A 57,671-nucleotide genomic window follows, 5' to 3' on the forward strand; every position below is an offset into this window, starting at 1 on the left:
CTCGACGCACAAGCCGCCGAGCTGATCCCGCTGGCGATGCGGGAGACGCACCTGTCCGAACCGAGGCTGACCGGTGAGCTGCGGCGCACCAGTTTCCAGCTGCGCCTGTTCGCGCAGCTGGTGCTCGACGGCGACTTCCTCGACGTGCGCATCGACACCGCGGACGCCGAATGGCCTATGGGTGCGCCGCGACCGGACCTGCGGCGAATGAATATCGCACTGGGCCCGGTGGTCAACTTCGCGGCGAGCAACTTCCCGTTCGCCTTCTCCGTCGCGGGCGGTGACACCGCGTCTGCGCTCGCCGCGGGGTGCCCGGTGATCGTCAAAGCCAGTCCAGGCCATCCCGCGCTCTCCCGCGCGGTCGGCCGCCTGGTCGAAGCGGCGCTTGCCGAATACGGCGCTCCGAGTGGCACATTCGGACTCGTTTTCGGCCGGGACGCCGGAGTGCAGGCGCTGACCCACCCCGCGATTGCCGCCGCGGCGTTCACCGGCTCCACCGCGGGCGGACGGGCGCTGTACGACCTGGCGTCCCGCCGTCCGGTGCCGATCCCTTTCTACGGCGAACTCGGCTCCATCAACCCGGTCTTCGTCACCGAGGCGGCCGCGCGGACGCGGGCGACGGAGATCGCGGCGGGACTGCTGACCGCAGTGAGCGCCAGCGCGGGGCAGCTCTGCACCAAGCCCGGACTGGTGGCAATCCCTGCGGAGGCACCAGTTTTTAGTGAGCTGGCCGCGCTGATCCGGAGCAACCCGGTGCCGACCGGCGACATGCTCAACGAGGACATCGCCGCGGGCTTCACGCGTGCCGTCGCGCAGGTCCGCGCGCACCCGAACGTGGAACTGCTCGCCGGTGGCGGGCCCGGCGAGGCACTGCTGCTCGCCACCACCGCACGCACGGTGCTCGCCGACCGCGATGCGCTGATGCACGAGATGTTCGGCCCGGCAACGCTGCTCGTCAGCTATCGGGACACCGCCGAACTGCTCGAACTGGCTCGCTCGGTGGACGGACAGCTGACCGTCTCCATCTTCGGCGACCAGGTCGACGACACCACCCGCGCACTCACCGCCGCCGCGGTCGGGGCAGCCGGGCGGGTGCTGTGGAACAGCTGGCCCACCGGACTCTCGGTGACCTACGCGCAGCAACACGGCGGACCCTATCCGGCGACGACGGCACCGACGGCGACCTCGGTGGGTACCGCGGCGATCTCCCGTTTCCTCCGGCCGGTGACCTACCAGTCGGTGCCCGAGGATCTGCTGCCGCTCGAATTGCGCACGGACAACCCGCTTTCCGTGCCGCGCTCGGTGAACGGAGCACGCGCACAATGACGGCAGCCCCGCCCCGCGCCACTCCCCTGCGGGGAACAGACGTCCTGATCATCGGCGGCGGCATGATCGGGTGCGCGCTCGCGGACCAGCTCACCCTCGCCGGTGCCTCGGTCCGCGTCTGCGAGCGGGGCGGGGTCGCCTCGGGCACCACCGCGCACGGCGAAGGCAACGTGCTCGTCTCGGACAAGGGACCGGGACCCGAACTGGCGCTCGCCCAACTGTCCCGGCGACTGTGGCCTACCGTTCTCGCGCGGATCGCCGACCGGCTACCGCACGACGCGGCGGCCGTCGAATGGGAACCCAAGGGCGGCATCGTCGTTGCCACCACAGCCGCGGGTGCCACGGCGCTGACCGCGTTCGCCCAACGCCAGCGCGGTGCCGGGGTGCAGTGCGAGCACCTGGACGCGGCGCAGCTGGCCGCGGCCGAGCCCGCGCTCACCCGCGACGTGTGTGCTGCCGTGTATTACCCCGAGGACGCACAGGTACAACCGGCCGGTGCCGCGACCGCACTGCTCGGCGCGGCGATCGCGGCAGGCGCGATCGTCGAGACCCGCTGTGAGGTCACCACTCCGCTGCTTCGCGACGGTCGACTGATCGGCGTAGCAACCACCCAGGGTCCGCGGCACGCCGACATCGTGATCAACGCGGCAGGCCCATGGTCCGGCATGGTGTCCGAGCTGCTCGGCGCACCGATCGCGATCAAGCCCCGCCGAGGTGACGTGCTCATCACCTCGCCGATGCCGCCGACGGTGTTCCACAAGGTCTATGACGCGGATTATGTAGGTGCCGTGGGTAGTTCGGACGCCGCCCTGCAATCGTCGGCCGTTGTCGAATCGACCAGGGGTGGCCCGCTGCTGCTCGGCTCGTCGCGCCGCCAGTGCGGTTTCGACGACCGGCTGCGCCCCGACAGCCTGGCCGCCATCGCGCGGAAAGCGTTGCGGCTGTATCCCATCCTGGCCGACGTCGCGATCATGCGGGCGTACGGCGGTTTCCGTCCTTACGTGGACGACCACCTCCCGGTCATCGGCCCGGATCCGCGCCTCCCTGGCCTATGGCATGCGACCGGACATGAGGGCGCGGGCATCGGCCTCTCGGTCGGTACCGCCCAACTGATTTCCGCCGCCCTGGCGGGTCTCCCCGGCGAGGTCGACCTCGCGGCCTTCGCCGTCGACCGGCCTGCCGTCATCACCGCACCGAGGGAGCAGGTATCCCGATGAGCCAGCATCTGATTCGACCGGACGCCGATCCTCTCGGCCGCGCCGATCGTCCGCTGACAGTCACCGTCGACGACACCCCGGTGCCCGGCGTGCACGGTCAGACCCTAGCCACGGTGCTGCTGGCCGCCGGACGCACGCACTGGCGCACCACCCCCACCGGCGGCCCGCGTGGTGTGTTCTGCGGCATCGGTGTGTGTTTCGACTGCGTCGCCACCGTCAACGGTGTGCCGGATGTTCGTCTGTGCCGGCGTCCCGCCCGGGATGGCGACGTCGTCACCACCCAGTCTCGACTGACAGGAAACGCTCAGTGACCAGACATGTGGTGGTGATCGGCGGTGGCCCCGCAGGCACCGCGGCCGCCGAATCCGCGCTGCGGCACGGCGCGACGGTAACCCTGATCGACTCGAACGAGGCCTTGGGTGGCCAGTACAACCGGCGCATCCCGGCCGCGTACGGCATCCGGCAACCGCTCGACATCGGACACGGATACGCGGCGGCCGCACGTCGCGCACGCCTGCTGATCGAGCATCCGCGCTGCGAGTACCTTCCTTTGGCGGCCGTCTATCAGATCGAGCGCCACCTCGAAGGCGGTTGTCCCGCAGTGCGATTGCTGATCGGCGCGGAGGGCGACCGGCGGGTGCACCGCGTTGTCCGTGGCGACGCGCTGGTGCTCGCCACCGGCGCCTACGACCGGGTGTGCCCGTTCCCGGGCTGGGACCTGCCCGGGGTCTACACCGCCGGTGCCGCACAGACGCTCGCGAAGACCCAGCGCCTCTTGGTCGGCCGGTCCGTGTTGGTCTCCGGCACCGGCCCGTTCCTGCTTCCGGTCGCACAGTCGCTGGCCGAGAACGGCGCCGAGGTGCGGGCGGTGCTGGAAGCCAACCCGGGCCGCACGATCTTGCGACACTGGGCCGCCCGTCCTTGGCAGCTGCGGCACAGCACGGGTAAGGCCCTGGAACTGTTCGAGTACATGGCATGCGGTGTGCGGCATCGGATTCCGTTGCGCACCGCGCAGGCTGTGGTCGCGGTGGCGGGCGACGGCCGAGTGGAAGAGGCCACCGTGGCCCGGCTCGACGCGAATTGGACGCCGATCCCGGGTAGCCGCCGCACCGTTGCGGTGGACGCGGTCGCGTTCTCGCATGGTTTCACGCCGCAGCACGAGCTCGCGGTCGCCGCGGGCGCGCGACTGACCGAGAACGGCTTCGTCTACGTCGACGACACACAGCAGACCAGCACCGAATGCGTCTGGGCCGCAGGCGAAATCACCGGCATCGGCGGCTCTCAGGTTGCCGCTGTCGAAGGGACCGTCGCCGGCCTGGCCGCGGCGGGCGGCACCGCGGACCGTGCGCTGCTGGCGCGGCACCGCACGGCCGGGCAATTCGTGACCCGCCTCGCGGCCGCGCACCCGATCCGGCCCGGCGTGCTCACCTGGACCCGGCCCGACACCGTCATCTGCCGGTGTGAGGGCACCACCTGCGGCGAACTGACCACCGCGTGGTCCAGCGCGGCAGGCGTCGGCTATCGCACCGCCAAGCTGGCCACCCGCGCCGGACTCGGCCCGTGCCAAGGACGGATGTGCGCGGCGAACATCGAGGCGTTACGCGACCAGCCTTACGCCGACCAAGTCACGGCGACAACAGGTCTCGCGGCAGCCGGCGCGGCCTGGCGACCGCTCGCCGCGCCCGTGCGATTACGCGAACTCGCCGAACTCGACTCGGACGCGACACCAGGTTCAGGCCAGGAGGCGGCAGCCGGCGCAACTCCGCAGTGCCCACGAACGCCGCACTTAGACAGAGGGAAGTCCTGAAATGCGCAGCAACACCATCATTTCCGCGATCGACACGCACACCGAGGGCATGCCGACCCGGGTGATCACCGGCGGCGTCGGCACCATCCCCGGCGACACCATGGCGGCGCGCCGCGTGTACTTCGCCGAGCACCTGGACGGCCTGCGCAAGTTGCTGGTCAACGAGCCGCGCGGGCACGCCTCGATGAGCGGCGCCATCCTGCAACCGGCCACCACCGACGACGGCCACTACGGCGTGCTGTTCATCGAGGTCAGCGGCCTCCTGCCGATGTGCGGGCACGGCACCATCGGCGTCGCAACGGCATTGGTGGAGGCGGGCATGGTCCCGGTCACCGAGCCGGTCACCGAGATCCGGCTCGACACTCCGGCCGGACGCGTCGTCGCCTCGGTCGCGGTCAGCGGCGGCCACGCGGATTCGGTCACCCTGCGCAACGTGCCCGCCTACTGCGACAGCCTCGACAACGAGGTCGAGGTGCCCGGTCTCGGACGGGTCCGCTACGACATGGCCTACGGCGGCAACTTCTACGCCATCACCGATCTCGGCAAGCTCGGACTACCGTTCGACCGCGCGCACAAGGACCGCATCCTCGACGCCGGCCTGCGAATCATGGCGGCCATCAACGAGTCCCAGCGTCCGGTGCATCTCGCGGACGAGCGGATCGCCGGCTGCAAACACGTGCTGTTCCTCGACCCGGCGTCCGAGCCCGCGCACACTCGCCACGCGATGGCCATCCATCCCGGCTGGTTCGACCGCTCCCCCTGCGGCACCGGCACCTCCGCGCTGCTGGCTCGCCAGCACGCCCGCGGCTTCCTCACCGATGATCAAGTGCTGCAGAACGATTCGTTCATCGGCACCACCTTCTACGCCCGCGCCGTCGAGACCACCACGGTCGGCGACCGCCCCGCGATCGTGCCCACCATCACCGGTCGAGCCTGGCTCACCGGGACAGCGAACTACCTGCTCGACCCCACCGACCCCTTTCCCGAGGGCTTCGTCTTCTAACCACCCGCTCCACTGCTCCACCCTGAAAGGCCGAGTCAATGAAGACTGTCGTCACCAAACCTGCCCGCCCGCCGCTCACCAAGGGCGGAGTCATGCGGCGAATGCCGGTGGTCGTCGCCGACACCGGCGATTTCACCAAGAGCATGGGGCTGTGGCAACTGGTCGCGCTGAGCCTCGGCGGACTGGTCGGCGCGGGCGTGTTCTCGCTGGCCGGGGTGGTGGCCAACGAGGTGGCGGGACCGGCGGTGCTGATCTCGTTCGCCATCGCGATCATCGCTTCGGGGGCGGCGGGGCTCTGTTACGCCGAATTCGCGGGCATGGTCCCGCGCGCGGGCTCGGCGTACACCTACTCCTACGTCGCGCTCGGCGAGATCATCGGCTTCATGATCGGCTGGGATCTACTGCTGGAGTACACCGCCATCGTGTCCGTCGTGGCCATCGCGGTGTCCGGGTATCTCAACTACATCACCCACTATCTCGGCTTCGACCTGCCCACCTGGGCGCTCGGCGCGCCGGGCACCGGGGACGGGCACCGGGTCGATCTCTTCGCGGTCCTGCTGTGCCTGCTCCTGGCCTTCCTGCTCTCCCGGGGCACTCGCGAATCCGCCCGGGTGCAAACGGGTCTCGTCGTCTTGAAGATGCTGATCGTCGCGATCGTGGTCGTCGCGGGTGCATTCCACATCAAGGCGGGCAACTACCAGCCGTTCTTCCCGTTCGGCGTCGGCGGCGCGGTCTCCGGTGCGGCGCTGGCCTTCTTCGCGGTCTACGGCTACGACGCGATGAGCGCGGCCGCGGAGGAGTCCAAGGACGGTAAGAAGCTGATGCCCAAGGCGATCATGATCAGCCTCGGCATCGCGTCGCTGGTCTATCTGCTGGTCTGTCTCGTCATCGTCGGCATGGTCAACTACACCGACATCAACGTCTCCTCGCCGTTCGCCAGCGCCTTCGATTCGGTGGGCATGGGCATCCTCGGCCTGGTCATCGCGGTCGGCGCGGTGGTCGGCGTCACCACCTCGGCGTTCGCCAACATGCTCGCGGTGACCCGGGTCGGTTTCGCGATGAGCCGCGACGGGCTGCTGCCGTCCTACTTCGGCAAGTCCAGCCCGGTCCGCAAGGTGCCGACCAGGGTGATCTGGCCGGTCGGCATCGTGTCGGCGCTGATCGCCGGCTTCCTGCCGATCCGGGAGGCCGCCGAGCTGACCAATGTCGGCATCCTGATGGCGTTCATCGTGGTGGCGCTCGGCGTCATGCGGCCGCGCCGGACCCGGCCGGAGGTCGAGCGCGCGTTCCGGACCCCGTGGGTGCCGGTGGTGCCGCTGATCGGGATAGTCTTCTCCATCTGGCTGATCAGTCACCTCACCTGGGTCACCTGGCTCCGGTTCGTGCTCTGGCTGCTGCTCGGCCTGGGGGTATACCTCGCCTTCAGCTACCGGCACTCGAAGCTGAACAGCGGCGACAGCTCTCTAATCTGATAGAAGTGGTGCTCGCACACAGGAGAAACCCGGAGCGCAGTGATGATCGAACGGCTGGTTATACCCAAGCGGCCCACGCTGCGCGATCACGTGTCCGACGCGCTGCGTGCCGCGATCATCTCCGGTGAGCTCGAGCCCGGCGTGCTCTACTCGGCGCCGTGGCTGTCGGAGCGCTTCGGGGTCTCCCCAACGCCGGTGCGCGAGGCCATGCTGGATCTGGTCAAGCAGGGTTTGGTGATCTCGGTGCCGAACAAGGGTTTCCGGGTCACCGAGATCTCCGACGCCGACCTCGATTCGATCGCCAAGATCCGGATGCTGCTGGAACCGCCGAGTGTGCGCGCGATCGTCGGCACCATTCCCGAGTCGGATATCCCGGGTCTGCGGGTGCAGGCCGACAAGATCGTCGACGCGGCCAAACGCGGCGATCTCGTCGAATACGTCGACGCCGACCGGCAATTCCACCTGATGCTGCTCGACTACTGCCACAACCCGCGCCTGTCCCAGATCGTCGGCGACCTACGCGCCCAAACCCGCCTGTTCGGTCTCGCCGCGCTCGTCGAGCGCGGCGAGCTCGACAAATCAGCCCAGGAACATCACACGATCATCGACCTCATCGAGCAGGGCCGCGCCGAGGACCTCGAACAATTCCTCCGCAAACACATCGGCCACGTCCGTGGCATCTGGGCGGCAGGCAATACCCCCGACGAAGACGTCCCTTAGGTCAACGGGGCCGCCCACGAGTCGGCCGAATCAGATCGGACGGCCGAATCGCACCGACTGGAAGTCCGAACGGTATTCGCGGGTCCCGGGCGGAAAGAGCTCCCCGAACGTTCCACTGCAATCGCTGTTCCGAAACGTTTCCGCAGCACGGTCGGTGGCGTTTTCGGTGTAGTCGACACCAACGATGCGGTAGCACTTGCCGTCTTCCGGATCCGTCAGTCGCTGCTGCGTACCACCCGGACTCGTGTAGATGAAGTCGCCGGTCGCGGCCTGAGCAGTACCTGCCGTACCGAGAACCAAGACAAGAACCGCGCCGGTCATTGTCAATACTCTGCCGATGTGTTTCATAACAATGCCTTCCGTCCAGACCTACCCGCATATCTCGTGAAATGCAGGTCTTCCCGGCTCCGGTTGTGACCGGGCCGGTTTGTTCCGACAGGTCGACGCCACCGCATGACGGTTCCGCATGACCGAATCAATCATGCTGTCTGTCAACAATTTTGAGCAAGGCCCCAGTTGTCTGGGATGGGCCAGGCCCCTTGCACCGACACGTGGTCCGGTCAACGAACCAGTCGATATACCCCAGCCGGATCCACCGGAAGGATCGTCGATCACAGAGAGCCGCAAGGAGTTTCCCGTGATCGACAATCCAGCTCCCCCACCCGCCTATGCCGATGCAACACCCGAAGCCGGCGCCGGCGAACCCGGCACCATCGGACCACTGACGATCTCGGTCGAGGAAGGCTTGTTCAGTTTCACGGCAAAGCTCGAGCCGCTCCAGCGATGGTCCAACAACCCCCTCGACCGGTGGGCAGGCGGCAACCAGGAGTCCACCGCGGCAACCGATAGCAGGCATGACCCGCTCGAGCGGTGGGCTGTCCATGAATAACCCGCGCCTGCTCGATCTCGCGGACTGGTTCGCCCCGTACTCCCTCGCCGAGTTCGGTCGTTCGGTACTGAGCCAGCGACCCTTTGCGGGCCCGCCGCGACCAGAACTGGTCGAGCGGGTCCGAAATGCGCTGGGTATCAACTCGATCGAGGATGTCTTCGCCCAGCCCGGCGCGACCGTCGACGCCTGGTTCCACGACCTGGATGGCAGGCTCACCTCCGCACCCATCGAGGCCGCGTCGGCCGATCGCTTCTATGCGGCGGGCACGACCCTGCTGTACCGGGCGATTCCCGATTTCGCGCCGTTCGTCCGCGAAACTGCCGAAGCGTTCCGCCTGGCACCCGGCGCGGTCAAATGCCAGCTGTTCTGCAGCCGGGCCGGCGGCGGCACCAGGGCGCATTTCGACGCGATAGATGTGATCACCATCCGGCTCACCGGTCGCAAGACCTGGCGGATCGCCCCGAACGCGTTCGCCCCCGCCCCACTGGATGGTTGGACCACACTCGAATCGGTATCCCCGCCGCTGCGCAACTACGCATCGGCGCTGCCGCCCACCGAAATACCCGAGGGCGTGACCGAGCATGTCCTGGAACCCGGCGCGATACTGCACATTCCCCGTGGCTACTGGCATGAGACCAGCTCCGCCAAGGACTCGATCTCGCTGCACCTGGCGCTGCTCACCCCCCTGCGGATCGAATTCCTGCTGTCCGCCTTGAAGAGCGAGCTGCTGCGTGACGAGTACTGGCGTGGGTCGATGTACGCCTTCACCGACGCCACCGCGGAGCTGCGGGACGATCTCCAAGGCATAGTCGATGCCGTACACCGGCTCGACCCCCACGATCTCGTCCGCGCTCCTGTCACCGACCGTCCGGTGGACCCGGCGACGACCTTTGTCCGAGCAGGACAGTGCGGCTTCGGGATCGATGCGCTCGATGACGATGGCGCGCGGATTACCGTGACCGCTTACGGCTTTCGGGAGACTCATACCGCGCACACCCGGGTCAGCCGTGACCTGCTGCCCGGGCTGCTGTGGATCGCCGCACTGCCGACCGGTAATTCGTTCGACACCAGCGATCTACTCCGCGTCTCTCCTGGACTCAGCAAAGTTGCCGCGCAACAACTTCTGGCCACGCTGGAGCAGGCGAGGCTGGTGCGCCGGACGGCATGACACTCCTTGCCTGAACGAACTCAGTGCCCCTCGGCGACTTCGGCGAGCCGGTCGAGGGAGGCTTGGAGTTTGTCGGAGGTGGTGGCGCGGGCGCGGACGAGGCGCTTCTCATCGGTGAGCTGGGACCAGTCGTAGGTGTGGGTGACTCGGGTGTGGGTCTCGTCGATGGGGTCGAGTTCCCAGCGCCAGAGGTGGCCGGGGGGCTGCTGGCCGGGTTCGGAGGGGAGCCAGGCGATGCGGCGGCCTTCTTCGAACTCCACGATGTGGTTGTGCCGGTCGGCGCCGGTGGTGAGCGTCATGACGAACACGTCGTCTACCGCGCGGACCCGCTGGTCGGCGGCGGCGGTCGCGAGGTTTTCGTTGCCGTCCCAGCGCGGCTGCTGTGCCGGGTCGGCGATCAGTTCGAAGACCTGTGCCGAGGCGGCCGCGATGTCGCGGCTGGCGGTCACCGTGCGCGATGGATCGATGTTGTCCGTCATGGTCTTGATCGAAGCATCCGGTAGCCGACCGCGCCAGGCGCGGGAGTATTCGCGCCTCCGCTGCCGAGTCCGATCGGGGCACCACCTCCTGTTTGCCCGAATGATGGGGATTCGTCCCATGCTTACCGCGCACAGTTCGCCCGACCCAGTTAAACGTTGTCACTTCAATCTGTCGCACTCAGGGAGGCAGTAAGTGGACGACCGAAACAACCAACTGTGTATTTCCAGGCGCGGGCTGCTCGTCGGCGCGAGTGTGCTGGCCGGCAGCCTGGTGCTGCCCGGTATCGCCAACGCGGACAGCAAGTTTCCGATGCCGACCGGCCCGGACATCAACGTGCTGATCACCGGTGACGCGGGGACCGGCGAGGCCGGGCAGTACGCGGTGGCCGCCGCGGCGAAGCGGATCTGCCAGGCGGAGGGGGTGTCGCTGGCGGTCGGGCTGGGCGACAACATCTACGAGGACGGTGCGGAAAGCCCGGACGACGACGAGTTCTCGACGAAGTTCGAACAACCCAACGCGGGCATCGACGTGCCCTGGTTGATGGTGCTCGGCAATCACGATTGCAGCGGCATCTTCGCGGGCAGCGGCGGGAATCCGAGCAAGGGTGACCACGAGGTCGCCTACCACCAGCGCTCGGCCCGCTGGTACATGCCGTCCCGGTATTACCAGGTGGCGCTGCCCGCCGGGCCGGATCCGCTGGTCGAATTCTTCGCGCTGGACACCGTTCCCGTCTCCTCCACGGTGCTGCAGACCGATCCGCACTACCAGTGGAACGGCCCGTACATGCGCGCGCAGCGCCAGTGGCTGGAACGCGCACTGAACACGTCCCGCGCGACGTGGAAGATCGTGCTGACCCACCACCCCTACCGCAACAACGGAAAGCACGGCAACGCAGGCGCTTACGACGGCGTCACCACCGGCGACTACATGAGCGGCCGGCATCTGAAGGAACTGTTCGAAGAGGTCGTCTGCGGCAGGGCGGACTACATCCTGTCGGGGCACGACCACACCTCGCAGATCCTGGATACCGCCGGTGCGTCCCGCGGCACCCAGCAGATCGTCTGCGGCGCCTCCGCCAAGCAGGGCGACGGCTCGTCAGCCGTCACCAATAAGGCTTTCTGGCAGGACTTTTCGAGCCTCGGCTTCATGATCGCGAAGATCCGCCGCAACGCGGTCACCCTCGACGCCTACACCGTCGACGCCGCGAACGGCACGGCGCGAGCGGCCTATTCCCACGTTCGTCCGCGCTGACGTCCGGCAACCACCTCCGAGAAACCCTTCGGGCCAAGCTGATTCGCCGAGTCTGCCATCGATCCGACGTCCGGGAGCGCACGGATGATCATGGAAACGTCACGAGCGCGTCATCCACGCCTGGTCCGATCAGTTCTGCCATATCCAGGTTCTACGAGATCCGAGGACGTGCCATGCCGCTATCCCAGCCCACCCGGCTCAGCATCATCGCAGCACTCGCCACCACCCTCATGGTGAATGCCCCGCAGGCTTCCGCAGCGACCCCGGAGCTCCGGGTGCTGACCTACAACACCTTCCTGATGAGCAAGAACCTGTTTCCCAACTGGGGCCAGGACCACCGCGCGGCAGAGATTCCGAAGACCGACTTCTTCAAGGGCAACGACGTGGTCGTCCTGCAGGAGATGTTCGACAACGAGGCCTCCGACGCGTTGAAGGCCAAAGCCAAGGCCGAATACCCGCACCAGACACCGGTTGTCGGCCGCGCGAAGGAGGGCTGGGACGCCACCGGCGGCAAGTACAGCGCGGGCACGCCGGAGGACGGCGGCGTCACCATCCTCAGCAAGTGGCCCATCATCCGCCAGGAGCAGTTCATCTTCGCCAATGCCTGCGGCGCCGACTGGTGGGCCAACAAGGGGATCGCCTACGCGGTGCTCTCGGTCAACGGCAGCAAGGTGCATGTGGTCGGCACGCACAGCCAATCGACCGACCCCGGCTGCTCGGACGGTGAGGCCGCGAAGGATCGTGCCTTGCAGTTCAAGGAGATCGACGCGTTCCTCACCGCGAAGAAGATTCCCGCGACCGAGCAGGTGCTGCTGGCCGGCGATCTGAATGTGGACTCGCACAGCGCCGAATACGCGTCGATGCTGGCCGACGCCCGGCTCGAGCCCGCGACCGCGCGCACCGGCCACCCGTTCTCCTTCGACACCAAGGAGAACTCGATCGCCGCCGACCGCTACCCGAACGATCCGCGGGAGGATCTCGACTACGTCCTGCACCGCAAGGGTCATGCCAAGCCGGCGAACTGGCAGAACCACGTCGTCAAGGAGTCCGCTCCCGCGTGGACGGTCACCAGCCAGGGCAAGAGCTACACCTACACCAACCTGTCCGACCATTACCCGGTGACCGCGGGCGCCTGATCCGCTCAGCGGACCGTGCCCGCCCGGCAAACCACGCTGGGCGGGCACGTTGCCGCAGGTAGCACCCGAGTTCCGCCGCATCGTTGGCAATCCGGCAGCGGTGAGTGAAAGTTATTGTCACAGAACCGCGGTCAGGCGGCAGTCCCGGTCCTATGATCGCCACACAGTGAGAGTGGAGATCGCCGCATGACCGCAGTTGCCACCGCCGGTACCACCGGATATTCCCGCGTCATCGCGCCACCGGGGTGGAGCCGCTGGCTGGTTCCGCCCGCCGCGCTGTCCATTCACCTCGCCATCGGACAGGCCTACGCGTGGAGCGTATTCAAGCCGCCGCTGGAAAAGTCGATGCACATCTCGGGGACCGGCAGCGCGCTGCCCTTCCAGATCGCCATCGTCATGCTCGGACTGTCCGCGGCCTTCGGCGGCACACTCGTCGAACGCCGGGGCCCGCGCTGGGCGATGACCGTCTCGCTGCTCTGTTTCTGCTCCGGCCTGCTCATCTCGGCCCTCGGCGCGTTCGCGAATGCCTACTGGCTCATCGTGTTCGGCTACGGGTTCGTCGGCGGGATCGGGCTCGGCATCGGTTACATCTCCCCCGTCTCCACGCTGATCCGCTGGTTTCCCGATCGACCGGGCATGGCCACCGGCTTCGCGATCATGGGCTTCGGCGGCGGGGCGCTGATCGCGTCACCGTGGACGACCCAGCTGCTCACCACCTTCGGCCGGGACAACGTCGGCATCGCGCAGACCTTTCTGGTCATGGGCCTGACCTACGCGGTGTTCATGTCGGTGGGCGTGCTGCTCGTGCGGGTACCGCCGCCGGGGTGGCGTCCGGCAGGCTGGGTGCCGCAGGAGAAACCGGCCAAGCTGATCAGCCTGCACGACGTCGCGGCCAACGACGCGATCCGCACGCCACAGTTCTGGCTGCTGTGGATCGTCTTGTGCTGCAACGTGACCGCGGGCATCGGCATCCTGGAGAAGGCGGCGCCGATGGTGATCGACTTCTTCGCACAGACCGCGACCCCCGTGACGGCGGCCGCCGCCGCGGGCTTCGTCGCGGTGCTGTCCGCGGCCAATATGGCGGGACGGATCGGCTGGTCGTCGCTGTCCGACCTGATCGGGCGCAAGAACGTGTACCGGGTCTACCTGGGTGTCGGTGCGCTCGCCTACGCGGTGGTGTGGTCGGCCGGGCAGGCCAACAAGGCGCTGTTCATTCTCGGCGCGATGGTGATTCTGTCCTTCTACGGCGGTGGATTCGCGACCATCCCGGCGTATCTCAAGGACCTGTTCGGGACCTACCAGGTCGGCGCGATCCATGGCCGGGTGCTGACGGCATGGTCGGTGGCCGGTGTGGCCGGGCCGTTGATCGTCAACGCCATCGCGGATTCCGGTGCGGGGCAGGGAAAGTCCGGACCGGAACTGTACGGCGCCTCGTTCGCCGTGATGATCGCGCTGCTCTGTGCCGGCTTCGTCGCCAACGAGCTGATTCGCCCGGTCGCGGCGAAACATCACCGGCCGGTCGCGACACCGGTCGTCCGCACCGAGGGGAGCCCGGCATGACCGAACCCGGCACCGCCGAAACCACTGCGCCGCGGCGTATTCCGCTGCTGGTCTTCGCCTGGCTGTGGGTCGCCGCGCCCTTCAGCTACGGCGTTTACCGCCTGATCGTCAACCTGCTCAAGCTGTTCCAGTAGGGGGCTGATTCCGCGCCCCCAACCATCGACGCCGTTCGCCTCCGTCGCCCCCGCGGTTGTTTCGAGACGCCGCCGCCGGGTATCTGCCCGACGTTCGGTTCGACGGAGATGAGGGAATCTGATGAGTGGGTTGTCAGCTGGTACGGACAATGCCCGTGGTCGAGGGGCATGGTCGGGAACCTCGTCCGCGAACGCCGGCCGGATCGCACAGCACCCGACGTTCGAACGGTTTGCTCGCGCGGGTTTCGTGATGACGGGCCTCGTGCACCTGATCATCGGCTATATCGCTATCCGCATCGCGCTGGGCGGGCGGGGCGGCAGTGCCGATCACTCCGGCGCCATGGCCGAATTGGTCAGTAAGCCGGGTGGCGTTTTCGTCATGTGGGTGGCGGTTGTCGCGTTCGTGCTGATGGCCTTGTGGCGACTGGCCGAGACGATCTTCGGTAGCGCATCGAAACCCGATAAGGACAGCAAGAAGTCCGAAGCATTCCGCCGGGTCAAAGCCTTTTCCCTGGCAGTGATCTATGCGTCGTTCGCGTTCTCGGCCTTCGGATTCGCCCGTGGCGCAGGCAAGTCGAGCGGCCAGGAAAGCGCCGGGATCACCGCGCGATTGATGCAGAACACCGCGGGCACGGTCGCGCTGGTCGTCGCCGGGCTGATCATCATCGGCGTCGGCGGATACCACCTCTACAAGGGGATCAGCCAGAAGTTCCTGAAAGACCTGAAGGGCAACACCAGCGATCTGGTGCGCAGGCTCGGCATGGCCGGCTACCTCGCGAAGGGTCTCGCGGTCGGCGCCATCGGGGTGCTGGTGATCCTCGCCGCGACCCGGTCCGAACCGGACAAGGCCGCCGGACTCGACGGTGCGCTGAAAACCCTTGGCGCACAACCCTATGGCGTGATCCTGCTGATCGTGGCCGGCCTCGGCATCATCACCTACGGCCTCTACAGCTTCGTGATGGCCCGCTACGCCAAGATGTAGCGCTCGGGTGGTGGGGCAAGATCGAGGCCATGGGCCCCACCACCGGACCGCCGGTTCCCGAGACCGTGGCCGACTTCCGCGATCTCGCGCACAGCAGACTGCGCGAATTTCCGCACACCGAAGTTCCCGACACGCCAGGTATCCGCCGGGCCGCGGTGCTGCTGTGCGTCGTCGCGCAGGACGACGGCACACCGGCGGTGGTCGTCATCCGCCGCGCCTACCGTGGCCGCAATGCCGGGCAATGGGGCTTACCCGGGGGTCGGCTGGACGCGGGCGAGACCGCCGAGCAAGCTGTATTGCGTGAGCTACACGAGGAACTCGGCTTGACCGCCGCCCCGGCCGATCTGGTCGGCCGACTCGACGACTTTCCCGCGGCCTCGGGTTTCGTGATCACCCCGTTCGTCGCGGCGCTACCCGGGGCCGCCGAGCTGAAGCCGAGCCCCGACGAAGTGCACTCCGCGCACCTGGTTCCGCTCGCGCGGCTGGCCGCCGACGATGTACCGCACTGGGTCGCCCCGCACGAGGCGGTGCCGCAGCCCGAACTCCGCGGCCGGACCGCGCCGCCCGTCCCCGAAGACGTTGGCCTGCTACAGATGCGGCTCGGCGACGGCATGACCATCCACGCCCCGACGGGCGCGATGCTGTGGCAGTTCCGCGAGGTCGTGCTGCTCGGCCGCGACCACGCGGGCGCCCGGGTCGCGCACTTCACCCAACCGGACTGGACCCAGCAATGAGCACACCGCGACCAGCCGACTTGCTCTGTTCACGCCAGTGGCATATGGTCCCGCGCTCGTGAGGCCTAGTGCGGTAATCGCATCGCGAACAGATGTACCCAAGTGGGGGTTGATTACCGCGGCGGGGGTGATCGCCGGATATGTGGCGGTCCTGCTTGCGGACGCCCGGCACTATTACACCGACGACACCGAAGCCCAGTACGCCCCGATGTGGGTGATGCTCGGCAACCGGCTGCGCGACGGTCAATTCTCCGCCCTGGTGCCCTACGAGTGGATGGCGGGCAACTACGCGCTCGAAGAGGCCGGGCTCTACAACCCGCCCCAGCTGCTGGTCCATCTGCTCGCGCCGTCGATGGACAACCTCGCCGTGTACGCCACGGTGGTGAAGCTGGTCTGCTCGATCATCGCCGCGCTCGGCGTCTACCGGGTCTGCCTGGCCTACGGCGCGCGTGCACCGTGGGCGGCGGTCGCGGGCATCGCCTTCCCATTGAGCGGATGGTTCCTGTTCTTCGACGAGGCCAGCTGGTGGACCTCGCACACCGCCACGGCGTGGCTGGTGCACGCCTGGGCGTCCTCGGTGCGCTACACCCGCGGGCGCGGCAGCCCGATCTCGGTGTTCGTCTTCCTGTATCTGGCACTCACGGTCCAATACGCCTTCCCCGCGGTCGAATCCGCGTTGATGGTGGTCTGCGTCGCCCTCGGTGAGTTCATCTATCAGCGGCGCTGGCAACCCTCGGCGCGGCTACTGACGGCGGCGGGCTGCGCCGCACTCGCGGCCATGGTCGCCAACCTGCCCGGCATCCTCTCCTCTCAGGTCACCTGGCGGGGCAACGCGAAGATCCACAACGATCCGTTCCTGACGGTGCCCTGGTCGGAGTCGCTCAATGCGAGCCTGCCGAGCACGACACCCGCGTTCACCGCGTGGTGGGGGCATGTCCAGCCGTTGCCGATGGTCTACATCGCCTGGTTCCTGATTCCGGCGCTGGCGTTCGTCGGCTGGCAGGCGGCCCGCAAGTCGGTCCGGGAGTTCAGCAGTATCGCGCTGTTCGCCGCGGCCGTGCTGATGTGGACCGCGGGGCCGGGTGCGATCGGCCCGCTGCGCTGGCCGGCGCGCGTGCTGCCGATCCTTGCGATGGCGCTGCTCGTCCTGGTGTGCGTATTGCTCAGCCGCTACGGCACGTTCACCTCGCTGCGCAGGCGGGCCATCGCCGCGGGCGTGCTGATCGGCGTGCTGTTCCTGCGGTCGTTCTCCGCGGCCCCGGAGATCGTGGTGCGCCACCTCGTCGCGGTGGCGGTGGTCGCCGCGATCGGTGCCGTGGTGGTGTGGCTGGCCCGGAGCAAGGGCATAGCGGCGGCGTGCGCGCTGATCATCGTCACCATGTTCCCGATCGCCTTCGCCCAGGTGCACGCCGCACCGCCGACGCCGATGTCCTACGACTTCCCGGAACAGCGGTCGGAGATGACCGCGGTCTTCCCCGATTTCACCGGTGTCACCCTGCAACTCGCGGACCGGGCGATCCTGGCGCCGCAGGACAAGACCCTCGAAGGCGCCTACGGTTCACTCGCCATCGGCAACTACGCCAAGAATCTGGGGTTGCAGTACGTCAACGGCTACACCCCCATCGGCCACTACCCGTTCGCGGGCATGCTGTGCATGGCCTGGGACGGCAGCACCTGCACCGACGCGTTCCGCCGCGCCTTCGCCGCCGAACCGTCCACGGGGCGCACGATTGTCGACCTGATGAAGGTCGACCGGGTCGTGCTGCACACGGCGCAGTACCCCGACGCGGGCAACCACCCGGCGCCGCCCGGCTGGAAGTGGGTGACCTACCCCGGCCACGAGCGCTACATCTGGGTGCTGGAACGGGAGAACGGGCTCATCTCCACTGTCAACGGGGCGATCGCCGATACCGCGAATGTCAGCGCCACGTCCACCTCGGGTGCCGCGGTCACGATCGACGCAAAGGTCACCGCACCGAACGGCGGACGCATCGTATTCTCCCGGCTCGCCTGGCCCGGTTACCGAATCACCCTGAACGGCAACGAAATACCGTCGACAACGGTGGCGAACACCTTCCTCGCCGTCGACATCCCAGCAGGCACCGACCGCGCCGACCTGCGGGCTACCTGGCGTCCGCCGGGCTGGCAGGTCGGCATCGGCACCGCTGTAGCCGGCCTCGCCGGAATCGCCGTGTTGCAGTGGGCATTTCTGCGGCAGCGCAGGCAGGGCTCGCAAATCCCCGCCGAAGACGAGCAGCCGACGGAAGAATCAACCGGGCCGGATCCGGACGACCGCCAGGAAGCGACGCCGTCCCTGACGCCCAGCGTCTGACCCGCGCCGCGTCGCCGGTGTCGAAGTGGGGACTTCGACACCGGGCCTAGTCGTCCAGAAAGGTTGCGGCGTTCCGGCGCCGACGGTCCACGCTCACTGTGAACACGTCGGGCCGGGCGTAATGACCGGTGGGGTCGAAGTTCTGGCGTTCCCGCGCGACCGCGGCCGGATCGATGTCGGCGATGACGAGACGTTCGTCGCCGGCTATCGGCTCGATCAGCCAGCGGCCGTCCGGGCCGGCCAGGGCGGAGCCGCCGTCGTACCCAGCGGGCGTGTCCAGGGCGAGCAGCTCGTCGCGCAGCGGGAAGTCGGATGGCACATCGGTGTAGTCGAGGACGGCGCCGACGGCCAGGGAGTACACCCGGCCCTCCTTGGCGATGAACCGGGTGATGTCCTCGGTGTTGCGGACCGCCCCCGGCCAGGTGGAGATGTGCAGGGTCGTGCCGTCGGCATACAGCGCGTGCCTGGCCTGCGGCATCCAGTTTTCCCAGCAGGACAGGCCGCTGACCCGGAACTCGCCGACGTCGTGCGCGCGCAACCCGTGCCCGTCGCCGATCCCCCAGACCATGCGCTCCTCGTGGGTCGGCATCAGCTTGCGATGCGCGCCGACCACGCCGCGGGCCGGGTCGATGGCGACCAGCGTGCAGTACACCGTGCCGCGGACGCGCTCGGTGATGCCGAGGTAGCAGAACACGCCGAGGTCGGCGACCGCCTCGCGCACCGTGGCGAGGTGTGTGCCGTCCAGGGTGACAGCCGCGTCCAAATAGTAGGCGTAAGCAGCCTTTTGGGCCGGGTTGTCGAACCGGGCCCCGCCGGTGCGCGCCAGCCAGATCGGGTAGCCGGACAGGAAGGTCTCCGGGAAGGCGACGAGCTGCACCCCGGCCGCCGCGGCCTTGGTCAGATAGTCGACGACGATCTTCGTGCCTGCCGTGGGGTCGAGCCAGGCAGGCCGGGCCTGGGCCGCAGCGATCCGCATGGCACGATGCTAGCGAAACCGCCCGATACGCAAGGGCTTTGCCGCCGCACCGTTCAGTTGGCGTGTCCGATCTGGGTGTTCATCCAGTCACCGAGCCACTGGATGGCGTTGCGACCCGTGTCGTCGACGATGAGGGCGCCGTAGTTGATGTGCGCGCTCGAGGCGAAAAAGCTTGCGGCACTGAGGCCGTCGCGCAGCATCGCGAGCAGGCTGATGCCGCCCTTGGCCGGCGCGGTCTTGGCGAGGGCCCCGGTCAGCTCCTCGAGGTCGAGGCGTTGAGTGTTGTCGCCGGTATTGGTTTCGGCAAGCAGTCCGGTGGCGACCGAGGCCAGCTCGAGACCCACCGGCAGCAGGCCGGACAGCGCGGCCGCCGCACCCGCCGGGTCGGGCGCCTGCCCGGGCGGCGGGACCAGTTTCTCCAGCACCGACCACGCGATCTCCTGGATCTGGCCGACCAGGGTGGCCAGCCGCAGCACGTCGGCCTTGGACAGGATCGCCGTCATCGACGTCGCGATCTGGGTGTAGCCCTGCGAGTTCGGGATCGTGGAGAGCACCTGTGCGACGGCTTTCAGGTCGGCGCTCGCGACGAGTTCGACCAGCGGCCGGAACTGGTTGTTCAGCGCACCGGCGACCTGGTGGGCGCCCTTGGCGTCCATCGCCGCCACCTTCTGCGACAGCAATGCGAAATTGTCGAGGATCGCGCCGAAGTCGAGGGCCGTGACGTTGGCGACGACATCGAGGGTCTGGTCGACCAGCACGGTGGGTTTCAGCATCGCCAGGATTTTCGTGGCCGATCCGAGGATGGCCGCCGGTATCTCGGCCAGCGGTCCCACCAGGTCGATGAGTGCGTCGACCTTGATTGTCAGCGCGGTGGCATCGGGTGAGTCCGCAGGGACTGTGCGAATACCCCTGTTCAACAAGGAAGTCGCGCTGTCGGTGATCGTGTTCACCGCCGACGCGGCACCGGCCAGATCGGCTTCCCCAGCCTTGCTCAGTACCCGGCTCGCGTTGTGCTCGGCTGTACCGGCGGGGGCGGCGGCCAATCGCTCGGCGGTCCCGGAATCTTGCAGGCCGGCGAGGGTTTCGATGGTGCCGATCAACTTGGCGGCGCTGTCGCGGACGTGCGTCAGGTCGAGGCCGCCGGGCGCGTGCCGGCTGGTGGTCAGCTCGTCGACGGCGCCGGCCAGACCGGACAGGTCGATCTTGGTGTCCTTGACTGCCAGAGTTTTCGCGAAGCCGGAGTTGCTGGCCGCCTTGCTCAGCAGCGAGCCGAGCCGCGCGAGCAGCGGGTTGTCGCTCTTCTTGATCGAGCAGTACAGGTCGCCGGGGTCGCAGATCGAGCTGACCCGCCCGGTGAGCTTGCCCATGCCCTGCGGGCGCGGATCGGCGATCCCCGAGCCCGCGGTGTGCGGGCCGATGACGGTTTCGCCCTTGGTACCCGACGCCGGATCGGCGATGAGCCCGACGGCCAGCACCCGCTCGGGTGGCACGGGGCCGCGATCGTTGCCGATCTCGGAGGCGACATCACCCGCGGCGTCCGCGCCCTGGCTATAGCCGGTGATCGTGAATTTCGCTTCTGGGCAACGGTTTCCGTAGTCACGCAGCGCCTTGCGGGCGTTGACCAGCGCGGTGTTCTTGCTGTCCGCATAGGTGTAGCCGTTGTCGAAGGCGCGCGCCATGTAGGGCGTGAAGTAGATGTCAGAGCTGGGGCCCTGCCGGTGTTGGATCGCCTCGGCGATCGGGCGGAGCATGCCGATCGGCTTTGCGGGGTCCGCCTTTTCGTTGGTCTCCCAGGTGCCGGGGATGAACAGATTGAAGGTCTGCGCGCAGTCGGCCTGCGCGGACCGCGCGAGGGCCGGGGCGGCGACGGTAACGGGCGCGACGGCCACTCCCATGGCCACCAGCACTGCCACCACAGAACGATGGGACAAAGGCAGGACAGACATGTGAACCTCACTACCGAGCTCGGTGGGTCGCTCATCGCCGAACGTCAGAGTCGGCCGACTCGACCTGAGAACAACGGGGGAATCAGGCGAGGAGGTATCGCGAAATTTATCGAGGGAACGGTTTACGCGTATTCAGCGCGGCGACCCGTGGCGCCGCGCTGAATACGCAAATCCGTGTCAGGACAAATTACCGACAAGCAAGCTGAGCAGTTTGAGGCTCACTTTGAGCAAATCCAGTCCGGTGCCGAGTGACCCGGTCGAGGATCCGCCGCCGCTGAGCGATTCCGAGCCCTCACTTGACCCGGAACCAGCGGCAATGAAGTTAACGGTATCCATAACGCTGACGAGAGTCGACATGTCTCAAACCGCCTGTCTTGTAACGGTATTGCACCGAACAGCACCTGAGCTCAGGTCCCGTGATTATTGATGTTGGCAGCAACCAGATTCCACTGGGATCGCCGCCGCGTCCAGCTGCTCAACTGGGGAAGTTGTGCCGAAGTGGACTATTCCAGCGAATGTCGTTGGCCGACCGGCAGGTTTTCCGGTCTCCCCACTGTGACTGGGGAGCTGGGGGCAGGTCTTTACGTGATCGGCGCGCACAGGTTGCAACGCACCGGAGGTCGGGTTGCGAACAGCGCAATATCAGTTGCGCCACTTGCGGACTGAAGTGACGTGGGACATTCTGGCCCGACGCGGGATCTCCCGCGGCACGGAAGGAGAAAACGGTGCGCAATGGTGAGTTCGAACGGCGGCGTTTGCTCGGCCTGCTCGGTGGCGCGGTGGGCGTCGGCGTCGCGGTGACGACCGGGGCGATCCAGCCCGCGATGGCGGGTGCGGCGAGCGGGACGCGCGCGTTCGTGGGCTGCTATACCTCCAGTGGCGCAGGCGGTTCCGGCGTCGGCGTCGCCACGGCGGATCCCGGTACCGGTCGGCTGACCGTGGAAAGCGTTGTCCCGGTAGCAGATCCGTCTTTCCTGGCACTGTCGTCCGACCGGCGTTACCTGTACGCGGTGAACGAAGGCTCGGGTGCCGGTACGGCCACCGCGATCGACCTGCGCTCGCCGCGGCCGACGGTGTTGAATACCGTTGCGGTGCAAGGCGAGGGGCCGACCCACCTGTGCGTCACCCCGGACGGACGGCACGTACTGACCGCGAACTACGGATCGGGCAGCATCAGCGTGCTCGCCATCGCCGCGGACGGCCGGCTCGGCACGGTGACCGACGTCGTGAAGCACACCGGCAGCGGACCGGATCCGGACCGGCAGTCCGCACCGCACGCCCACCAGGTGTCGATCGACCCCTCCGGCCGCTGGGTACTCGCGGTGGACCTGGGCGTCGACTCGGTCTACGTCTACCGTCTCGCCGCAGGCAAACTGCATCGGCACGCGCAGGTCACCATGGCGCCGGGCAGCGGACCACGCCACCTCTGCTTCCACCCCAACGGCCGCACCGCCTTTCTCGCCAACGAACTGAATTCCACTGTCAGCGTGCTGGATTGGCAGTCCGAGCGCGGTGAATTGCGGGCCGGGCTCTCGGTGCCCGCCGATCTCGATCGTGGCGGCGACCGAAACTATCCGTCCGCACCCGTGGTCGCGAAGGACGGCCGCTTCCTCTATCTCGCCAACCGCGGCCACGACAACGTCGCGACCTTCGCCATCCTCGGCGGATTGCTCGTCCCGATGGGCACCACCCCTTGCGGCGGAAAGTTCCCCCGCGATCTCACCCTCAGCCCCGACGGCCGGCGGCTCTACGCGTCCAACCAGAAGTCGAACTCGGTGACCTTGCTGAACCTCCACCGCAACACCGGCCTCCCCACCGCACCCTCGGCCTCGCTGGAGGCCCCCGCCGCCACCTGTGTGCTTTTCGAGTAGCCCACACCCGAACTCCGCCCGGTGCACTGTCTCTGTATCAAAAACAAATCTCATAGTCATTAGTTTTCGAGACAGCCATCAATTGCCATTAACCCCTGCTCTATTGCACTCACATGCCGTGGAACCACTTACCAAAGGTAAGTCTCTTCGCTAGAGTGCCGACTGAAAGTCAGTCGAATACGCAGGGATTGGTGTCATGCGAACCGAAGTGTCATTCATGTCGTCCGGAGTGCGGTGCAGGGGCTATCTCTACCTGCCCGATGCTTCCGCCCCCGTGCCGTGTGTCGTGCTCTGCCACGGATACAGCGGAACGATGGACCGCCTCTTCGACTATGCCGAGCGTTTCGTCGCCGCAGGTTTCGCGGCGCTGGTGTTCGACTACCGAGGTTTCGGCGAAAGCGACGGCGAGCCGCGCCAACTGCCCGAGATCAACGGCCAACTCCTCGACATCGCCGCCGCCGTCGACTTCGCGCGCGGACACGCCGGTGTCGACCCGGCCGGCGTGCTGCTGTGGGGCAACTCGCTCGGCGGTGCGCACGTAATCACCGTGGCCGCAGCCGATTCCGGTATCGCGGCGGTGGTGGCGCAGATCCCGTTCAACGGATTCCCGAAGAAGGTCGAGGGCCGATCGACGGGCGCCACGGTGAAACTGCTGGCCGCTATCCTCTGGGATGCGCTGCGGGGGGCCGTGGGGTTGACCCCCTACTACATCCCCATGGTGGGCCACCCCGGCGAACTGGCCGTCACCGCGAGCGCGGAAGCCGATCAGCATATCCAGGCTTTGGCCGGTGACCGGAACACGCTGTGGCGCAACACCGTAGCCCCACGAGGACTGCTGCGGATGATGCGTTATCGCCCCGCTGAAGCTGCGGCGCGGCTGACGTGTCCGCTGCTCGTGTGCGTCGCCGAACACGATCGAGAGACACCGCCGGAGACCAGCCGGGAGCTGGCCGAGCGCGCACCACGCGGTGAGCTGTCGGTCTACCCGGGCACCCACTTCACCTTCTACACCGACCCGGGGTTCCGCGACCGGGTGGTCGCCGACCAGATCGACTTCTATCGCCGGAGCACGGCGGCGGCCGGAGACACCGGCGCGGTGAGCTGACCCACACCCCGTCACAACCTCGACTGCTCGCTCGTCTTGTTCGTAGCTGCTAGTCGAAAGGGTCCTTCATGAAATCTCGAATGGTGTTCCGGCGCCTCGTCCTGTCGATGGTCGCACTGCTGGGCATACTCGCGAGCATCGCTGTTCCCGTGGCTTATGCCTGGGAGCCGCCGACCTCGGACTACCGATCGCAGTATCTGACCCGCGTGGAGTCGCGGTATGTCGATACCGATCTGGCCCGATTCCACTACACCCGCACCGGCACCGGCTCTCCCGTGGTGCTGGTCGCCGGCGGCGGGCTATGGGGTTACTCCTGGCGTGACGTGATCCCGGCGCTCGCTGCCGAACACACTGTCTACGCCATCGATCTGCCCAGCCAGGGTTTCACCGAACTTCATCGCGACGATTTCGCCTACACCCTGCCCGCGATGTCGCAGGCCATCGAAACCGTGCTCGACGCCCTGGGCCTGGACCGGGTGGCGCTGGTCGGCCACTCCTGGGGTGGCGCGTGGAGTCTGTACTTCGCTCAGCAGCACCCCGGCCGGGTGGAGCGACTGGCACTGCTCGATGCACCCGGTCTCGACGCCGAAAAAGCCCCTGTCACACCGCTGTTCACCACACCGCTGCTCGGGGAGCTGGCCACCAACCTCACCACCCGCTCCTTCTATGCCGAGAGCATCCGCGGCACCTTCCACAATCAGCACCTCGTCACCGACGAGGTGATCGACGAGCTCTACGCGCCGTTCTCCCGCCCCGCGAACCGCACCGGGTTTCTGTCGCTGTGGCGCAACCTGGACTTCCGGCTCACCGACACCGGCCTGGCCGATGTCACCGCACCGACGCTCATCGTTTGGGGCGCACAGGACAGCTGGCTGCCCGCTTCGCAGGCCGACGCGCTGGCCGCCCGGATCCCGAACGCCACGGCAACAACCCTGCCAGGCTGCGGGCACACCGTCCACGAGGACTGCCCGGCACAAACGATCCCGCTGCTGAACTCATTCCTACGCTGAGTCTCCGGAGCGGTCGTTTTTGAGAATCCGGTACATGGTTGCCCTCGACACCTTGAACCGGGCGGCGATCTCTTCGACGCCGATGCCGTCGGCGCCCAGGGCGCGCGCCTGGCCGACCTCCTCGGCGGACAGCTTCGCGCGCCGCCCGCCGTTGCGTCCTCTGGCTCGTCCCCGCGGCCGCGGCTCGACCGGCTCGCCCAGCAGCGCTCGCGCCCCGTCGAGGATCAGTCGCCGCAGTACCTCGGCTGGTTCGTCGCGGAACAGCACCACCGGATCAGCCAGACCGGCGACCACCTGGGCAGCGCGCACCCGCTCCTCGAGCCCGCTGCCCGGGCCGGCCACCAGTTCGTTGGCGAGGGCGATAGCCGCCCGGAAACGATCGGCGATAGGCGCCTGGACCAGCAGGGTCATGTCCCGGACCAGCATGGTGAGGGTGTGCCGATGGCGCAGATGCACATCGACATAACCTTCGATCGCCCGCCAGCGCACGTCCTCGACACTCGCCGCCGACTCAGCAGCGGCCAGCACCGCATCCAACTCGTCGAGCAACGGCACCGTGAGCTGATGCAGAATCGCGTCCTTGGCATCGAAGTGGTAGTAGAGCGCAGCCTTGGTGATGCCCACCTCATCAGCGATCGCCTGCATAGGCGTGGCCCGGTAGCCACGAGCCGCGAACAGCCCCCGCGCTGCCCCCAAAATCCGTTCCGGTGTCGTCAATCTGCCTTCATCCTCGAGCCCCAGCAATTCGGCCAACTCGCTGGCAAGACCCGAGAATACTTCCGCCACACGCGGGAACTGAACCGCAGCCACGCGTTTCGCGCTAGACCACCGTGGCGACACCGACTACCAGCGCGGCTGGGTGAATCGCAGGAGGTTTCCTGAGGGGTCGAAGAAGGCGCAGTCGCGGGTGCCGTCGGGTTTGTTCATCGGCTCTTGCACCACTTCGGCACCTGCGGCTTCCAGGTACTCGAAGGTGGCGGCACAGCTGTCGGTTGCGAAGACGAGGCGCTGGCCGAGTACGCCTTTGGTCATCAGGTCCGCGGTCGCCTGGCGGTCGGCTGGTGCGATATGCGGGTCTGCGCCGGGTGCCTGCAGGATGATCCGCATGGTCGGCTGTGACGGCGGGCTTACGCTTGCGGACTGTGCGTGCCGAGCTTCGATGTCGTCGCGTCGTACGAAGCCGAGCAGCGTGCAATAGAAGTCGAGCGCTTCGTCCAGGTCGTGGACGGCGAGCGTGCAGGCCTCGAAGCCGGTTACGCCCCAAGCATTCTGAGCAGAGTCACTCATCGCCGTTCCTGGTTCTCGGCGGGCAGCAGGACGATGTCGAGGTCGTGCAGCCGGTGCGGCTCGGTGTCGACGGTGATGGTGGTGATCTTCCCGGCGCTGACGGTGAACATGATGACGGCCTTCGCCCGCCCGCGATGCCACCAGACGGCCGCGGGCACACCGTCGACCAACGCGAGCCGGGCAGCTTGGGCGCGCCCGGCGAAGAACGCCGCCACCGCATGCGCGCCGTGGATCTCGAGCGCTACCGCATTCGGATCGAGCAGCTCCAGCAGCGTTTCGAAGTCGCCGCCGCGGGAGGCGGCCAGGAACGCTTCGACGAGGTCCCGCTTCGCCGATCGGGCAGCGTCGGTCGCGCCGGCCGCGCCCTGGACCCGGCGTCGAGCCCGGCTGGCAAGTTGCCGGGTCGCCGCCGACGAGCGGCCGAGGATGGTGCCGATCTCAGCGAAGGAGACGCCGAATACGTCGTGCAGGACGAAGGCGAGTCGTTCGGCGGGCGTCAGCGTGTCCAGCACCACCAGCAACGCGACACCCACCGAATCGGCCAGCAGTGCTTCGTCTTCCGGGGAGGCGGTGTGCAGCCCGTCCGGTTCCGGAGGCAGCGCTCCGGCCGAGTCCTCCCGCCGGGCGCGGCGGGCCTCGAGCATGTTCAGGCAGATCCGGGCCACGATCGTGGTCAGCCAACCGGCCAGGTTTTCCACCTGCCCGGTGTCGGCGCGACTGACCCGCAGCCACGCTTCCTGCACCGCGTCCTCGGCCGCACCGGGCGACCCGAGCATGCGATAAGCCGCCGCATGCAAGTGGCTTCGCTGCTCGGCGAACCGCTCGCTCAGCCAGTCCTGCTCGTCCATCTGTCACATTCCTTCGTCTCGGCCTGTCATACCCATTGACCGGCGAAGGGCCGCCGATGTGACATCCGGGCGCAGCCCACGCATTTCGGCAAGCCGGTTCCGGCAACACACACCTCGAAAAGATGGAGATGCACCATGAAAGCGCGCGCGAGCTCGATCCTGCTGAGCGTCCGGGATATGGAGCGGGCCAAGCGGTTCTACACCGACGGCCTGGGTTGGAAGATCGAGAACGACTACGGCGTCTCGGTGTTCTTCGACTCCGAGGGCGCCACTCCCGTCGGCTTCTACGGCCGTGACGGCTTGGCCCAGCAGGTGGGCACCAGCCCGGAAGGCGAGGGCTTCAGCGGGCTGGTCCTGACCTATGTCGTGCGCAGCGAGGCCCGGGTGGACGAGCTCACCGCGGAAGCCGAGAAGGCAGGCGCCACCATCCTCAAGCCCGCCGGCGCGCTGCCGTGGGGCGGATACGGCGCCACGTTCGCGGACCCGGACGGCTATATCTGGAGTCTCGGCTACAGCGCCCAAGGAAAGGATCAGCTCTACGCGGAGTAACGCACTACGACTCGGCGGCACATCCGTCCCCAGTTGTGCGCCAGTCGAAATGACCGCGCGAGTGTGGTTTTACTTGATCATGCAACGCACACCTCGGCGTGCGACAGGATCGGCCGCAGCCGTGTCGGCGTAGTAACCGATATCCGGCCCCGGTGCCAGCTGCCGCACCGGGGCCGATGCGCGCCTGCAGAAGGCTATTTCGTTGCGCCCCAACAGTTTTCCGCACATGTAGTTGCGCATTCAAGTGAACTGTCGATGAATCTGCTTGGTGCTCAACGCGTTTCGCTCCGAAGCAGCGAACGCCAAGCTATACATGAAAGGCATCTCATGCTCGTTCGCGCGTGAAAGGTTCCCGAAATGCGCAGAATCACGCATATCACCCTGGGCCTGCTGGTCGTAGCCGGCAGTCTCGTCGCTACCCCCAACTCCTGGGCCGAGCCGGAGTCCGGTCGGCTCACCGATCTCAGCGGCATCGCTGACGACGGTGCAACAACCACCTTGCGCTCCGGCTCGGCCGCGGTCCGGGTCAGCTTCCCCAACCCCGGCGCGGTGCGCGTACAACTGGCGCCCGACGGACAGTTCACCGACCCGGCCAAGGACAAGATCGTCCTGCCGACCAAGGTCCCGCCCGCCGCCGCGAAACGGACCGACAAGGGCGACTACTGGGCCATCGCCACCACCGATCTCACCCTGCGCGCCTACAAATCTCCGCTGCGCTTCGCCCTCTACGACCGCGCCGACACGAAACAGATCTGGGCCGAGACCGCACCGCTGTCCTGGACCAAGGACGCGACAACGCAAAGCCTCGGCCGTGGTCAGCACGAACAGTTCTTCGGTGGCGGTGAGCAGAACGGGCGGTTCAGCCATCGCGACCAAACCATCAAGATCTTCGCCGACTACAACTGGAACGACGGCGGCGCGCCCAACTCGCAACCGTTCTACCTGTCCAGCAACGGATACGGCGTGCTGCGCAACACCTTCGCACCGGGCAGCTACAGCTTCACCGACCCGGCCCGCACCACCCATCAGGAACGCCGCTTCGACGCGATCTACGTCGTCGGCGACGGCCCCAAGGGCGTGATCTCCGCCTACACCGGGCTGGTCGGGCGGCCGTTCCTGCCGCCGATCTACGGCCTGGAGATGGGTGACTCCGATTGCTACCTGCACAATGCCAACCGCGGTGAGCGGCACACCCTCGACGCGGTCGCCATTGCCGAGGGGTATGTGCGCAACAAGATGCCGAACGGCTGGATGCTGGTCAACGACGGCTACGGCTGCGGCTACGAGAATCTGCAACAGGTCGGCGAGGGGTTGCGCAAGAACAACATGCAGCTCGGCCTGTGGACCGAGGACGGACTGCCGCATCAGGCCGAGGAGGTCAAAGCCGGTGTGCGGGTGCGCAAGCTGGACGTGGCCTGGGTCGGCCCCGGCTACCAGTTCGCGCTGGACGGCTGCGACACCGCACACCGCGGCATCGAGGAGAACAGCGACGCCCGTGGTTTCGTCTGGACCCCGGTGAGCTGGGCCGGCGCGCAACGATGTGCGGTGCTCTGGAGCGGCGACCAAGCCGGTTCCTACGACTACATCCGCTGGCAGATCCCCACCTACGCGGGTTCGACGATGTCCGGCATCGCCTACAACACCGGTGACGTCGACGGAATCTTCGGCGGCAGCCCGAAGACCTACACCCGCGACCTGCAATGGAAAGCGTTCCTGCCCACCATCATGTCGATGGACGGCTGGGCGCCCAACGACAAGCAGCCGTGGCGCTACGGCGAGCCCTACACCTCGATCAATCGAAAGTACCTGGAGCTCAAGGAAAGACTGCTGCCCTATACGTATTCCTATGCGGTAGAGGCGAATCGCACGGGCGTCGGTCAAGTCCGGCCGCTCGCACTGGAGTATCCGAACGACCCCCAGACCTGGGGCGACAAGGCCCGGTACGAATTCCTCTCCGGGAAGGACTTTCTCGTCGCGCCGGTGTACAACGACGCCGAAAAACGAGACGGGATCTACCTGCCGGAGGGCACCTGGATCGACTACTGGACCGGCCGCTCCTGGACCGGGCCGACCACGGTGAACGGCTATCACGCGCCGCTGGACACTCTTCCGCTGTTCGTGCGGGCCGGCGCGGTGGTGCCGATGTGGCCGGAGGGCACTCAGTCGTGGAAAACGCGCGACCGCAGCGTGCTGAATCTGGACGTCTACCCGCAGGCCGCGGGCAACTTCACGCTGGTCGAGGACGACGGGGTGACCCGGGGTTATCAGCGCGGCGAACAAGCGTCGCAGAACTTCGCGGTGCGCTCGCTCGCACCGGGCGCCGTCGAGGTGACCATCGGCGCCAGCACGGGAACGTATCCGGGCAAACCGGCGGACCGTCGCTACGAACTCACCGTGCACACCAAGTCCGCGCCGAAGGCCGCGCACACCTCGGCGGGTGCGCTGCCGCAGCGGAGCAGCCGTGCGGATCTGGATCGGGCGCCGAACGGCTGGTGGTTCGACCCGAACGATCGCGGCGGCGTCGTGCACGTGAAAACCGATCCGGTCGCGGCAGCGAACAGCCTGTCGGTGGCACTGTGGTGACCGCGGCGGGCGGCCGCTGACCTGGCGGCTTGCCATTGAACACGGCGCATGGAGCGCCACTGCGACGGCCGATTCGGCACCGAATCGGCCGTCGTCGCGGTGGTGGGCAGCGAATTGGCTGGGTGCGGGTTATCGGCGAGGGTGGTTAACTCCTCAGCGGATCGTCGTGTTCGAAGGGAGTAGGGGTAGGCGTGGTGCAGCAGCTCGAAGTGAACGAGTCGTTCGCTGACTACCTCATCGAGGGTGTGCTCGGGCGGGGTGGGATGGGCACCGTCTATTTGGCGCAGCACCCTCGGCTACCCCGCCGGGTCGCGCTCAAGCTGCTCAACCGTGAGGTTTCCGCCGATCCGGAACTGCGGCGGCGGTTCGAGCAGGAAGCCAATGTGGTTGCGCGGCTGGATCATCCGGGGATCGTCGGCATTCACGATCGGGGCACGCACGACGGGCACCTGTGGATCGCCATGCAATACATCCACGGCTCCGACGCCGCCCGGTTGACGCCGCGTGAGGTGCCGATCGATCGCGCCCTGCGCATCGTCGCGGAGACCGGCGCCGCGCTGGACTACGCGCACAGCCGTGGCGTGCTGCACCGGGACATCAAACCGGCGAACATCTTGCTGGCCGCCCCCGACACCGGCCGCGCGGAACGCGCGGTGCTCACCGATTTCGGCATCGCCCGGCTGCTCGACTCCAATACCCAGCTCACCTCTAGCGGCACCTTCCATGCCACGCTCGCCTATGCCTCCCCGGAACAGCTCTCCGGCGAAAAGGTCGATCACCGCTCGGATCAGTATTCGCTCGCCTGCACGCTGTTCACACTGCTGGCGGGCCACCCGCCGTTCGCGGCGACCAATCCCGGCCAGGTCGTCGCCGGGCACATCAGCAAACCGGTGCCGCGACTGAGCGCCGCGCGCCCCGATGCGCCGCCGATGCTGGACGAGGTGATCTTCCGGGCGATGGCCAAACGACCCGAGGAACGATTCGGCAGCTGCCGGGAGTTCACCTCGGCGGCGTGGGAGTCCCGGCACGGCCGACCGGCGCCCGCTCGAACCGCCGTGGCACCCGTTCGGGTGGCGCCGACAGCGGTCAATCAGCATGGTCAGAGCCAGTCGCCGCACGGTCGAGACCAGTCGCCGCACGGCCAGAGTTCGTCGCCGCGTGGTCAGGGCCAGGCGACGGCGACACCGGTTGCCGCCCATACCCCCGCGCCGCAGCCCGATCGGCGAACTCCGAGCGGTCGCGGCACCGCGCTCGCGGCCTGCGTGCTCGCGCTCCTGTTCGGCTGCTGGGCCGCCTGGGTCGTCGCATATCCGCGGGCACATGTCGTCCGCGGGGTCCTCCGCTATCGGGACCTCGACATAGCCCCGTATGCCGCAGGGGGTGCCGCGGCCGCGGGTGCGGCATTCCTGCTCATCGGCGGCGCGGTTCTCCTGTTGGCCCGCAAGCGATTCGGTCGCGCCATGGTGGTTCTCGGGTCTGCGGGCTTTCTCGCGAGTTTGGTACCCGTCCGGTTCCACTACGACAGCCCGAACGGCACCACCGGGCTGTCGATGGTCGCGGGATTGGTGTTGCTGGTGCTGACGCTGCTGTTGACGCTGTCCACGCCGACGGCCCGCTGGTTGCGGGGCGGCGGCTCGACGCACCGATAAACCTCAGCGTCGGTAAATATGACGTGACTCGGATCTAATTGCCGAACCACCCGGTGCACAACAGAACTCGCGGGACCTGCTTACTCGTTCCGGGCACACGCAACCCCGCTTCGTGCTAAATTCTTAGCGTGTCTAATATAAGTCGCCGCAATCCTCTCATTTCGGTGGCCGCATTGGGACTTATCGCGGCCCTCACCGCAACAGCCTGCAACTCCGATACTCCGAAGAGCGATTCGAACTCTTCGACCAGCTCGTCGAGCGTTACGACGCAAGACAATACGAAACTCTTCCACGACATCTACAAACAATTGGTGGAAACGGATACCACGCACTCGACCGGCAGCACGACGGTGGCCGCGAACGCGGTCAAACAACGGCTGCTCGACGCCGGCTTCGCCGAATCCGACATCCAGATCTTCGAGCCGGTACCGCGCAAGGGCAACCTGGTGCTGCGATTCACCGGATCGGGGCAGCGTAAACCGTTGTTGCTCTTGGGACATCTCGATGTCGTCGAGGCCAAACGGGAAGACGGCTGGACCACCGATCCGGCCAAGCTGACCGAGGTGGACGGCTTCTACGCCGCCCGCGGATCGATCGACGACAAGGCGATGGTGTCCGCTCTGATTTCCGATCTGATCCAATTGAAGCGCGAAGGATTCAAGCCCAATCGCGACATCGTGCTCGCCTTGACCGCCGACGAAGAGGCCGGAAAAGACAATGGCGCAAAATGGTTGATGGAGAACAAATCCGACCTGATGAGCGCCGAGTACGGCCTCAATGAAGGCGGCCGGGCGCTGCTCGTCGACGGAAAGCCCGCGCTGCAAGGCGTGCAGGTGGCCGAAAAGACCTACGCCACTTATCAGGTAGAGGCCAAGGCACCAGGCGGGCACAGTTCGGTGCCGACACCCGAGAATGCTATCTACACCCTCATGTCCGCGTTGAATCGTCTGGCCGCGCATCGTTTCCCAGCCTCGATCAGCGACCCGACCCGGGATAATTTCCGCGCGCTCGCGGCGCAGCGCAGCGGGCAGGAAGCCGAAGACATGCGTGCGGTCGCCGCGGGCAATCCCAGTCCGGAAGCGTTGGATCGACTCTCGGCGACACCCGACTACAACGCCCAGCTGCGCACCACCTGTGTGGCCACCATGCTGGCGGCGGGCGAAGCCGAGAACGCGTTGCCGCAAACGGCGAAGGCCACGGTCAACTGCCGAATCCTGCCGGAGGACAATCCCGACGACATCGACAAGCAATTCCGGGCGGCACTCGCCGAGCCCAAGTTGACCATCACCCCCAAAGTGGATCCGGCAGGCGGGATCTCGCCGACCAATGGTGAGGTCATGTCCGCCATCACGTCGCTGACGAAGGAAATGTTCCCCACCGCCGCCGTGAGCTCCTTCATGTCTACCGGGGCCACCGACAGCAAATACGCTCGCAGCAAAGGGATTCCGATGTACGGGATCAGTGGTCTGTTCATGGTGCCCGCCGACGCCGGTCGCATCCACGGCGTGAACGAACGAGCGCCGATCGCCGGCCTCGAGGCCAGCCGCGAGTTCCTCTACCGGCTGATCAAGCAACTCTCCCAGTAGGTCTCGACCGGACGCGCCGCGGCTCCAGCGCGGCGCGTCTCCCTACTCCCGCGCGCCGAGCGCGTCGAGTTCGGTCCGCAGGTCTACGACCTCGGCGGCGAGTTCGTCGCGCAACTGCTCCCGTTCCACCAGGCTGGCGCGCATGCTGTCGATGGTGTCGTTCATCGCGGCCAGTTTCAGATCGGCTCCGGTCAGCCGCCATTCGACGACGGCACGGCGGTCCACGTCCTCGCTCGCGGTGCGGACCCACTTCACCACGTAGTCGAGCCAATCGGGCTGTTTGGGCATCTCCTCGGTGTCGTCCCAGCCGCGCCGGATCGAGGGCTTCGACGAGAGCACCCGCTCGCCGGCCTGCCCCGCCGCGGGCGCGTTCATCTGCACCAGGCTGATCTTTCCGGCACTCGTCACCACGACGGTGAGCCGATAACGCCCGGCCAGGTGCATCTTCAGCTCCGCCGCGCCGCGTCCGTCGGCGTCCATCGCGCCGAGCCACGGGCCGTCTGCCGCGGTGATGATCGATTCGAGCACGCCGAGCTGCCCGACGGCGCGGCGCACCCGCGTGGCGTGCTCGTGCAGCTCGTCGGGCGTGGCGGTCATCTGGTCCCAGTGCATCGCACCTACTTCCTCGTCGACCGGCTCCCAGGGACAGGAACATCTACGAACGTACATTCGCCGACCACTGAACCGTGGCATACGGGCGCTGCGGCGGGGGTCCGGCACACTTGACTTGGAGTGCACTCCAGGTCGTAGCGTGAGGAGTCTGCGTTGCCGACTTACGAGGGGATCGTGCCATGGAGCTCGGTTTTCATCTTCCGATATTCGACATCGACGGGGGCAGCACGGCGATCGCCGGCGAACTCGCCAGGGTCGGCGCCGCGGCGGAGGCGTCCGGTGCGACCTGGTTGTCCTTCATGGACCACTACTTTCAGATCGAGCCGACCGGCCTGCCCGCGGAGTCGAAGATGCTCGAGGGGTACACCACGCTCGGTTTCCTGGCCGCGCACACCTCGCGCATCGAACTCGGCCTGCTGGTCACCGGCGTGACCTATCGGCACCCCGGCCTGCTGGCCAAGATCGTCACCACGCTCGATGTGCTCTCCGGTGGCCGGGCCGCGCTCGGCATCGGCGCCGCCTGGTTCGAGCGCGAACACCACGGACTCGGCGTGCCGTACCCGCCGATCGCCGAGCGGTTCGAGCGGCTGGAGGAGGCGCTGCGCATCTGCCGGCAGATGTGGGATCCCGCGAACAACGGGCCGTTCGACGGCAAGCACTATCAATTGGCCGAGACGCTCTGCTCGCCCCAGCCGATCAACCGGCCCACGGTGCTCATCGGCGGTGGCGGCGAACGCAAGACGCTGCGCCTGGTCGCCCAGTACGGCGACGCCTGCAACCTCTTCGCCTCTTCCCCCGCGGACGTCGCCCACAAGCTCGACGTACTGCGCCGCCATTGCGACGACGTCGGCCGTGACTACAACCAGATCCCCCCCACCCCGCCCGCCCACCACCCCCACCATGCCGGGGGTGGCCACGGTCGCGTAGTTCTGGTTGAGCGGCAACCCCACCGTGGTGGTGCCGTCCGGCACGCGGACCGTCAGGATCCGCCACTCGGTCGGCCCGCCGCCGAACGAACCCACCGTCATCGGCCCGACCGGCGGAGACTCGGGCAGCGCGNCCCCCAGCTCGCCGAACTCGGCTGATAAACGCGTGATCGCCGAACAGGGTGGAAGGAACCCTGTTCGGCGATCGAGTCGGGGTACTAGCTACCAGCCACCGGCCAGTGCCCCGAGGCCTTCGCCCGCACCGGCGAGTCCGCCCAGGGCGTCGCCGAGTCCGCCGAACGCGTCGCCGGACTCACCGAGTCCGCCGAGTCCGCCGAGCAGGTCGCCGAGGCCGCCGAAGGCGTCGCCACCGCCGGTGAGGGCGTCCAGGCCGTCACCTGTCGGTGCGTCGAATCCGTTGCTCCACGGGTCGAAAGACGAGTCGCCGCCGTCTTTCGAGAACCAGTCGAAGCCGTCGGAAGCGCCGTCGCCGGCTCCTTCGCCCGCGTCGTCGGAGAAGATGTCACTCCAGGAATCCTCGGGGGAATCGCCTGCGCCGTAAGCGGATTCGTCCGAATCCTCGGCCCAGGAGTCCTCGGACGAATCTCCCCCGTCATCGGACGAGTCGTCGCCCCAAGAGTCTTCGGACGAATCACCTCCGTTATCCGAAGACTCGTCCGAACCGTCGCCCCAGGGATCCTCAGCCGAATCGCCCGCGTCGTCGGAGGATTCGTCCGAACCGTCGGACCAGGGGTCCTCGGCCGAATCATCTTCCCCTTCCGAGGGGACCTCGGAGCCGTCCTCCGAAGGTTCCTCGGACGAATCACCCTCACCATCAGAAGATTCGTCCGAACCATCGCCCCAGGGATCCTCGGACGAGTCGCCCTCGCCTTCCGAGGGGACCTCCTCCGAAGGTTGCTCGGACGTGTCGTCTCCGCCATCGGAAGGCTTGTCGCCTCCGTCGGACGCCTTGTCCTCGCCGCCACCGTCGGAGGGCTTATCTTCGCCACCGCCGGACGGCTTGTCTTTGTCGCCACCGTCGGAGGGCTTGTCCTTTTCGCCACCGGACGGCTTCTCCTTGTCGCCACCGGACGGCTTGTCCTTGTCTTTCTCCTTACCCTTGTCTTTCTCCTTGTCCTTGTCCTTCTCTTTATCCTTGTCTTTGTCCTTGTCGGACTCACTGGACGCACCGAAATCCTGGGTCCAGTACGGGGTTCCGTCTCCGTTCTTGGCGTAGCCGACCCCGATGTCCTTCAACCCGCAGTTCAGGATGTTCGCGCGGTGCCCCTCGCTGTTCATCCAGGCATCGACGACCTCGGACGCACTCGTCTGCCCCTCGGCGATGTTCTCTGCCCAGGTCTGCGCCTTGTAGCCCGCCGCGGTGATCCGGTCACCCGGATCGCCCTTCGACGAGTTGTGGTCCAGGTTTCCGCTGGCCGCCATGTCTTTGGTGTGGGCCTGCGCGGCTTCGGTGAGGTGCTTGTCGGACTTCAAAGCAGAGCAGCCGGCTTTGGTGCGTGCAGCGTTGGTCAGGCTGATCACCTCATCGGCGGGCGCGTCGGGGCCCGCCGAGGCCGAAGGAGCTCCAGCAATAGTCACAGCGAAAGCTGATACTCCGAAAGCGGTGGACAATGTGAGCATTGTTGCCGGCGAAAAAGGCGAACTCTTTCGCGGTGCACTGTGCTTACCCATGAAATGCCTTCTGGTTGCTGGTTGGCCGCCGCGTGGCGCTCGGGATCAGGCGCTGCCGGTGAGCAGGCCGAGCAGCGGGGCCAGCCCGCCTGCCGCCTTGCTGCCGGACGCCGCGCTACCGGTGACTGCCGAGCTGCCGGTGCTGAGCGCCTTCGCCAGCGGCGTGATGGCGGCACTGCCCGTCTCGAGGCTCTTGGCCAGCCCGCCGAGCGCGGCACTGCCGCTGTTCAGCAGCGCCAACGGATCCTGCGAGGGGGCCGGCTTGGCCTTCGGCTTGCCCGCGCCGGGCTGCTTCTTCTTCGGCGGCTTCGCGGCACGAACCGTGTGGCTGTGCTGACCGGTCTGCTTGCTGACCTGCTGCCCGCTCGCCGCCTTGACCCGCTTCGCCGGAACCTTGGCCACGTGATCGCTCGGGTTGGCAGTCGTGGTCGTCGTCGATTCCGCGACAGCCTGTCCCGCACCGGTATTGGCCGAGATGCCCAAGCCGATCAACGTTGCCGTCGACAAAATTGCCAAACGGGCCGGCATTTGATTTTTGCTAGGTGCGCTGTGCTTACCCATGAGACGCTTCTTTCGGAGTGGTCGATCGCGTGTCGGATCGCCTGTCCCCCAAAGGCACAGGCTCGGTGCTGCCGAGTTCGAGCTACCTATCGGGACCACCGAGCAACGTTGGTCGGGTGGCCTTGCTCGTCGGTGCCACCAGATTGTTGATCCCGCATTCGAGGGTAGAACTCGGCACCGCAACCCACGAGTTCTAAGTCGAATTCTAAAATCGAGTTGAGGGCTGATTAACAGCGAGACAAGCGATCACAGCACGATCACGCCCCGATCACATCGGATCACAATGGAAGCCGATCGGCCGCCAGGTGGGCGGCGGACCAGATCAGCCACGCCCGCACCCGACGTGCCGCACAACCACCGACCCGGGCCTGGCCCAATCACTCAGCGGTCCACCGCCCGATCCTCGACCACGTATGCACCGCCCGGCGTTGGACACCGGAACTGGCGGCGGCGTATCGCGAGCACGCCACCACCGGTTCCCGCACCCGAGACGCTGACGGATTGAGCCGCGACTACCGGAAGGGCGGTTCGTTGAACGTGCGCAACTTGCGCGAATGCAGCCGATCCCCCTCGGCGCGCAGCAATTCCACCGCGCGGATACCGATCTGCAAGTGTTCGGAAATAGCGCCTTCGTAGAAGCGGTTCGCCTGGCCCGGCAGTTTGATCTCGCCGTGCAGCGGCTTATCCGAGACACACAGCAGTGTGCCGTAGGGGACTCGGAATCGATAACCCTGCGCCGCGATCGTGGCGCTCTCCATATCGATGGCGACCGCGCGGCTGAGGTTGAACCGCAGCGCCGACGCGGAGTACCGCAGCTCCCAATTCCGATCGTCGGTGGTGACGACGGTACCGGTGCGCAACCGCTCCTTCACCGCTTCACCCGGCATGTTGCTCACGATCTTGGTGGCGTCGTATAGCGCGCGCTGCACCTCGGCGATGCTGGGGATCGGAATGTCGGGCGGCAGTACCGAATCGAGCACGTGATCGTCGCGCAGGTACGCGTGGGCCAGCACGTAATCGCCGATCGCCTGGCTCTCCCGCAGGCCACCACAGTGGCCGATCATCAGCCAGGCGTGCGGGCGCAGCACCGCGAGGTGATCACAGATGGTCTTCGCGTTCGACGGCCCGACGCCGATGTTCACCAGCGTGATGCCGCGCCGGTCGGCGGAGCGCAGATGCCAGGCGGGCATCTGATGCTTCTTCCACGCGACATCCGAAGTGCTTGCCGCGCCGACGGTTTCGGCATCGATCACAGTGCCGCCCGCGCACGAGAGGCTGTCGTACGGACTGTCCGGGTCGGCGATCTGCGCGCACGCCCAGCGCACGAACTCATCGACATATCGGGTGTAGTTGGTGAACAGCACGAACGGCTGGAAATGCTCCACCGGCGTTCCGGTGTAATGCTGCAACCGTGCCAGCGAGAAATCGGTTCGCAGCGCATCGAAATGGCTGAGCGGCAGCGTATCGATGGCATTGAAGATGCCGTCGGCGGTTTCGTCACCGATGCTGGCCAGGTCGGTGGTGGGAAAATATCGCGCCATCACCGCGGCCATCGAGCTGTCCAGCGCGAGTTCGGTGCGATCGATGACGTACGGGAACGGAATCTCCTGCCGGGACGGAGACACCTCGATGCGCACGTCGTAATCGCCCTCGATCATCTCCAATTGTTCCGTCAGGTAATGCCGCAACAGGTCGGGGCGGGTGACCGTGGTGGCGTAGCTGCCCGGTCTGGTGAAACGGCCCCAGGCGCGGGAGCGGTTCTTCGTCGGCGCGTCGCCGTCCCAGCTGATGCGCAGTTCGGGATAGACGAACAAGCCGTCGGCCCGGGCGGCGTCGTCGGGCACCGTGCCGTTCTCGACGAAGATGCGTATCGCATCGCGCAATGCGGCGACGGACTGCTGGTAGCGCGTTTCCAGCTGGTCCAAGGCGTCCGCGCTGGTCAACGAGGTGGTTGGTTGCCGACTCGGCATGTGTCTCCCTGCGTCGTTGTCGTTAGCCGTCGTAGGAACACCGTATTTCACCGCGCCATCGGGCCGACCTTCGCGCCGCGCCGAAGGGCTCCGATGACCGGGCGGGCACCAGCCGGCCAGTTCAGCGCTCGCGGGGCAGCCGGTGCAAGGCTGAGCGCACCAGTTCCGAAACCTCGGGCCATGCCGCGGACTCGGGGTCGATGAGATCGAAGTGGTGGGTGTGCGGGAGCACCACCGATTCGGCCGGGCTGTCCTGACTGAACGCGACGGGCACGGTCTGATCGTCGCTGCCGTGTACCAGGAGCACACCGGGCGGCCTGGACGACAGCCGCACTTGCGGATCCAGCTCCGCATATCGGCGCGGCTGCTGTTCGGGAGTTCCGCCCATCCATTCCGTGATCGCGCCGTTGCCCAGGTTCAGCCGGGAAGCGCGTGCGAGATCGGCGACCGGCGCCAATGCGAGGACGGCAGCCCGGCGCTCGAAAGCCCGGGTCAGCGCCAGCGCCGCGCCCGCGGAGTGACCGATCCACAGCACCGGCTCGGTCAAGCGCGATGCCAACAGGTCCAGGTCCGCAACCGCGGTCATCGGGTCTCCGGGTGTACGCCGATACTCCATCAGCACGACCTGCGCACCAGCCGCGGCCAAGGCGCGGGCGACCGGGCGCGCGTGGGTTCGATCGATGGTGGGCCGGAAGTAGCCGCCGTGCACGAAAACCACGGTGGGTCCGGGTTCGCCGAATACCTCCGTCACCTGATCCGGGTGCGGGCCGTATGCGCTGACCACGCCCAGGTCCCCGCTCTGCGTGAACAGTCGATCCAGTGCTGCCTGTTCCTCGTGCACCAAACGCTGCTGGTCTGCATCCGTCAACGGTCGCCCCTCTCTCCTGCGGGGAAGTTATCAACTTCGCCGAGTCGACCCGCGCGAACGGGGGATCTGTGGCCTGGCGCGGACACTCGAGGTACGTTATTTATACGCGTATAGAAACCGAACGGGAGCACGATGACCGCGATCGACCTTGCCGAGGCGAGGCAGCAGTCCACACCACCACCGGATGCCGATTCCGCAGCGGGCCCCAGCATTTCGAAGCTGCTTCGGCCACATCTCACGAGTTTGGCCGCCGTGCTGATCCTTCAGGTGATCGGCGCGGTCGCGGGCCTGGCGCCGTTGCTCGCGGTCATCGAACTGGGGCGAATCCTTTTGTCGCCCACTCCGATCGAGCATGGTCACGTCTGGACCGTCGTGCTCGCGGGCGCGGCGGGTTTGTTCGTCCGGCTGCTGTTCACGGCCGCCTCGTCCGGCCTCGGGCACCTGCTCGACAGTCAGGTGCAGTTGTCGTTGCGCAGGCAGCTGGCCGCGCGACTCGGCCGGGTGCCGATCGGCTGGTTCGCCCAGCGCCGCACCGGTGAGCTGGCGAAGGTGGTCGGCGAGGATGTCAGCGCCGTGCACCCGTTCATCGCGCACGCGCCCGGCGAACTGGTTTCCGCGTTCGTCGTGCCGCTGGTGTCGCTGATCTACCTGTTCACCATCGACTGGCGACTGACGTTGATCACGCTCATCCCGGTGCTGCTGGCAATCGCGTTGGTGCCCTTGATGATGACGCCGGCCCGGCAGCGTGAGCAGGCGGAGTTCGATACGGCGATGGGGCGGATCGCGAGCTCGGTCGTCGAGTTCGTGCAAGGCATCTCGGTGGTCAAGGCCTTCGGCGGATCCGGGCGCGCGCACAGTAGATTCCGCACCGCCGCAGACGACTTCGTAGACACCTTCCTGCGCTGGGTGCGCGGCGTCTCCGCTATCGCGGCGGGCATGCAGCTGGCGCTGTCGCCGCCGTTCGTACTGCTCGTCGTGCTGATCGGCGGTACCGCGCTGGTCACGAACGGCTCGATGACCCCCGCCGACCTGCTGCCCTTCCTGCTGCTCGGCCTGGGCCTGACCGCGCCGGTGGCCGCGCTGGGCCACGGGTTCGACGACATGCAGACCGCCGGGCGGGCACTCGGCCGGATCAAGGATGTGCTTGCGGTGCAGCCACTTCCGGAGCCCGCGCATCCGGCCACACCGGACGGGCACCGGGTGGAACTGCGGGGCGTTCGATTCGGTTACGAACCCGGCAACGAGGTGCTGCGCCGCATCGATCTGGTGCTCGAGCCGGGGACGGTCACCGCGATCGTAGGGCCGTCGGGCAGTGGGAAATCCACGCTGGTTCAGCTGTTGCCGCGGTTCTTCGACCCGACACACGGTGCGGTGATCCTGGGCGGGGTCGATCTGCGCGAGCTCGGTAGCCGGGAGCTCTACCGGACCGTCTCCTTCGTCTTCCAGGATGTTCGTCTGCTGCGCGCCTCGATCGCGGACAATATCGCGCTGGCGGTACCGCAGGCCGGCCTCGACGAGGTGGTCCGGGTCGCCCGGCTGGCGAACATTCACGAGCGGATTCTCGAACTGCCGCGCGGTTACGAGTCGGTGATCGGCACCGATGTCGAACTGTCCGGCGGTGAGGCGCAACGGGTTTCGCTCGCCCGAGCACTGCTGTCCGCCGCGCCGGTGCTGGTGCTCGACGAGGCGACCGCCTTCGCCGACCCACAGACCGAGCAGGCGGTGCGCGGCGCGCTGGCGACGCTGGCGGGCGATCGCACGATTCTCGTCATCGCCCACCGGCTGGAGACGGTCGCCGACGCGGACACGGTCGTCGTGCTGTCCGACGGCGCGATCGTCGAGCGTGGCAGGCCTGCCGAATTGCTGACACAGAACGGAAAGTTCGCCGAGTTCTGGCGATCCCACCACTGCGCGATCGAGGGTGGCGCACCACAAGGAGACGAGCTCCGATGATTCGAATGCTGTTGCGGGTGCTGGGCAACGAGTATGCCCGGCCGATGCGTCGCACCGTGGCGCTGATGACGATCACCGCGGTGGTCGAAGGTTTGTCCTACGCACTGCTGATTCCCGTGCTGCGGGCACTGTTCGGCAGCACGCCCGCCGACGCGTGGCCCTGGCTGATCGCGTTCGGGGCAGCGGTCACCGGCTACGCGATCCTGCGCTATCGCAGTGACTTGTCCGGCTTCCGCGTCGGTGCCACGCTGTTGCGCGGGATGTATCACCGGCTCGGTGATCACCTGGCCCGCCTGCCCATCGGCTGGTACAGCAGCGGCCGGGGCGGGGAGGTGTCCGGCCTGGCCAGCCGCGGGTTGCTGCAAGCGATGAGCGTGGCGGCACATCTGCTGGCGCCGATCGTCTCCGCCTCGGTGACGCCGCTGACAATCGTTGTCGTGCTGCTCGCCTTCCACTGGCAGCTGGGCCTGGCCGCGTTGGTCGCCGCTCCGGTCGTTGTGGCAGTCCAGATCTGGACCGCCCGCTCGATGGCCGTCACCGACGCCGAGGCCGCCGAACGCAGCCACACCGCGTCCGGGCGGGTCATCGAATTCCTCCAGGCGCAACCGGTGCTGCGGGCCGGCGGCCGGACCGGGGAACGCTTCGAGTTGCTCGACCACTCGTTGCGCGAAGTCCAGCGTGCGGCCCGCCGTTCGACACTGGCGGCACTGCCCGGCGCAGTGGGCCTCGCTTTCGCCGTGCAGGCGATGTTCACCGCGCTGCTGATCCTCGGAACCTACCTCGCCCTCGGCGGAACCCGGGGCGCCGCAGAGCTTTTGGCGACCATGGTGCTCGCCGCCCGCTGCGCCGATCCGCTGCTGTCGCTGTCGGACATCGGCGGCAAACTGCGCGGCGCGCGAGCCGAACTGGTCCGGCTCGACACGGTGTTGCGCACCGAACCACTGCCGGAACCCCACGACCCGATCCAGCCGGTGACCCATGACCTGGAGTTCGCGTCGATCACCTTCCGACAGAACAACCGCACCCTGATCGACGACGTGTCGTTGTCCCTGCCCGAAGGTCAGCGGCTCGCCATCGTCGGACCATCCGGCGCGGGTAAGAGCACGCTGCTCCGGTTACTCGCCCGGTTCTACGACGTAGACAAGGGCGCGGTGCGTGTCGGCGGGGTGGACGTCCGCTCGATCAGCACCGAGGCGCTGATGGCACGAATCGCCATCGTCTTCCAAGATGTCTACCTCTTCGACGGCACGATCGAGGAGAACGTGCGCCTCGGCCGCCCCGACGCCAACGAGTCCGAGGTGCGCGCAGCAGCCAGCGCCGCACGACTGGACGAAGTGATCGAGCGACTGCCCGCAGGCTGGTCGACGAACGTCGGCGAAGGCGGCGCACTACTGTCCGGCGGTGAGCGCCAACGCGTTTCGATCGCCCGGGCTCTCCTCAAAAACGCACCCATCGTCCTGCTCGACGAGGTCACCTCCGCCCTCGATCCAGTGAACGAAGCGGCCGTGCACGAAGGAATTGAACGCTTGATGGCCGGCCGAACCGTGGTCATGGTGGCGCACCGCCTGCGCACCGTGCGCCGCGCCGACCACATCGTGTTCCTGGACGGCGGCCGGATCGTGGAGCAAGGAAGCCACGAAGAGTTGCTGCAGCGCGGCGGACGCTACGCCGACTTCTGGAACCTTTCACTGGCCCCGGTGGGCGACTGAGGTTGTCGCCCATGCCCAGTCGACGGGACGGCACGCGCTTGCTCGGTGCCCATCGATCGGCGCAGCGCGAGGGCGGTGCCCACGAGCAGTGCGACGGTGAGCCAGATGTAGGCATTGCGATAGAGCACGGTCGGATGGGCGCGGGCGGCGTAGTCGAAGATGCTGACCAGGGTGGGATCGAGGAAGGCGAGCACACCGCCGGAGGTGACGAGGGCCGTCGCCAGGAAAACCAGGGGTGTGACGAGACCGCCGCGGCGCAGCGCCAGGTCACCCAGGCAGATCAAAAGGGGTGCGAGCCAAACCCAATGGTGCACCCAGCTGAACGGCGAGACCGCCGTCATGGTGACACCGACGCACACCACCGCGGCGAGTTCGCGGCCGGTCTGTGACAACCGCCGCGCCAGGTACAGGCAGGTCGCCGCCGCCGCGGCCGCGCCTGCGAGCCACAGCAATTGGTGCGCGCCTTCGACTCCGACGGAGCGAGCGATCATGCCGCGCAGCGATTCGTTGGACAGGTTCGCGGGCACGCCGACGCGGGCCGGGTCGACGAAGGCGCCGCCCCAGAACGTCACGGAATCCTTCGGCAGCACGGCGAAACCGAGTACGAGAGTCGCGGCACCCGTGCCCACCGCCGTCGCCGCGGCCCGATAGCGGCGGGTGACCAGCAGGTACAGCACGAAGAAGGCCGGAGTCAGTTTGATACCGGCGGCGATACCGGTCAGCACACCCTTCCAGCGCGACGTGTCGGGCAGCGCCATATCCGCTATCACGAGCAGCAGCAGGAAGATATTGATCTGACCGAACGCCATGGTCTGGCGGATGGGTTCGCACCACAGCAGCAAGCCGGCGATGGACACGGCCGCCATCGCCAGCCGCGGCTCTCGCCGGTAGCCGAGCATCGACAGTGCCGCCCAGCAGGTCGCGGCCAGCATGGCGAAATTGCCGAAGCCGCCGACGAACGTATACAGGTCACCGTGCAGCCAACGCAGTGGCACGAAGAGCGCCGCGGCGAACGGCGTGTAGACGAATTCCCAGACGCCGCGGGTGTTCCCGAGCAGTGGACTGTCATAGACCGAAACCCCGTGACTCACCCGGTCGCCGGCGATCTGATAGACGCTCAGGTCGATCAGGTGCAGCATCACCTGCCGATGCTCGAGCACCTGCACCAGGTAGTAGCCACCCGCGACCACCCCGGCGAGCACGATCGCCCACCACACCGGTGGCGCGATGCTGCGGGGCACAGTCGGCGCGGACGACGTTTCGGTGTGCTCGATCGTCGATGTCGACAAACCCACTCCCAGCTATCGGACTCCGTTCGCGCCCACCCACGCTAGTGGCAGCTCCGCGCGGTTTCCACCGCCACCGCAACTGGGTACCCGGTACGTCCGCAACCGGCTCGGCACACCGGTCAGGAATCGAGAAGCGGCGGGCACTACCCGGCACATAGCGTTAGTGCCATGAACACCACCACTGAACAGATCACCATCGACTCCGTCCTCTTGGAGGTCCCCGACGCCACCGCCGCCGCGGCCTTCTACGCCGCCGCGTTCGGTCTGGGCGACAAGCTCCGCTTCCGCACCTCCGAGGCGCCGACCAGCGGTTTCCGCGGCTACATCCTGTCGCTCGTGGTGTCGCAGCCGAGCACCGTCGACAGCCTCATCGGCACCGCACTCGAAGCGGGCGCCAGCACGGTGAAGCCGGCCAAGAAGAGCTTCTGGGGTTATGGCGGGGTCATCCAGGCGCCGGACGGTGCCCTCTGGAAGATCGCGACCTCCGCGAAGAAGGACACCGGCCCCGCCACCCGCGAGGTCGACGATGTCGTCGTGTTGCTCGGCGTGGACAACGTCAAGGCGACCAAGCAGTTCTACGCCGACCGCGGCCTGACCGTGGCGAAGAGCTTCGGCAGCAAGTACGTCGAGTTCGATGCCCCGGCCTCGGCGATCAAACTCGCCCTGTACGGCCGCCGTGCCGCCGCCAAGGACGCGGGCGTCCCCGAGGAAGGCACCGGCTCGCACCGCTTCGCCATCGTCAGCAACGCCACTCCGTTCGCCGATCCCGACGGATTCGCCTGGGAGACGATCTGACCGGCGCTGAGATGTAGGCCACGTCGGGGCCGTCTCGGCTTGCCACTCGGCCATGGGCGGCGAGTACGGTTGTTCGTGCTGAGCGATAGCTGAGCACCGACGCACGGGCAGTGCCGCCTGGCCGGTGCCGCCCGAGATCCTTCCTCGAGGGTCCGTCCTCTCCCCCGACCCGACCTTGCTCGCTCGGTTGTGTCCAGTGGGGCACGATCATGAACGGAGCGCCCCTCGTGACCACCGCGCAACGAACGAGCAGTGCCGAGGGGACTGTCCTGTCCGCACTGCGCAGTCCGACGCGGTTGCGCATCGAGGTATTGGCCGGTCTGGTCACCGCGCTGGCGTTGATTCCGGAGGCCCTCTCGTTCTCCATCCTCGCCGGGGTGGATCCGAAGGTGGGACTGTTCGCGTCGTTCACCATGGCGGTCACGATTGCGATCACCGGTGGCCGGCGCGCGATGATCTCCGGGGCGGCGGGTTCCACAGCGTTGGTAGTCGCGCCGGTGGTGCACGACCACGGGCTGCACTATCTGATCGCGACGGTGTTGCTTGCCGGGGTGTTTCAGATCGCGATGAGCGTGGCCGGGGTGCCGAAGCTGATGCGGTTCATCCCGCGCAGCGTCATGGTCGGATTCGTCAACGCGCTCGCGATTCTGATCTTCAGTGCTCAGCTGCCGCATCTGCTCGGGGTGCCGTGGCTGGTCTATCCGATGGTCGCGGCCGGACTGCTGATCATCGTATTCCTGCCCAAACTCACCACCGTCGTGCCCGCGCCGCTGGTGGCGATCGCCGTGCTCACCGCGGTGGCCCTGGTGTTCGGACTGGATCTGCCCACGGTCGGCGACGAGGGTGCGCTGCCGTCCAGCCTGCCGACACTGATGTTCCCGGATGTCCCCTTCACGCTCGACACCTTCGCGATCATCGCGCCCTACGCGCTCGCGATGGCCCTGGTCGGCTTGCTGGAGTCGCTGATGACGGCGAGCCTGGTCGACGACATCACCGACTCGCCGTCGAACAAGACCCGTGAATCCTGGGGACAGGGCGTGGCGAATATCGTGACCGGCTTTTTCGGCGGAATCGGCGGCTGCGCCATGATCGGCCAGACCATGATCAACGTCAAGATCGCCGGCGCGCGCACCCGCATCTCCACCTTCCTGGCCGGCGTCTTCCTGCTGATTCTGGTCGTCGCACTCAGTGATCTGGTCGCGCGCATTCCGATGGCGGCGCTGGCCGCGGTCATGATCATGGTGTCGGTGACGACCCTCGATTGGCATTCGGTCGCGCCGAAGACGTTGCGGCGCATGCCGATCGCCGAAACCCTCGTCATGGTGCTCACCGTCGTCGTCACCGTGGTGACCGCCGACCTCGCCATCGGCGTCATCGTCGGCGTGCTCACCGCCATGGTCGCCTTCGCGCATCGCGTCGCCCATTTCACCGAGGTGACCCCGGTGCCCGGCGCCGACATCCGCACCTACAAGGTGCGCGGTGAACTGTTCTTCGCCTCCAGCAACGATCTGGTCACCCAGTTCGACTACGTCGGCGACCCGGACCACATCGTGATCGACATGAGCGACACCCACATCTGGGACGCCTCCACCGTCGCCGCCCTCGACGCCATCACCCACAAATACCGGGCCAAGGGCAAGCACGTGGAGATCATCGGGCTCAATCCGGCGTCGCGAGAACGGCATGAACGGCTCAGCGGCCACGTCGCTCGCTGATCCTGTTGCCGCTATCGGCTCGGCTGGGCCGAGACGCGGTGTAGGCCAGGATGCCGAAGGCGAGAATCGCGGCGGTCGTTCGCACGGCGTGCGCGAGCTGCCAGCGGTCCCGCACCTCGGACCAGTCGGCGGGCGGCGACTGGGCGTCCCATGCGAGCTGGTCGGCGTTGATCGGCAGGTTGATCAGCAGCGTGAGGCCGAAGACGAAGCCGAGTAGCGCGAGTGCGGACACAACCGGCCATCGGGTATTCGTTCGGTAGGCCCATACCGCCGTGCTCAGCACCGCGGGTAGCAGCGTGACAACGGCCAGCTTGTCCAGCGAATCGAGCTCGACCAGCCTGACTTGCGTGTAGACCGTGCCATCGAAGCCGCGCAGGGAAAGCTCCAGAATCGCTACGCCGGTGAGGAATCCGGCGAACAGCCCGGCGAACAGCACACTGGCGAAGCGGGCGTAGTTCATGACCATGCCCCCGCGTGATCGGCGACCCAGGTGGCGAAGGTGCGGGCGGGGCGGCCAAGGATCGTGTCGATCTCGGTGCTGACGGTCGCCGGCCGCGCCAGCTCGCGCTGGTAGCGCGCCATCAAGGCCCGAACGAACCGCTCGTCGAGGCCATTTCGGATCATGGCTGCGGCCGCCAGGTCGGCCGGGACCTCCTCGAACCGCAGCGGTCGACCGATCGCCGCGCCGACGATCGGCACCATCTCGTCGAACCTGAGGGCCGCTGGTCCGGTGATGGGGATTCTTCTGCCGAGCAGCGAATCGTCCACTAGCGCACGGGCGATCACCTCGGCGACGTCACGTTCGTGGATCACCGCCCCGGCGAAGCCGGCGTACGGACCTCGGATGGTGTCGCCGAGTGCGACCTGAGCACGCCACATCCCGAGCGTGTTCATCGCAAAAGAGCTGGGCCGCACCGCAACCCACGGGAGGTCGTTGTCCGTGACGGCACGCTCCACCTCGGTGTTACGGTCGCCGTTGCAGCGCGAGGGCTGGTGGTCGGGGTCGTCGTCGACGTTGATCGCCGACATGACGACCACCTTTCGCACGCCCTCGTCGGCGGCCAGGCGCAGGAGTTTTTCGGTATCGTTTCCGGCGGCGCGGGGGTGGACGAAAAGCCCGTGCACACCGTGCATCGCCGATCGAATCGCCTCGGGTGCAACAGTTTCCACGCCACTGGGGAAACCGGCGTCCGCTGGAGCGCGGGTCACAGCCCGAACCTCGACGCCTTCCGATAGCAGTGCTTCGACGAGTGGGCGTCCGATGATGCCGGTCGCTCCGGTCACTAGGTACATGATGAGGTCCATTCGAGAGTCATATAGTACGAGAACCGTAGCATATTGCTCTGGACTTCATATCATATGATCTGCGTAACATCCCGCCGACCTGATGAATTCACTTGAAAGTCAACGTGATCGAGACCGCTCAGCGGCGAACTCACCGAGTCCCGCCTCGACTGATAGCTATCCGCTCTGAGTGGGAGTAAGGTGGGGTCCGTGTGTCCGTGAGTCGAAAAGGTGCCACGGATGTATACCGGTCGCCACGATTCGACCGGACCAGGAGACTCCGATGGCCGCTACGTCGCACCCCGGTGGACCCATCAGTACGCCGCCCCGGAAACGGACACCTCGCCAGTCACTGCGTCTCGAAGCCGAATTGCCCCTCGACACAACCGAATTCGCCGACGTCGACGCTCGCCTGGTCCGCCACCTCTTCGACGTCGGCCTACGCCTGCACCACCTCGAAGAAGTCTTCGACCACCCCGACCCCACCCCCCAGCACTTCCGCACCGCAGGTGCCCAGGTCCAAGAACTCATCGACGACCTCGACGGCCTCATCCGCGACACCGGCCTAGCCGTCCTAGCCCGCCTCTCCGGCAAACCCCGCTGAACGGCGGCCGACCAGGATTCAGAGGTGGCCTCGCCGAGTTACGCCGTCCCCACGGCCTTTTCGAGCAAACGGTGGAGCTGCCGACGCTCCCGCAGGGTCAGCCGGCTCATCGGGGAGCGGTTGGTGACGACTTGGATGAGTTTGCGGCGGTGCGCTATGCCGGTCTCGGTCAGTGCGACGACTTTGACCCGGCCATCGCGTGCGCCGGGGCGACGCTCGACCAATCCACGCTTCTGCAGTTTGTCGATGATGAAGGTGATGGTCGAGGGGTCGCAGTAGAGGCGGCCCGCGAGCTCCTTCATCGAGGGCGGGTCGGCGTCGGGATCGAGTAGCCAGAGCAGGTTCGCGGAGGGTTCGGTGAGATCGAGCTCACGCAGCGCGTCCGCCACCGCCGCGCCCAGCTGCCCCGACGCCGCCTGGAACTGGGCGATCAGCTGGTAACCCAATGTTCGCTCGGAGAGTTCGTCAGCCACAACCCCAGCATACGGGGTAGTTTGAAGCTCCCAGTAAACTACTTGGATATTCAAACCTTGACACGGCGCGATCGACGGGTGCATCCTCTCTCAATAAGCTTGGAAGTTCCAAGCAGTTTGATGGGAGTGGACCATGTCGGCAACACCATCGAAAATCGCGCGCAAGACCCTCGTCGTCGCCGCTCTCGCGGTCGCCGTAACAGCTTCCGCCGCAGTCGTTCCCGCGACCGCGGACCCACTTGCCGAGCAGCCACGGCACAGCTTCGCCGAATACCAGGGCATCCCCATCTCGATCTATGAATACGGGCCCAGCGCGGACCAGGCGCCTACCGTCGTCACCACCGGTGGCTGGCCGGGAGACTCGACGATCTTCGAAGACGCCGCCCGCGCACTCGCCGGCAAATACCACGTCGTCCGCTACGACCACCGCGGCGAGGGACTGTCCGGACACGACCTCGACGATCGACTCAACAGCCTGGAGAACCTGGCCGGCGAATTCGGCGCGGTCATCGACCAGACCGCCCCGGGCCACGTGGTACACACCTACACCGAAGGCTGGGGCTCCTACATCATGTCCGAATACGCCTTCCGCCATCCCGGACGGATCGCGTCACTCAGCTCCATCGGCGCACCCAGCCTGGACCTGGAGCACTACGCGGTACTCGAATCCGGCCGTGACCCAGCACAACTCGTGCAAGCGGTGCCCGAACTGAGCTATTTCGCCGCGATGTCCACCCCGATCCTGCCCGAACTCTTCGCCGGAACCGGTTTGGACCAAGCGGCTTTCAGCGCCGCTATCGCCCTCGGCGGGGACGAACCGATCAACCTCACCCAGGCCGATCTGGTCTCCGGAGTCTCGATCTACCGCGCGAACATGCCCACCCGGCTGGCCACCACACCCGCCTACGACTACCTCGAAGTTCCGGTACTTCAAGTATTCCAATCCCCCGACGACGCCCCCTATCTCATCGACGGACTCGACAAACGCACCAACAACCTCTGGCTGACCGAAACCCAAGGCAGCCACGCCAACTTCGGCCACACCTCCTGGCCGGTGATCAGCACCGAACTGGACAAAGCAATCACCACCACCGAACCCCACTAGCCGACTCGCAACCGGAGAAGCTCATGAACGCACCGGCCGTGTTGACTGGAACAGGAATCGGGCGCGCCGGGCCTCCGGTATACCTTCGGGAATCCCGTCGCAGATGCGCCACTCCGTACCCCCTAAGTGATTCCATGCGGTAGCTTTCAGAGTCGGTGTGTCGTCCCGAGTGGGGCGTCGCCGGAGGGGTTGTCGGGGTTGCGGCGATGCGGAAGGGGGTCGTGATAGAGGGCGATGACCTGCATGGGCGTTGTGATGCGGTACCCCCGATCGGGGGAGCCAGGGTGGCGGCGCCGCTAGTACCCTGAAGTGGGACTCGATACCGGATTGCCTGCGCCGTGGCCGTGACTGCACTTGGCTGCGCGGCGTATCGGAAGCATGTGAAACCCGGGAGGGGAATCTATGACCAGTGGGGGCAATGCCGGTTCGTCCCGGGCGGGAACACTCTCCGCACCGAACTTCACGGGCTCGCCGTCGTACTGTTCGAAGATTGTCGAACTGCCGATCGGTGAGCTACTGCCATCGGATTCGCCACCGCGCACGGCGGGCGAGAACACCGATCACACCCGCATACTCGCCGAATCGTGCACCGCGCTGGCGCCGATCGTGGTGCGCCGCGCGACGATGCAGGTTGTCGACGGCTGGCATCGACTGTGCGCGGCTCGGCTGCGCGGTGAAAAGACCATCGCCGCAGTATTTTTCGACGGCGGACCCGAGGAAGCGTTCGTGCTGGCGGTCAAGCTGAATACGGCGCACGGCCTGCCGCTGTCGCTGGCCGAGCGCAAAGCCGCCGCGCTCCGGATTCTGCTGTCGTATCCGGACTGGTCGGATCGAGCGATCGCCGCCATCGCGGGGGTCTCGCCAAAGACCGTCTCGGCCATCCGAAGGCGGTCGACTGTGGAAGTTCCACAGTCGACCGGTCGGATTGCTCGCAACGGCGTCCGGCATCGGTCCGGGCCGCAGGGCCGGCAACGCGCCGCCGAGATGTTCACTGCCGACCCCACCGCCTCGGTGCGGAAAGTAGCTGTGGCAGCGGGCATTTCGGTCACCACCGCCAAAGATGTGCGCAAGAGACTGCACTGTGGCGAGAATCCGGTGCCACTGCGCCGCTCGGCGCGGCGTTCGACGGCCACACCCGAACCCGCCGAGCGGTCCGATACCCAAACTCAAGCTTCGCAGCGGGTGATCACTGCGGAGATGCTGCAGCAACTGCGCAAAGATCCGTCGCTGCGTTTCTCCGAAACAGGCCGAAAACTGCTGCGGTGGCTGGAGTTTCCGTTCGATGACGACATCGAATGGGACGACGTCGTCGGCAATGTGCCAAGTCACTGCGCGCCGCGCGTCGCCGAACTCGCCCGACGACGCTCCCAGGACTTGCAACGCCTGGCACAGCGACTCGAACAGCACACCCGCGGCGCCTTCTCCGCGTAATAGCCCTCGATGGCCGAACCCGGCCGCTCGTTCGAGCAACCACGTGCGCGTCGAAAAGACTGGCATGCCGCGCCTTCCGCTGCCCAGCCATCGGCGCGGCAGCGGCACAAGCGTTAGCACAAGAGGAGACTTCAGCGGCCCCGACAGCTTCCCATCGGTCGTTGCTCAACCCCAAGATTACGCCTTCGCCGCCGCATCCCAAACCCCTACCGCGCCAACCGCTTAGGCGATCACACCCACCATCGTCAGCGTTGCACCGAACTCCGGCAAAAACTTTCACCGTTCTTGTGCACGCCTCCCCCACCCGCTAGCGTTGAGTTCGAGGATATTACCGCGGATTCTGAAGTGGTAAACAGGGCTCCAGCTGATCGACGGGGGTTCTATTCATGCAGCAAAGCCGCCCACGGGGGCGAGTATTGCGAATTCGCAACCGACGATTCCCTCGGTATACCCACCGAGGGACTGGCCCCGAGGGGCAGGAGGCGTAATGAGCCGGAGCTCGCTCACCGACAATTGTGAACATTACCGATGTGTGGGCATCGGTATCGGACCAGCAAACTTGAGCCTGGCCTCATTACTGTACGAACAGCCGGACGTATCGAACTGTTTCTTCGAGAAGCGGCGCGACTTCCGTTGGCACGACGGGCAACTCCTCCCCAACACCTCCCTCCAGGTCTCCATGCTCAAGGACCTGGTCAGCCTCTCCGACCCGACGAACCGCTTCTCTTTCCTGTCCTATCTCCATGCTCAGGGCCGGGTCTACCACTATCTCAACGCGCAATTCGATGCGGTACCACGCAGCGAATTCCGGAACTACCTCGAATGGGTCAGCTCGAAGAACGAGAACCTGATCTTCGGCGAAGAGGTCCGTTCCATCGAATTCGATGAGGTCTTCCTGCTACGCACCGGCAACCGTGTGGTGAAGGCCGACAACGTCGTTATCGGAGTCGGTCGCAAACCTTATGTTCCGCCGGTGGCCGAAAAACTGCTCGGGCCGACCCAGTTCCATATCAGCGAATTCGCCGACAAGGCAGTCGGACTCGCGGGACGACGGGTGTGGGTGATCGGCGGCGGCCAATCCGGCGCGGAGGCATTTCTCGAGCTGATCTCCCGTCCGCGCACCGAACTGCCGCGCCGGGTGGGCTGGATATCGCGGCGCCGCAACTACTTTCCGTTGGACGACTCGCCGTTCACGAACGACTATTACATGCCGGGCTACTCGGAGTACTTCGCCGGCCTGCCCGGCGCGTCCCGGGACGTGCTCAACGCCGCCCATGTGCTGACCAGCGACGGCATCTCCGAGGCGACGTTGCGCGAGATATACCAGCGCATCTACCTGCACCACTTCGTCGACGGCGCCACCGATCTGGTCGCCCTGTACCCGAACCGCGATGTGCTGGGCGTGACCGGCGATCCCGACTCGGGCTGGGACATCACCTTCACGCACAACGACCAACCGGGCGTGCACGAGCATGCCGAGGCAGATGTGATCGTCTGGGCAACCGGTTTCCACGCCGACGACATGGAGTTCCTGTCCCCCGTCGCGGACCGCCTGGAGCGCGACCGCGACGAGTACAAAATCGACTCGGATTTCGCCGTGTGCTGGGACGGCCCCGCCGACCGAAACATCTTCCTGCAGAACGGTGCCCGACGGCAGCGCGGCTTGGCCGACGCCAATCTGAGCCTCGTCGCCTGGCGCAGCAAACGCATAGCCGATCGCCTGCGCGGCATGCGATCCGACGACCCGCACGATTCGTTTCTCGAATGGTCGGCCAAAGCGCCCGACGACCGGAGCGTAGAGCGATGACGAACAGCACCGTCGCCGTCGTGGGCGCGGGCATCGTCGGTTGCCTGGTTGCGCGCGAGGTGATTTCGCGCGCGCCGGACACTCCCGTCGTGGTGTTCGACCGGGACGGGATCGGCACCGGAGCCAGCAGACGCTCAGCAGGACTGCACTTTCCGCGCGGCGCAACCGAACGGGTGCGGCAGATGACCGCGTACAGCCATGATTTCTACGCCGGCCTCGCCGCGAAACACCCTGCCCTGCCGATACATTCGCTCGGCATGACCGTGGTGGCGACCGAGACCGCCGCACAGCTCGGTGCGGTCTATCTCGACCGTGCCGCGCTGACACCGACGGAAACGGTGCCCGCCGACGTCCGGTTGCCGCAGGGCGCCCGCGCCTGGCACGGCAACGGATGCCACTACGCCGACGTGCCCGCGGTCGCTCAGGCGGTGGCCCGCGAACTGCGTCCGCACGTCACCTTCCGGGAAGGCGTGCGAGTCACCGCCGTCGAAGACGCGGGCTCCGAGGTGCTGATCCGGCTCAGTACCGGCAAGACGTGCACGGCCGGACGCGTGGTGCTGGCCCCCGGCCCCTGGCTGGCCGATCCGGCATGGCGTGACCTTGTCGCCCCGCTGCACGCGCGCGTCAAGAAGGTCGTCGCGATCCACATCGAGCAGGAGCCGAGACGCGACGACGGCGTCATCGTGTTCCAGGACGAGGACGCCTTCCTACTGCCGCTGCGCCACAGCAGGCACTGGTTGTTCAGCTACACCCACCAGGAGTGGGACGTCGACCCCGACACCGTGTCCGACGGGCTCGACGAGAGCGTTCTCGCCGCGGCCCTGCCCCTGCTGCACCGGTACGCACCCGCACTCGCCGAACGCGCCGCAGGCGGTCGCGTGTTCTGCGACGCCTACAGCGCCGATCGGGAGCCACAGGTGCGCGCGCTCGATCCGGCCGGACGGGTGATCTTCGCCGGTGCCGCGAACGGTTCGGGCTACCGGCTCGCCCCGGCGATCGCGGCCGAGGCCGTCGGCCTGCTGCAACTGGACGGGGCGGCAAGTCAGCCACCGAAGGAGATGAGTCCCGCGTGATCATCAATCGTTTCGACACGGCCGAACTGCACTCCGCATTCGGCATCGACATGAGTTCGATCGACGGCTTCGGCTTCGGCGCCGGTTGGGCCCGGGTCCCGCCCGGTGGCCGGTCCGATCCGCACCAGCACGACGAGACCGAGCTGTTCCTGGTGGTCAGCGGCCACGGCGACGTCATCGTGGACGGCGGGCGGCATCCCGTCGCCCCGGGCATGGCCGTGCTGTTCGATCCGTTCGAGACCCACGTGGTCGAGAACACCGGGTCCACCGAGCTGGTGTTCTTCGACCTGTACTGGCGCGATCCGAGCCGAGCCGCCCGCGCGTCGACCGGACGCAGCGACCGGCGGCGTTTCGGCGAGCGGCCGATCTTCGTATTCTCCACGCCGCCGACTCCCAATGGGGACCTGCATCTCGGGCATCTGTCCGGCCCGTATCTGGGGGCGGATGTTTTCGTCCGGTTCCAGCGGATGAACGGTGCGCAGGCCTGGCACCTCACCGGCAGCGACGACTATCAGAGCTACGTGGTCGAACGGGCCAGGCGCGAGGGCAAGGACCCCGCCGCGACGGCGGCGTATTACAGCGCCGAGATCGCCGAAACGCTGCGGCTGATGGACATCGAGCCCGACCAATACACGGTGACCGATACCGAACCCACCTACCGCGCCGGATTGCAGGCGTACTTCTCCCGCCTCGTGAAGTCGGGATCCGTTGCGCCGCAAGAAGGTAAAGCGCTCTTCGATGCCGCGACGCACGACTACCTGTACGAGGCCGACGTGACGGGCGGCTGCCCCGGCTGTGGCGCCGTAACCGGCGGAAATATCTGCGAGGGCTGCGGCGAGCCCAATTCCTGTGTCGACCTGGCCGATCCGCAGTCGAAGCTCTCGCAGGAGCCCCCGCGCATCGATACGATCACCAGGTTCACCCTCCCGTTGCACGAGTTCGCCACCGAACTCGCGGCACATCACCGGCTGGGCCGCGTTCCGGCGCGGCTGCGCGAACTGGCCGGACGATTGTTCGCCCGCCCTCGACTCGACGTGGCGATGACCCATCCCGCGAACTGGGGTGTGCCGCCCGCCGAGCCCGACGTGGACGGACAGGTCATCTGGGTCTGGCCGGAGATGTCTTACGGCTTCCTGCACAGCATTTCGGCGCTGGGCCGTCGCCTCGGCCGCGACTGGCGGGCGGACGAGCCCGAGCAGGACTGGAAGATCGTGCATTTCTTCGGCTACGACAACAGCTTCTACCACTCGATCCTGTATCCGGTGCTGTACCGGCTGGCCTTCCCCGACTGGCAGCCGGACATCGACTACCACGTCAACGAGTTCTATCTCCTGGACGGCGGCAAATTCTCCACCAGCCGACGGCATGCCGTCTGGGGCAAGGAAATCCTGTCGCCGGACAGCGTGGACGGGGTGCGCTATTTCCTGTCCCGGACGCGGCCGGAGTCGAGGCGCACCAACTTCACTCACGAAAGCTATACGGCCGCAGTACGCGACGAACTGATCGGCACCTGGCAGCAGTGGCTCAACGACCTGGGCCGCCGCATCCAGACGCGATACGGCGGCCACGCCCCGGACGCCGGCATCTGGACCCCGGAGCACACGGCATTTCTCGGTCGCCTGGGCGCGCGACTGTCCGCCGTTACCGCCGCCCTCGGGCCGGACGGGTTCTCGCTGGAGGTCGCGGCTGCGGAGCTGCACGGAATCGTCACCGACACACGCCGATTCGTCGATCAGGAAAGCGCCGTGGCGACGGCTGAGGACTGGTATGACGAGGCCCGTACCGCGGTGGCGCTGGAACTCGCCGCGGCGCGGTTGCTTGCCCACTGCGCCACACCGGTGCTGCCCCGGTTCGCCGGTCGGCTCGGCGCGGCCCTCGGCGAGGAGCGTCCGAACGAATGGCCGCACACCGTGGAACTCGTGCCGGCCGGAACCCGGGTGGACCTGGTGGGCGAGTTCTTCGCCGAACCAGCGGTCGAGGCGGCGGAGCCGGTCGGGGTGGGGAGCGCTTGATGGATTCGGTGATCAACCAGATCGTCACGACGCCGCCCCCGGTCGGCTACCACGCGACCTTCGCGCGGTTGGGTAAGACGGAAACGATCGAACTACGCGAGCTGGCGGCCGGTGCCGAACGCCTGGCGGTTCGGCTCCGCGAATTGGGTGTGGCACAAGGGGATCGGATCG

The 57,671-nt window shown here is 66.9% G+C and carries 50 protein-coding genes and 1 pseudogene (2 of these 51 running past the window's edge); 35 read left to right on the plus strand and 16 right to left on the minus strand.

Annotated features, from left to right (window positions below; translation table 11 throughout):
* The 7 genes in view from DBO33_RS34085 to DBO33_RS34115 are tightly spaced (at most 42 nt apart) and all read left to right on the plus strand, a layout consistent with a single transcriptional unit that may run on beyond the window.
* A protein-coding gene (locus DBO33_RS34085) for an aldehyde dehydrogenase (NADP(+)) (protein ID WP_107658707.1) crosses the window boundary here: on the plus strand, positions 1-1,326 show its 3' portion. Its footprint begins 147 nt before the window's first position; only the last 1,326 of its 1,473 coding nucleotides appear in the window; its start codon lies beyond the left edge, outside the window; it ends in the stop codon at positions 1,324-1,326.
* Positions 1,323-2,543, plus strand: coding sequence for an NAD(P)/FAD-dependent oxidoreductase (locus DBO33_RS34090; RefSeq protein WP_107658708.1), 1,221 nt, complete (start codon positions 1,323-1,325; stop codon positions 2,541-2,543). The genes DBO33_RS34085 and DBO33_RS34090 overlap by 4 nt, the downstream gene beginning before the upstream one ends.
* Entirely contained in the window at positions 2,540-2,854 is a 315-nt protein-coding gene (locus DBO33_RS34095; RefSeq protein WP_107658709.1) for a (2Fe-2S)-binding protein, read from the plus strand. Before DBO33_RS34090 ends, DBO33_RS34095 begins: the two co-directional genes overlap by 4 nt.
* Positions 2,851-4,350, plus strand: coding sequence for an FAD-dependent oxidoreductase (locus DBO33_RS34100; RefSeq protein WP_107658710.1), 1,500 nt, complete (start codon positions 2,851-2,853; stop codon positions 4,348-4,350). Before DBO33_RS34095 ends, DBO33_RS34100 begins: the two co-directional genes overlap by 4 nt.
* 1 nt (position 4,351) lies before the next feature.
* Positions 4,352-5,353 (plus strand): proline racemase family protein, encoded by a 1,002-nt coding sequence (locus DBO33_RS34105; protein WP_107658711.1) that lies wholly within the window; start codon positions 4,352-4,354, stop codon positions 5,351-5,353.
* 38 nt (positions 5,354-5,391) lie between these two features.
* Positions 5,392-6,825, plus strand: a complete 1,434-nt coding sequence (locus tag DBO33_RS34110) for an amino acid permease (RefSeq protein WP_107658712.1) — start codon at positions 5,392-5,394, stop codon at positions 6,823-6,825.
* Positions 6,826-6,867: 42 nt separating this feature from the next.
* Positions 6,868-7,545 carry a GntR family transcriptional regulator gene (locus tag DBO33_RS34115; RefSeq protein ID WP_107658713.1) on the plus strand — a complete coding sequence of 226 codons (678 nt, stop codon included), beginning with the start codon at positions 6,868-6,870 and terminating at the stop codon, positions 7,543-7,545.
* 30 nt (positions 7,546-7,575) lie between these two features.
* Here DBO33_RS34115 and DBO33_RS34120 read toward each other — a convergent pair whose 3' ends face one another.
* Positions 7,576-7,866 carry a hypothetical protein gene (locus DBO33_RS34120; protein WP_107658714.1) on the minus strand — a complete coding sequence of 97 codons (291 nt, stop codon included), beginning with the start codon at positions 7,864-7,866 and terminating at the stop codon, positions 7,576-7,578.
* A 145-nt stretch (positions 7,867-8,011) separates the two neighbouring features.
* On the opposite strand from DBO33_RS34120, the gene DBO33_RS43230 reads away from it, so the two are divergent.
* On the plus strand, positions 8,012-8,434 hold the full coding sequence (locus tag DBO33_RS43230; RefSeq protein WP_159080663.1) for a hypothetical protein: 423 nt from the start codon (positions 8,012-8,014) through the stop codon (positions 8,432-8,434).
* On the plus strand, positions 8,427-9,602 hold the full coding sequence (locus tag DBO33_RS34130; RefSeq protein ID WP_107658716.1) for a JmjC domain-containing protein: 1,176 nt from the start codon (positions 8,427-8,429) through the stop codon (positions 9,600-9,602). Before DBO33_RS43230 ends, DBO33_RS34130 begins: the two co-directional genes overlap by 8 nt.
* Before the next feature lie 20 nt (positions 9,603-9,622).
* On the opposite strand, the gene DBO33_RS34135 is transcribed toward DBO33_RS34130, so the two are convergent.
* On the minus strand, positions 9,623-10,081 hold the full coding sequence (locus DBO33_RS34135; RefSeq protein WP_107658717.1) for an SRPBCC family protein: 459 nt from the start codon (positions 10,079-10,081) through the stop codon (positions 9,623-9,625).
* Positions 10,082-10,274: 193 nt separating this feature from the next.
* On the opposite strand from DBO33_RS34135, the gene DBO33_RS34140 reads away from it, so the two are divergent.
* The 7 genes from DBO33_RS34140 to DBO33_RS34165 all read left to right on the plus strand — a co-directional run bounded on the left by DBO33_RS34140 (position 10,275) and on the right by DBO33_RS34165 (position 18,211).
* Positions 10,275-11,333: a metallophosphoesterase gene (locus DBO33_RS34140; RefSeq protein WP_234391198.1), complete on the plus strand. Its 1,059-nt coding sequence runs from the start codon at positions 10,275-10,277 to the stop codon at positions 11,331-11,333.
* Between the two features lie 173 nt (positions 11,334-11,506).
* Positions 11,507-12,469, plus strand: coding sequence for a sphingomyelin phosphodiesterase (gene sph, locus DBO33_RS34145; protein WP_107658718.1), 963 nt, complete (start codon positions 11,507-11,509; stop codon positions 12,467-12,469).
* A gap of 186 nt (positions 12,470-12,655) precedes the next feature.
* A complete protein-coding gene (locus DBO33_RS34150; RefSeq protein WP_107658719.1) occupies positions 12,656-14,029 on the plus strand; it encodes an L-lactate MFS transporter in 1,374 nt (457 codons plus the stop codon).
* Positions 14,026-14,163, plus strand: a complete 138-nt coding sequence (locus tag DBO33_RS43680) for an MFS transporter small subunit (RefSeq protein ID WP_199856836.1) — start codon at positions 14,026-14,028, stop codon at positions 14,161-14,163. The genes DBO33_RS34150 and DBO33_RS43680 overlap by 4 nt, the downstream gene beginning before the upstream one ends.
* A gap of 250 nt (positions 14,164-14,413) precedes the next feature.
* Positions 14,414-15,145, plus strand: a complete 732-nt coding sequence (locus DBO33_RS34155; RefSeq protein WP_234391199.1) for a DUF1206 domain-containing protein — start codon at positions 14,414-14,416, stop codon at positions 15,143-15,145.
* A gap of 29 nt (positions 15,146-15,174) precedes the next feature.
* A complete protein-coding gene (locus DBO33_RS34160) occupies positions 15,175-15,879 on the plus strand; it encodes an NUDIX hydrolase (protein WP_107658721.1) in 705 nt (234 codons plus the stop codon).
* A gap of 109 nt (positions 15,880-15,988) precedes the next feature.
* Positions 15,989-18,211: a hypothetical protein gene (locus DBO33_RS34165; RefSeq protein ID WP_234391200.1), complete on the plus strand. Its 2,223-nt coding sequence runs from the start codon at positions 15,989-15,991 to the stop codon at positions 18,209-18,211.
* Positions 18,212-18,257: 46 nt separating this feature from the next.
* On the opposite strand, the gene DBO33_RS34170 is transcribed toward DBO33_RS34165, so the two are convergent.
* Both DBO33_RS34170 and DBO33_RS34175 read right to left on the minus strand, forming a co-directional pair.
* A complete protein-coding gene (locus DBO33_RS34170; protein ID WP_107658722.1) occupies positions 18,258-19,187 on the minus strand; it encodes a carbon-nitrogen hydrolase family protein in 930 nt (309 codons plus the stop codon).
* Between the two features lie 53 nt (positions 19,188-19,240).
* Complete coding sequence (locus DBO33_RS34175) at positions 19,241-21,100, minus strand: cutinase family protein (RefSeq protein ID WP_325050770.1); 1,860 nt, start codon at positions 21,098-21,100, stop codon at positions 19,241-19,243.
* 758 nt (positions 21,101-21,858) lie between these two features.
* On the opposite strand from DBO33_RS34175, the gene DBO33_RS34180 reads away from it, so the two are divergent.
* From DBO33_RS34180 to DBO33_RS34190, 3 genes are all read left to right on the plus strand, one after another.
* Entirely contained in the window at positions 21,859-23,004 is a 1,146-nt protein-coding gene (locus tag DBO33_RS34180) for a lactonase family protein (RefSeq protein WP_199856837.1), read from the plus strand.
* A gap of 217 nt (positions 23,005-23,221) precedes the next feature.
* Positions 23,222-24,109, plus strand: a complete 888-nt coding sequence (locus DBO33_RS34185) for an alpha/beta hydrolase (RefSeq protein WP_234391441.1) — start codon at positions 23,222-23,224, stop codon at positions 24,107-24,109.
* A gap of 68 nt (positions 24,110-24,177) precedes the next feature.
* Positions 24,178-25,119, plus strand: coding sequence for an alpha/beta fold hydrolase (locus tag DBO33_RS34190; protein ID WP_107658725.1), 942 nt, complete (start codon positions 24,178-24,180; stop codon positions 25,117-25,119).
* On the opposite strand, the gene DBO33_RS34195 is transcribed toward DBO33_RS34190, so the two are convergent.
* From DBO33_RS34195 to DBO33_RS34205, 3 genes are read right to left on the minus strand one after another with little or no spacing between them, the layout of a single operon-like run.
* Positions 25,111-25,905, minus strand: coding sequence for a TetR family transcriptional regulator (locus tag DBO33_RS34195; RefSeq protein WP_159080664.1), 795 nt, complete (start codon positions 25,903-25,905; stop codon positions 25,111-25,113). The two genes, DBO33_RS34190 and DBO33_RS34195, sit on opposite strands and share 9 nt — an antisense overlap.
* A 57-nt stretch (positions 25,906-25,962) precedes the next feature.
* Positions 25,963-26,406 carry a VOC family protein gene (locus DBO33_RS34200; RefSeq protein WP_107658727.1) on the minus strand — a complete coding sequence of 148 codons (444 nt, stop codon included), beginning with the start codon at positions 26,404-26,406 and terminating at the stop codon, positions 25,963-25,965.
* Entirely contained in the window at positions 26,403-27,254 is an 852-nt protein-coding gene (locus tag DBO33_RS34205; RefSeq protein ID WP_107658728.1) for a sigma-70 family RNA polymerase sigma factor, read from the minus strand. Before DBO33_RS34205 ends, DBO33_RS34200 begins: the two co-directional genes overlap by 4 nt.
* Positions 27,255-27,389: 135 nt before the next feature.
* Between DBO33_RS34205 and DBO33_RS34210 the strand changes: the two genes are divergently transcribed.
* The 4 genes from DBO33_RS34210 to DBO33_RS34225 all read left to right on the plus strand — a co-directional run bounded on the left by DBO33_RS34210 (position 27,390) and on the right by DBO33_RS34225 (position 33,621).
* On the plus strand, positions 27,390-27,803 hold the full coding sequence (locus tag DBO33_RS34210; protein ID WP_107658729.1) for a VOC family protein: 414 nt from the start codon (positions 27,390-27,392) through the stop codon (positions 27,801-27,803).
* Positions 27,804-28,160: 357 nt separating this feature from the next.
* Positions 28,161-30,386, plus strand: a complete 2,226-nt coding sequence (locus DBO33_RS34215) for a glycoside hydrolase family 31 protein (protein ID WP_107658730.1) — start codon at positions 28,161-28,163, stop codon at positions 30,384-30,386.
* A 191-nt stretch (positions 30,387-30,577) separates the two neighbouring features.
* Positions 30,578-32,035, plus strand: coding sequence for a serine/threonine protein kinase (locus DBO33_RS34220; RefSeq protein ID WP_234391201.1), 1,458 nt, complete (start codon positions 30,578-30,580; stop codon positions 32,033-32,035).
* A gap of 164 nt (positions 32,036-32,199) precedes the next feature.
* Entirely contained in the window at positions 32,200-33,621 is a 1,422-nt protein-coding gene (locus DBO33_RS34225; protein WP_107658731.1) for a M20/M25/M40 family metallo-hydrolase, read from the plus strand.
* Positions 33,622-33,663: 42 nt separating this feature from the next.
* On the opposite strand, the gene DBO33_RS34230 is transcribed toward DBO33_RS34225, so the two are convergent.
* A complete protein-coding gene (locus tag DBO33_RS34230; protein WP_107658732.1) occupies positions 33,664-34,233 on the minus strand; it encodes a hypothetical protein in 570 nt (189 codons plus the stop codon).
* A 179-nt stretch (positions 34,234-34,412) separates the two neighbouring features.
* Here DBO33_RS34230 and DBO33_RS34235 point away from each other — a divergent pair.
* Positions 34,413-35,111, plus strand: a pseudogene (locus tag DBO33_RS34235) (LLM class F420-dependent oxidoreductase); the annotation flags it as partial.
* A 270-nt stretch (positions 35,112-35,381) separates the two neighbouring features.
* Here DBO33_RS34235 and DBO33_RS43685 read toward each other — a convergent pair.
* The 4 genes from DBO33_RS43685 to DBO33_RS34260 form a co-directional block, all read right to left on the minus strand.
* Positions 35,382-36,758 (minus strand): CAP domain-containing protein, encoded by a 1,377-nt coding sequence (locus tag DBO33_RS43685; RefSeq protein ID WP_199856838.1) that lies wholly within the window; start codon positions 36,756-36,758, stop codon positions 35,382-35,384.
* Between the two features lie 138 nt (positions 36,759-36,896).
* Positions 36,897-37,379 (minus strand): hypothetical protein, encoded by a 483-nt coding sequence (locus DBO33_RS34245; RefSeq protein WP_159080665.1) that lies wholly within the window; start codon positions 37,377-37,379, stop codon positions 36,897-36,899.
* Positions 37,380-37,924: 545 nt separating this feature from the next.
* Positions 37,925-39,382 carry an AMP nucleosidase gene (locus DBO33_RS34255; RefSeq protein ID WP_107658735.1) on the minus strand — a complete coding sequence of 486 codons (1,458 nt, stop codon included), beginning with the start codon at positions 39,380-39,382 and terminating at the stop codon, positions 37,925-37,927.
* A gap of 121 nt (positions 39,383-39,503) precedes the next feature.
* Complete coding sequence (locus tag DBO33_RS34260; RefSeq protein WP_199856839.1) at positions 39,504-40,250, minus strand: alpha/beta hydrolase; 747 nt, start codon at positions 40,248-40,250, stop codon at positions 39,504-39,506.
* Between the two features lie 132 nt (positions 40,251-40,382).
* Here DBO33_RS34260 and DBO33_RS34265 point away from each other — a divergent pair, with 132 nt between their 5' ends.
* Positions 40,383-42,203 carry an ABC transporter ATP-binding protein gene (locus DBO33_RS34265; protein ID WP_107658736.1) on the plus strand — a complete coding sequence of 607 codons (1,821 nt, stop codon included), beginning with the start codon at positions 40,383-40,385 and terminating at the stop codon, positions 42,201-42,203.
* Positions 42,200-43,912, plus strand: coding sequence for an ABC transporter ATP-binding protein (locus DBO33_RS34270; protein ID WP_107658737.1), 1,713 nt, complete (start codon positions 42,200-42,202; stop codon positions 43,910-43,912). The genes DBO33_RS34265 and DBO33_RS34270 overlap by 4 nt, the downstream gene beginning before the upstream one ends.
* Here the strand turns inward: DBO33_RS34270 and DBO33_RS34275 are convergent.
* The gene (locus tag DBO33_RS34275; protein ID WP_234391203.1) at positions 43,867-45,201 is read right to left on the minus strand and encodes a glycosyltransferase 87 family protein; all 1,335 of its coding nucleotides are present in this window, start codon (positions 45,199-45,201) and stop codon (positions 43,867-43,869) included. The genes DBO33_RS34270 and DBO33_RS34275 overlap by 46 nt on opposite strands.
* A gap of 168 nt (positions 45,202-45,369) precedes the next feature.
* On the opposite strand from DBO33_RS34275, the gene DBO33_RS34280 reads away from it, so the two are divergent.
* Positions 45,370-45,996, plus strand: a complete 627-nt coding sequence (locus tag DBO33_RS34280) for a VOC family protein (RefSeq protein ID WP_107658738.1) — start codon at positions 45,370-45,372, stop codon at positions 45,994-45,996.
* A gap of 209 nt (positions 45,997-46,205) precedes the next feature.
* Positions 46,206-47,711 carry a SulP family inorganic anion transporter gene (locus tag DBO33_RS34285; RefSeq protein ID WP_107658739.1) on the plus strand — a complete coding sequence of 502 codons (1,506 nt, stop codon included), beginning with the start codon at positions 46,206-46,208 and terminating at the stop codon, positions 47,709-47,711.
* Here the strand turns inward: DBO33_RS34285 and DBO33_RS34290 are convergent.
* Complete coding sequence (locus DBO33_RS34290) at positions 47,689-48,171, minus strand: DUF1772 domain-containing protein (RefSeq protein WP_199856840.1); 483 nt, start codon at positions 48,169-48,171, stop codon at positions 47,689-47,691. The genes DBO33_RS34285 and DBO33_RS34290 overlap by 23 nt on opposite strands.
* A complete protein-coding gene (locus tag DBO33_RS34295; protein ID WP_325050771.1) occupies positions 48,168-49,016 on the minus strand; it encodes an SDR family oxidoreductase in 849 nt (282 codons plus the stop codon). Before DBO33_RS34295 ends, DBO33_RS34290 begins: the two co-directional genes overlap by 4 nt.
* 349 nt (positions 49,017-49,365) lie before the next feature.
* On the opposite strand from DBO33_RS34295, the gene DBO33_RS34300 reads away from it, so the two are divergent.
* Positions 49,366-49,599 (plus strand): hypothetical protein, encoded by a 234-nt coding sequence (locus tag DBO33_RS34300; protein ID WP_107658741.1) that lies wholly within the window; start codon positions 49,366-49,368, stop codon positions 49,597-49,599.
* 38 nt (positions 49,600-49,637) lie between these two features.
* On the opposite strand, the gene DBO33_RS34305 is transcribed toward DBO33_RS34300, so the two are convergent.
* Complete coding sequence (locus DBO33_RS34305; protein WP_159080666.1) at positions 49,638-50,072, minus strand: MarR family winged helix-turn-helix transcriptional regulator; 435 nt, start codon at positions 50,070-50,072, stop codon at positions 49,638-49,640.
* A 133-nt stretch (positions 50,073-50,205) separates the two neighbouring features.
* Between DBO33_RS34305 and DBO33_RS34310 the strand changes: the two genes are divergently transcribed.
* The 6 genes from DBO33_RS34310 to DBO33_RS34335 form a co-directional block, all read left to right on the plus strand.
* Positions 50,206-51,177: an alpha/beta fold hydrolase gene (locus DBO33_RS34310; protein ID WP_107658743.1), complete on the plus strand. Its 972-nt coding sequence runs from the start codon at positions 50,206-50,208 to the stop codon at positions 51,175-51,177.
* 402 nt (positions 51,178-51,579) lie between these two features.
* A complete protein-coding gene (locus tag DBO33_RS34315; RefSeq protein ID WP_107658744.1) occupies positions 51,580-52,608 on the plus strand; it encodes a ParB N-terminal domain-containing protein in 1,029 nt (342 codons plus the stop codon).
* A 487-nt stretch (positions 52,609-53,095) separates the two neighbouring features.
* Positions 53,096-54,415, plus strand: coding sequence for a lysine N(6)-hydroxylase/L-ornithine N(5)-oxygenase family protein (locus DBO33_RS34320; protein ID WP_107658745.1), 1,320 nt, complete (start codon positions 53,096-53,098; stop codon positions 54,413-54,415).
* On the plus strand, positions 54,412-55,488 hold the full coding sequence (locus DBO33_RS34325) for an NAD(P)/FAD-dependent oxidoreductase (RefSeq protein ID WP_107658746.1): 1,077 nt from the start codon (positions 54,412-54,414) through the stop codon (positions 55,486-55,488). The genes DBO33_RS34320 and DBO33_RS34325 overlap by 4 nt, the downstream gene beginning before the upstream one ends.
* Positions 55,485-57,500 carry a class I tRNA ligase family protein gene (locus tag DBO33_RS34330; RefSeq protein WP_199856842.1) on the plus strand — a complete coding sequence of 672 codons (2,016 nt, stop codon included), beginning with the start codon at positions 55,485-55,487 and terminating at the stop codon, positions 57,498-57,500. Before DBO33_RS34325 ends, DBO33_RS34330 begins: the two co-directional genes overlap by 4 nt.
* Positions 57,500-57,671 carry the beginning of an AMP-binding protein gene (locus DBO33_RS34335; RefSeq protein ID WP_107658747.1) on the plus strand. The gene runs 1,316 nt beyond the window's last position, so the window shows 172 of its 1,488 coding nt (coding positions 1-172); it begins with the start codon at positions 57,500-57,502; its stop codon lies off the right edge, out of view. The genes DBO33_RS34330 and DBO33_RS34335 overlap by 1 nt, the downstream gene beginning before the upstream one ends.

Origin of the sequence: Nocardia suismassiliense (assembly GCF_900269665.1) — a bacterium.
Classification (GTDB): Bacteria; Actinomycetota; Actinomycetes; order Mycobacteriales; family Mycobacteriaceae; genus Nocardia; species Nocardia suismassiliense.

Bases quoted from the DNA above. Each gene is read 5' to 3' on its own strand.
- DBO33_RS34090 (WP_107658708.1), top strand. From the start codon at position 1,323: ATGACGGCAGCCCCGCCCCGCGCCACTCCCCTGCGGGGAACAGACGTC.
- DBO33_RS34095 (WP_107658709.1), top strand. From the start codon at position 2,540: ATGAGCCAGCATCTGATTCGACCGGACGCCGATCCTCTCGGCCGCGCC.
- DBO33_RS34105 (WP_107658711.1), top strand. From the start codon at position 4,352: ATGCGCAGCAACACCATCATTTCCGCGATCGACACGCACACCGAGGGC.
- DBO33_RS34110 (WP_107658712.1), top strand. From the start codon at position 5,392: ATGAAGACTGTCGTCACCAAACCTGCCCGCCCGCCGCTCACCAAGGGC.
- DBO33_RS34115 (WP_107658713.1), top strand. From the start codon at position 6,868: ATGATCGAACGGCTGGTTATACCCAAGCGGCCCACGCTGCGCGATCAC.
- DBO33_RS34120 (WP_107658714.1), bottom strand. From the start codon at position 7,866: ATGACCGGCGCGGTTCTTGTCTTGGTTCTCGGTACGGCAGGTACTGCT.
- DBO33_RS43230 (WP_159080663.1), top strand. From the start codon at position 8,012: ATGACCGAATCAATCATGCTGTCTGTCAACAATTTTGAGCAAGGCCCC.
- DBO33_RS34130 (WP_107658716.1), top strand. From the start codon at position 8,427: ATGAATAACCCGCGCCTGCTCGATCTCGCGGACTGGTTCGCCCCGTAC.
- DBO33_RS34135 (WP_107658717.1), bottom strand. From the start codon at position 10,081: ATGACGGACAACATCGATCCATCGCGCACGGTGACCGCCAGCCGCGAC.
- sph (WP_107658718.1), top strand. From the start codon at position 11,507: ATGCCGCTATCCCAGCCCACCCGGCTCAGCATCATCGCAGCACTCGCC.
- DBO33_RS34150 (WP_107658719.1), top strand. From the start codon at position 12,656: ATGACCGCAGTTGCCACCGCCGGTACCACCGGATATTCCCGCGTCATC.
- DBO33_RS43680 (WP_199856836.1), top strand. From the start codon at position 14,026: ATGACCGAACCCGGCACCGCCGAAACCACTGCGCCGCGGCGTATTCCG.
- DBO33_RS34155 (WP_234391199.1), top strand. From the start codon at position 14,414: ATGACGGGCCTCGTGCACCTGATCATCGGCTATATCGCTATCCGCATC.
- DBO33_RS34160 (WP_107658721.1), top strand. From the start codon at position 15,175: ATGGGCCCCACCACCGGACCGCCGGTTCCCGAGACCGTGGCCGACTTC.
- DBO33_RS34170 (WP_107658722.1), bottom strand. From the start codon at position 19,187: ATGCGGATCGCTGCGGCCCAGGCCCGGCCTGCCTGGCTCGACCCCACG.
- DBO33_RS34185 (WP_234391441.1), top strand. From the start codon at position 23,222: ATGTCGTCCGGAGTGCGGTGCAGGGGCTATCTCTACCTGCCCGATGCT.
- DBO33_RS34190 (WP_107658725.1), top strand. From the start codon at position 24,178: ATGAAATCTCGAATGGTGTTCCGGCGCCTCGTCCTGTCGATGGTCGCA.
- DBO33_RS34200 (WP_107658727.1), bottom strand. From the start codon at position 26,406: ATGAGTGACTCTGCTCAGAATGCTTGGGGCGTAACCGGCTTCGAGGCC.
- DBO33_RS34205 (WP_107658728.1), bottom strand. From the start codon at position 27,254: ATGGACGAGCAGGACTGGCTGAGCGAGCGGTTCGCCGAGCAGCGAAGC.
- DBO33_RS34210 (WP_107658729.1), top strand. From the start codon at position 27,390: ATGAAAGCGCGCGCGAGCTCGATCCTGCTGAGCGTCCGGGATATGGAG.
- DBO33_RS34215 (WP_107658730.1), top strand. From the start codon at position 28,161: ATGCGCAGAATCACGCATATCACCCTGGGCCTGCTGGTCGTAGCCGGC.
- DBO33_RS34230 (WP_107658732.1), bottom strand. From the start codon at position 34,233: ATGCACTGGGACCAGATGACCGCCACGCCCGACGAGCTGCACGAGCAC.
- DBO33_RS34245 (WP_159080665.1), bottom strand. From the start codon at position 37,379: ATGCCGGCCCGTTTGGCAATTTTGTCGACGGCAACGTTGATCGGCTTG.
- DBO33_RS34255 (WP_107658735.1), bottom strand. From the start codon at position 39,382: ATGCCGAGTCGGCAACCAACCACCTCGTTGACCAGCGCGGACGCCTTG.
- DBO33_RS34265 (WP_107658736.1), top strand. From the start codon at position 40,383: ATGACCGCGATCGACCTTGCCGAGGCGAGGCAGCAGTCCACACCACCA.
- DBO33_RS34270 (WP_107658737.1), top strand. From the start codon at position 42,200: ATGATTCGAATGCTGTTGCGGGTGCTGGGCAACGAGTATGCCCGGCCG.
- DBO33_RS34280 (WP_107658738.1), top strand. From the start codon at position 45,370: ATGAACACCACCACTGAACAGATCACCATCGACTCCGTCCTCTTGGAG.
- DBO33_RS34285 (WP_107658739.1), top strand. From the start codon at position 46,206: ATGAACGGAGCGCCCCTCGTGACCACCGCGCAACGAACGAGCAGTGCC.
- DBO33_RS34290 (WP_199856840.1), bottom strand. From the start codon at position 48,171: ATGAACTACGCCCGCTTCGCCAGTGTGCTGTTCGCCGGGCTGTTCGCC.
- DBO33_RS34295 (WP_325050771.1), bottom strand. From the start codon at position 49,016: ATGGACCTCATCATGTACCTAGTGACCGGAGCGACCGGCATCATCGGA.
- DBO33_RS34310 (WP_107658743.1), top strand. From the start codon at position 50,206: ATGTCGGCAACACCATCGAAAATCGCGCGCAAGACCCTCGTCGTCGCC.
- DBO33_RS34315 (WP_107658744.1), top strand. From the start codon at position 51,580: ATGACCAGTGGGGGCAATGCCGGTTCGTCCCGGGCGGGAACACTCTCC.
- DBO33_RS34320 (WP_107658745.1), top strand. From the start codon at position 53,096: ATGAGCCGGAGCTCGCTCACCGACAATTGTGAACATTACCGATGTGTG.
- DBO33_RS34325 (WP_107658746.1), top strand. From the start codon at position 54,412: ATGACGAACAGCACCGTCGCCGTCGTGGGCGCGGGCATCGTCGGTTGC.